Source organism: Streptomyces sp. NPDC029956 (genome assembly GCF_055574655.1).
The window spans coordinates 196,769-239,353 of the sequence record NZ_JBVHZJ010000006.1; the positions used below are offsets into that span (position 1 = coordinate 196,769).

The window sequence follows — 42,585 nt, forward strand, 5'->3', positions numbered from 1 at the left end:
GCCCCCCCCCTCGCCGATGATGTCCTCTACAGCGCTCCCTCCCCACAAGAGGCAGGAAATATGCCGGGCCTGGGTCTGCTCCCGGCCCTCCCGCCCCCCCCCCCCCCCCCCGGCCCTGCGCGGAGGGGTTTATTCGGCCGGTACGACGTGCTTGGCCGCGATCTGCTTCGCGGTCTCCGAGTCGGGGCCGGGCTGCGGGACGAAGACCGCCTCGCGGTAGTAGCGCAGCTCCGCGATGGACTCGCGGATGTCGGCGAGCGCCCGGTGGTTGCCGTTCTTCTCCGGACTGTTGAAGTACGCCCTCGGGTACCAGCGGCGGGCCAGCTCCTTGACCGAGGAGACATCGACGATCCGGTAGTGCAGGTGGCTCTCCAGGGCGGGCATGTCCCGGGCGAGGAAGCCGCGGTCCGTGGAGACCGAGTTCCCGCACAGGGGCGCCTTGCCGGGTTCCTTGACGTGCTCGCGGATGTACGCGAGGACCTGGGCCTCCGCGTCGGCGAGCGTGGTGCCGTCGGCGAGCGCGTCGAGCAGCCCCGAGGTCGTGTGCATCTGGCGCACGATCTCGGGCATGGTCTCCAGGGCCCGGTCCGGCGGGCGGATCACGATGTCCACCCCGTCGCCGAGCACGTTCAGTTCCGAGTCGGTGACCAGTGCGGCCACCTCGATGAGTGCGTCGTCCGTCAGCGAGAGCCCGGTCATCTCGCAGTCGATCCACACCATGCGATCGTTCATGCGTCCACCTTAGGGGCTCTTCCCCATGTCGGAGCGGGTCGAGCGGCCCCGGGCCCGCGTCGCGCCGCACGGGGCGGCCCCGGGCGACGCCGACGGACCCCCGGGGAGAGATGCCCCCGAGGGTCCGTCGTTCCTGCGGCGCGCCGCTTGTGGCGGCGGCGGTCTTCTCGCTACGGCGCGCTGCGCTGGCCCGGGAGCGCGGGGCGCCCCGGAGCGTAGGCGTCGGACTGCGGCTTCCCCTGGTCCAGCGGGGACACCGGGCGCCGGATTCCGGCCGCGACCTGGGCGGGCACGACCGGGTCGAGCACCGCCGTGGTGGTGTCGCCCTGCGGCCGCCGCGCGCGGTACGCCGCCCGGTAGGCGGCCGGCGAGGAGCCGAGCTGCCTCCGGAAGTGACCGCGCAGCGCCACCGGCGAGCGGAATCCGCACCGGCCCGCGACCTCGTCGACCGAGTAGTCGGAGGTCTCGAGCAGCCGCTGCGCCTGCAGCACGCGCTGGGTGATCAGCCACTGGAGGGGGGCCGAACCGGTCAGCGAGCGGAAGCGGCGGTCGAAGGTCCGCCGTGACATGTAGGCGCGGGCGGCCAGGGTCTCCACGTCGAACTGCTCGTGGAGGTGCTCCAGCGCCCAGGCGACGACCTCGGCCAGCGGGTCGGCGCCGATCTCCTCGGGTAAAGACCTGTCGAGGTAGCGCTCCTGACCGCCGCTGCGCCGCGGCGGGACGACCAGCCGGCGCGCCAGGGCGCCCGCGGCCTCCGTGCCGTGGTCGGTCCGCACGATGTGCAGACACAGATCGATTCCGGCCGCCGTGCCCGCAGAGGTCAGCACGTCCCCGTCGTCGACGAAGAGCTCCCGGGGGTCCACATGGACCGACGGGTAGCGCTTGGCGAGCGTCGGCGCGTACATCCAGTGCGTCGTCGCCGGGCGGCCGTCGAGCAGGCCGGCCGCGGCGAGGACGAACGCCCCGGTGCACAGACCGACGATCCGCGCGCCCTCCTCGTGGGCGCGGCGCAGCGCTTCGAGCGCTTCCGGCGGTGGCGGCGAGGTGATCGACCGCCAGGCCGGGACGACGACGGTGCCGGCCCTGCTGATCGCCTCCAGGCCGTACGGCGCGGTCAGTTCGAGTCCACCGGTGGTCCGCAGCGGTCCGTCCTCGCCCGCACAGACGAGCAGTCGGTAGCGGGGCACCCCGGCGTCCTGCCGGTCGATGCCGAACACGGAGAGCGGGATGGAACTCTCGAAGATGGGGCCGCCGCTGAACAGCAGCACCGCGACGACTTCGCGACGGCGGCGCCCGGTCAGCTTCCGTGCGGCCTCCGGTGCGGTGGAGTCCTGGCTCATGACGCTAAGCCCCCCTCGGTGTTCGCGTCTCCCTGGTCGTGTCGCTCCTGCACGTTTCCCCTCGGTTTTGCACGAGACCCCAGTCTTCGGTACCCATGATCGAATCTACTGCGTCCCATGGCGCCGGCGTGACAAGTTCTTCATCCGGTGGATTGTCGACAAGGCCACTTGGCGTGAAGCGATCGATCGCGAAGTCTTCCCCCGGGAGGCCCCCGGGGGAAGGGTCGGGCCGGGGAACGCCCCGTACGCGGGGGGTGTGAGCCCTTGGGGCGGGGCATTCTCGGGTGTCGGCACCGGGGTTGGGCAACCGTTTTGCCAAGGACTCGCCGACGGATGGAAGTTGGCTGAAAACATATGGGTTCGCGTGTACGAACCTGTCAACTCCACGAGGGGCGGGCCCGAAGGGCGCCCCGTTTCGGGGTGATTTACACCCCCGGAAACCTAGGGGGTGCCCTGACCGCGCCGCCTGCCCCGGACACCCTCGCTCCGCATCCCCCGCTCCGAGCGGCGCAGCAGCACCCGGCAGGCCGCCGTCACCGAGACGAGGCCGAGCGCGGTCCCGGCGGCGCCACCGAGCGAGCTGCCGTAGACGAGGAGGACCACCGGGACCAGGGCGCAGCAGAAGACCGCCCACCGGACGACGTCACCGGCCTGGTCCGCGGCGGCCCGACCGACTCCCGCGCCGGTCCCCGCGCCCACCCCCGAGCGGCTTCCCGCGCCCGCGCCCGAGCCGGCCGCCGCACCCGCGCCGACTCCCGTGCGCGGGATCGCCCCCGCCTGCCCCCGCCCGTTGCCCGGATCCGGGTCGACGACGGTGGCCGGACCGAGGACGGGTGCCCGGCGGCGGCCGCGGGGACCTCCCAGTGCGGTGGCGCGGGCGGCGGCGGGTCCGGTGGTGGTGGCGGTGGAGGTCTGGCCGGCGGCGGTCGATGGTGCGTGCACGGGCGGTCTCCCTGCGACGGTGGGCTGGACCTGTGGCAACGAGAAGCGGAACCCTCCGGTCACTCTCGGCGACGTCCGTTTGGCCCCCGTACGGACGCCTGTAGGGCACAACCGGCATTGCCAGATCCCGAGCCGCTCGTGCATGCTCCCTGGAACGCCGCGCGCGAGCGGGGCGCACGCCGGGGAGTGGCACGGCGGGCTCTGGGCAGGAGAGGAGTGTCGCCGTACCCTTGGGGGTATGGGCTTGGGAAGATGATTCCCGGACACAGCTTCGCCGCCACCCGTTGTTCCGTCCCCCCGTTCCCCGTCCCTTCCCACGAGGACCCTCTTCGCCGAGACACCGATGGCCGGTCACGAATTCCCCGAACCCGCGGACCGCAAGCGCGTCGCCGATTCCACGGTCGACCCCCTCGCGGTCGAACAGCCACGTCACGCCTGCGACCCGGCCTTCCGGCACGGTGTCGTCGTCGGCTTCGACGGCTCCACGTCCAGTGAGCGCGCCCTCGCGTACGCCATCGGCATGGCCAGGCGTTCCGGCTCGGGCCTGATCATCGTGCACGTGGCCAACAGGCTGCCCACCACGGTGTGGGCCGGCTGCGAGCCCCCTGTCTTCGTCGACGTGCCCGACCACCGGACCGAGGTCCTCGGTCTGGAGCTGGCCTGCGCCGAGCACCTCTCCGAGGTGCCCTGGATCCTCGTCGAGCGCGGTGGCGACATCTGCCACGAGCTGGAGGAGGTCGGCCGGGAGTACTCGGCCGACGCGATCGTGGTCGGCTCCACGCACGGGATCGTCGGCCGGATCTTCGGCTCGGTGGCCGGCCGCCTCGCACGCCGCGCCCAGCGGCCCGTGATCGTCATCCCTTAGGGCGCACGAGGACCTCTCCTGTCCCGTACGACCCGTCAGGTCGCATCCTCAACTGCCGTCATCCCGCCATAATTTCGGCCTTGCTCAGGTGAATTGTGTGCTTGTGAAGGGTACATAAGCGTCACCGGAACACAGCAGCTCACGCAGTACACCTGCGCACCTGAAGGGAGCCCGCCGTGAACAACGAAGTCGCCGCGGGAAACACCACTTCCACTCTCGGCCACCTCGCACTCGGACTGACCCTGTTGGCCTTCGGCCTGGGCGGCACCGGTGTCATCGACAACGTCGCGGCAGCGGATGCCGCGGGCCTCGCCACCTGGGTCGGCGGGGTGACGCTCTTCCTCGTCGGTCTGCTCGCCCTCCGTGCGGGCGACAAGGGTGAGGGCACGGCGTTCGCGGCGCTCGGCGCCTTCTGGTTCACCTGGGGCACCGCGGCCGGCGGCGGGGCGTCCGCCGACGCGGTGGGCGTCTTCCTGCTCCTGTGGGCGCTCCTGGCGCTCACGCTGACGCTGGCCGCCTCGGGCAGCGGACTGTTCGGACAGGGTGTCCACGGGCTGTTGTTCGTCGCGCTCCTGCTGCTCGGCATCGGGGCGCTCGCCGACAACGGCGGGCTCGCGAAGGCGGGCGGCTGGGTGGCGGCCGTCGCCGGTCTGGTCGCCTGGTACGGCGCCACGGCCGCGGTGGCCGGATGGCCGACGGCACTCGGCCGGGCGAACCGCGGCGCGGCGGCGGCGAGCTGACCGAGCGGCACCCCGTACCGCCGGCGAGTGAGCCGAAGGGGCGCGCGGCTGTCGTGGGGGAGAGCGCGCGGAGGTCCTGAGGAACGAAGGACCGAGCACGGTCGACCGTCGACAGTCGCACCAGCGCCCCGGAGGAGAACCGAGCCCTGAAAAGAAGCGGTCCCCCGTGCACCTGGGATGCACGGGGGACCGCTTCGTGTCCGGTCGAACCGCCGGGGGACAGGCCCGGCGGCGCGGCTCGGGGGGACAGGCCCCGAGGTCGCTGCTACTCGACCGTGACGGACTTGGCCAGGTTGCGCGGCTTGTCGATGTCGCGGCCCATGGCGAGCGCCGTGTGGTAGGCGAGGAGCTGGAGCGGGATCCCCATCAGGATCGGGTCCAGCTCGTCCTCGTTCTTCGGCACGACGATGGTGTGGTCGGCCTTCGCCTGCTCCTGGTGCGCGACCGCGAGGATGCGGCCGCTGCGGGCCTTGATCTCCTCCAGGGCGGCGCGGTTCTTCTCGAGCAGGTCGTCGTCGGGGACGATCGCGACCGTCGGCAGAGCCGGCTCGATGAGGGCGAGCGGGCCGTGCTTCAGCTCGGAGGCCGGGTAGGCCTCGGCGTGGATGTAGGAGATCTCCTTGAGCTTCAGGGAGGCCTCGAGGGCGACGGGGTAGCCCCGGACGCGGCCGATGAACATCATCGACTGGGCGCCGGCGTACTCCGCGGCGATCTTCTTGATCTCGTCCTCGGTCTCGAGGATCTCCTGGATCTGCGCGGGCAGCTTGCGCAGGCCCTCGATGATCCGCTTGCCGTCGGTGACGGACAGGTCGCGGATGCGGCCCAGGTGCAGGGCGAGCAGCGCGAAGGCGGTGACCGTGTTGGTGAAGCACTTGGTGGAGACGACGCAGACCTCGGGGCCGGCGTGGACGTACACGCCGCCGTCGGCCTCGCGGGCGATGGCGGAGCCGACCACGTTGACCACGCCGAGGACGCGGGCGCCCTTGCGCTTGAGTTCCTGGACGGCGGCGAGCACGTCGTAGGTCTCACCGGACTGGGAGACGGCGATGTAGAGGGTGTCGGGGTCCACGACCGGGTTGCGGTAGCGGAACTCCGAGGCCGGCTCGGCGTCGGCGGGGATGCGGGCCATGGACTCGATGAGCCCGGCGCCGATGAGACCGGCGTGGTACGAGGTGCCGCAGCCGAGGATCTTGATCCGGCGGATGGTGCGGGCCTCGCGCGGGTCCAGGTTCAGGCCGCCCAGGTGCACGGTGGAGAAGCGGTCGTCGATCCGGCCGCGCAGCACGCGGTCGACCGCGTCGGGCTGCTCGGAGATCTCCTTGTGCATGAACGTGTCGTGACCGCCCATGTCGTACGAGGCGGCCTCCCACTCCACGGTCTCCGGGGTGGCGGTGGTGGTCGCGCCCGAGGTCGTGTACGTGCGGAAGTCGTCGGCCTTCAGGGTGGCCATCTCGCCGTCGTCGAGGGTGACGACCTGGCGGGTGTGGGCGATCAGGGCGGCGACGTCGGAGGCGACGAGCATCTCCTTCTCGCCGATGCCGAGGATGACCGGCGAGCCGTTGCGGGCCACGACGATGCGGTCGTTGAAGTCGGCGTGCATCACGGCGATGCCGTAGGTGCCCTCGATGACCTTGAGCGCCTCGCGGACCTTCTCCTCGAGGGTGGTGGCCTGGGAGCGGGCGATGAGGTGGGTGATGACCTCGGTGTCCGTCTCGGAGGCGAAGACGACGCCGTCGGCCTCCAGCTTGGCGCGGAGCTCCTGGGCGTTGTCGACGATGCCGTTGTGGACGACCGCGACCTTGTTCTCGGGGTCCATGTGCGGGTGCGAGTTGATGTCGCTCGGCGCGCCGTGGGTGGCCCAGCGGGTGTGGGCGATGCCGGTGGTGCCGGTGAAGCGCTTGGGGACGCGGGCCTCCAGGTCGCGGACGCGCCCCTTGGCCTTCACCATCTTCAGGCCGGAGGCCTTCGGGCTGGTGACGACCATGCCGGCCGAGTCGTATCCCCGGTACTCCAGACGCGCCAGGCCCTCGAGGAGCAGCGGGGCGACGTCGCGCTTTCCGATGTAACCGACAATTCCGCACATAAAGGTGAAACCCCTCCAGGTTGGTGAACGTGCTCGCCGTGCTCGCCGTGCTTGTTCGTGACTCAGCCGTAGACGATGCGGCGCAGTTGCCGGAGCGAGAGCTCCGGTGGCGCCACGGCCCGGTGTGGCAGTTCGGCCGAGATCCGTTCGAAGATCTCGGTGTTCACGGCCCCGCCCGACTGCAGCTCGCGGTGACGGCGGCGGACGAACTCCTCGGTCGTCTCGTCGAAGTACGCCAGCACGTCGAGTACCACCCGGGTGGCCTCACCGCGCTGGAGCGCGGTGCTGCGGACCAGGTGGTCGATGAGGTCGTCGTGCGACGGGCGGCGTTCGAGCACCCATGAATATTGGGGTGTACCCGTCTCCGTTCGCAAGAATCCTGCCCGATATCGGGCAGGTGTGTCATGATCCACCCACTATCCGCGCCGATTGGTCCAGACCTTGACCGATGGGTGTCCCGGCGGTACGCATGGTGACGGTTCGGATATAGAACTCGACAGACGCGTCCAACGCCTGATCCAACGCCTGAAGGGGACCAGCCTGTGACACAGCGCCGAAGGATTCCGCGCCTGATCGGATCCCTGCTCCTGGTCGCCGCCGCCGGTGTCGGCTGCGGCGAGGCCGCCGCCGACGGCCCGGCGGACGGCAAGAACGCCGCGGCCGCCGCCGAGCCCGAGGTGCGCCCCCTCGGCCGCATCGTGCCCGTACCCGCCTCCGTCGCCCCCGAGGGCGAGCCCTTCGCCCTCACCCGGACCACCCGCATCGGCGTGGACGGCGCGCACCGCGAGACCCTGGAGCTCGGCCGCTACCTCGCCGCACTGCTCCGCCCCGCCACCGGCTTCCCGCTGCCCGTCGTCGACGACCAGGCGGCCCGCGGCGGGATCGTGCTCCGCCTCAGCCCCGACGACACCGAGCTCGGCGCCGAGGGCTACCGGCTCCACTCGGCCCCCGACGGCGTCGTCCTCACCGCGCGCGAACCCGCCGGGCTCTTCCGCGGCGTCCAGACCCTGCGCCAGCAGCTGCCCTCCGCCGTCGAGCGCAAGAGCGTCCAGACCGGGCCCTGGAAGATCGCCGGCGGCACGATCACCGACACCCCGCGGTACGCCTACCGGGGCGCCATGCTCGACGTCTCCCGCCACTTCTTCACCGTCGACGAGGTGAAGCGGTACATCGACCAGCTCGCGCTCTACAAGGTCAACACCCTCCATCTGCACCTCTCCGACGACCAGGGCTGGCGCATCGCCGTCGACTCCTGGCCCCGGCTCACCACCTACGGCGGCTCCACCGAGGTCGGCGGCGGCCCCGGCGGGTTCTACACCAAGGCGCAGTACCAGGAGATCGTCCGGTACGCCGCCTCCCGCTACCAGGAGGTGATCCCCGAGATCGACCTCCCCGGCCACACCAACGCCGCCCTCGCCTCCTACCCCGAGCTCAACTGCGACGGCGTCGCCCCGCCGCTCTACACGGGCGTCAAGGTCGGCTTCAGCTCCCTGTGCGTGCCGAAGCCCGTCACGTACGACTTCGTCGACGACGTGATCCGCGAGATCGCCGAACTCACCCCCGGCCGTTACATCCACATCGGCGGCGACGAGGCGCACTCCACCAGCCACGCGGACTACGTGACCTTCATGGACAAGGTCCAGCCCGTCGTCGCGAAGTACGGCAAGAAGGTCGTCGGCTGGCACCAGCTGACCGGCACGACCCCGGCGGACGGCGCCCTCGTCCAGTACTGGGGCCTCGACCGCACCCCCACGGAGGAGAAGGAGCGGGTCGCGGCCGCCGCCCGGAACGGCGCCGGCCTGATCCTCTCCCCGGCCGACCGCACGTACCTCGACATGAAGTACACGAAGGACACCAAGCTCGGCCTCGCCTGGGCGGGCCACGTGGAGGTCCGCAGGTCGTACGACTGGAACCCGGCCGCCTACCTCGCGGGCGCCCCGGAGGACACCGTCCGCGGCATCGAGGCCCCGCTCTGGACGGAGACCCTGGCCACCACGGACGACCTCGACGTCATGGCCTTCCCGCGCCTGCCGGGCCTGGCGGAACTCGGCTGGTCGCCGGCGGCCACCCACGACTGGGACACCTACAAGGTCCGCCTCGCCGAACAGGCCCCGAGGTTCGACGCCCTGGGCATCGACTACTACCGCTCCCCGGAGGTCCCCTGGCCGGCGGAGTAGCCCCGTACCAAGAGAGGTGAGCCCCGGCGGAGGACCGTACTCCGCCGGGGCTCACATCGGTCTCGGGGTCAGGCGAAGCGGGCGATCGGGTTGACCAGGTCGCCGACGAGCTGGAGGGCCGCCGACGGGTCGGAGAGGTCGACCATCTGCTTGTTGTTGCGGAGCTGGAGGCGGTTCAGGGCCGACAGGGCGAAGGTCTCCGCGAACATGTCGTACTGGGCGAACCGGTCCGCCAGTTCCGGCTTCGACTGCTCGTAGCCGCGCACGCACTCCGCGACCGTCCGCCAGAAGCCGTCCTCGTCGAGGACGCCCTCCGTGGCGAGCGTCGCCGCCAGGAACCGGAAGAAGCAGTCGAAGACGTCCGTGAAGACCGAGAGGAGCTTCATGTCCTCGGGGATCTCCGCGCGGACCCGCTCCACCGCCGGCGGCAGGACCGCCGCCGGGTCCATGACGACGATCTCCTCGGCGATGTCCTTGAAGACGGCCCGCGACACCGCGCCGCGCTCGTCGAGGACCAGGATCACGTTCTCGCCGTGCGGCATGAACGCCAGGTCGTACGCGTAGAAGCTGTGCAGGACCGGGAGCAGGTAGGCGTCCAGGTACCGGCGGAGCCAGACCGGGGCCTCCAGGCCCGACTCCTTGATCAGCGCACCCGCGAACGACGCGCCCGCGTGGTCCACGTGCAGCAGGGACGCCATCGTCGCGAGCCGCTCGCCCTCGGCGAGGGTCGGCACGGGGGACTCGCGCCAGAGCGCCGCCAGCATCTTGCGGTAGGGCGAGTAGCGGTCGGTCGCGGCCTCGTACTCCAGGTGCCGGTAGCCGACGGCCGCCCGCTCGCGGATGATCGAGAAGCGGGCCGACCGGAACGTCGCGTCCGACTCGATCAGCGTGTGCAGCCAGTCGTTGATCGCCGGGGTGGCCTCCATGTACGCGGCTGACAGGCCCCGCATGAAGCCCATGTTGAGGACCGACAGGGCCGTCTTCACGTAGTGCTTGGCCGGGTCCGAGGTGTTGAAGAACGTACGGATCGACTGCTGGGCCAGATACGTGTCGTCGCCCTCGCCCAGGTACACCAGGCGCTGCTGCGCGACCTCGGCCGCGAAGGTGACGGACAGCTTGTTCCACCACTGCCACGGGTGGGCGGGGATGAGGAGGTAGTCCGCCAGGTCCAGGCCGCGGGCCGCCAGGGTCGCCGCGAAGCCGTCCACCGCCGCGTCGCCCAGCTCCGCGCGGACGAAGGTCTCGTAGTCGATGCCCGCGCCGGCCGTGAACGTGGTGCGGTCGCGCCGGGCCGCCAGCCAGATCAGACGGATCGGGCTCGCCGCCTCGGGGGCGTACGCGCGGAACTCGTCGACGCCGAAGCCGAGCCGGCCGTTGTTGGCGACGAAGCAGGGGTGGCCCTCGGTCATCCCCGTCTCGATCGCCTGGAAGCCGGCGTGGGTGAGCTCGGAGGAGGTGACCGGCTCCTTGGTCGCCTTGAACGCCGTACCGGCGAGCGTGGAGGAGATCTCCTCCAGGTAGACCGGCAGGACCTCGTCGCTCAGGCCGAGGGCGCCGCGCAGCTCGGTGATGAACTGGAGCGCGTCCAGCGGAAGCTGCTCGTCGCCGCGGTGACGGCTGATCGACTCGGCGTAGACCTGCCAGTGGTCGAGGGCGTACCGGTCCGCGGTGAAGCGGTACTCGGTGGCGCCGTCGTCCGACAGGACCACGTAGCGGCTCTCGCCGAGCTCCCGCGGGTCGAGGAGCCGCTCGTGGGCGAACTCCGAGAGACCCTTGCGGATCAGCGCGCGGTTGGCGTCCGCCCAGAGCCCGGGGGTGAGGTGCGCGACGGGGTTCGACACATCGACGGTGCTCATACGGCGACTCCCACGGCGGCCTCGAACTGCTTCCGGGTGCAGAAGCTCAGCAGCGCCTTCTTCTCCGGCTTCTGGATCTCCCGCTCCGGCACGAAGCCGACGGCCTCGTTGAGCGCGTGGACGGCCTTGTTGGACACGTCCGGTTCGACGACCACGCGGGCGGTCGCCGGGTCGGCGAACAGCTCCGCCATCACGGCGGTGATCACCTTGCGGGTGAAGCCGTGCACTGGCGTGTCGGTCGGGGCGACGAGGAAGTGCATGCCGACGTCGCCGGGCTGGGGGTCGTAGAGCCCGACCAGCTCCAGGTGGGCCGGGTCGTAGCGTTCCATGAGGATCGCGGGGACCTCGTCGACCAGGCCGATGAAGGCCTCGTGGTGCGGGTGCTCGGCGAAGGCCGTGTACTCGCGCACGACGTCCTCCAGGGTCGCGTCCTGCATCATCCAGAACGCGGCCTTGGGGTGGGTGACCCAGCCGTGGAGCAGTTCCGCGTCCTTGACGGGGTCGAGCGGGCGGAAGCGGACGGTCATGCGGCGAACTCCTGGAAGGCGATGGTCTTCTCGACGGGGTAGTACTCGTAGCCCAGCATCGCCCCGATGATGTACGCGTTGCGGTACGCCCCCATGCCGAGGTCGGGCGAGGTGATCGAGTGGGTGTGCACGGAGGCGTTCTGCAGGAACACCCCGCGGCCCGTCGTGTCGATCGCGTAGTTGCGGGCCACGTCGAAGCGGCCCTGGCCGTCCCAGTTGAGGCGGTCGCGGACCGGCTCGAGGAAGGCGGGGACGGCGTACTTGTACCCGGTGGCGAGGATCAGGCCCTCGGTGTCCAGGCTGAAGTCCTTCTCCTGCTCCTCCTGGCGGAAGCCGAGGGTGTACGTGCCCGTCGACTCCTCGTACGCGGCGGTGTGCAGCGCCGAGTTGGTGAGGAGCCGGGTGGGCACGGGGCCGTTCAGGTTCTTCTGGTAGAGCAGGTCGAAGATGGCGTCGATCAGCTCGCCGTCGATGCCCTTGAAGAGGCCCTTCTGCTCGGTCTCCAGGCGGTAGCGGGTCTTCTCCGGCAGCGCGTGGAAGTAGTCCACGTACTCCGGGGAGGTCATCTCCAGGGTGAGCTTGGTGTACTCCAGCGGGAAGAAGCGCGGGGAGCGGGTCACCCAGTTCAGCCGGTAGCCGTGGACGTCGATCTCGCTCAGGAGGTCGTAGTAGATCTCGGCGGCGCTCTGGCCGCTGCCGACCAGGGTGATCGACCTCTTCTTCTGGAGCTCCTCCTTGTTCGGGAGGTAGCGCGAGTTGTGGATCAGGTCGCCGCCGAGGCCCTGGCAGGTCTCGGGGACGTACGCCGGGGTGCCGGTGCCGAGGACCAGACGACGCGAGCGGAACGTTTCTCCGGCCTCGGTGGTCACCAGGTACACCTCGGTGGCCTCGTCGAACGTCACGGTCGCGACGGTCGTCGAGAAGCGGACGGAGGAGAGGCGCCCGGCGGCCCAGCGGCAGTAGTCGTTGTACTCGGTCCGCAGCGGGTAGAAGTTCTCGCGGATGTAGAACGAGTACAGCCGGCCCTTGTCCTTCAGGTAGTTCAGGAACGAGTACGGCGAGGTCGGGTCGGCCATCGTGACCAGGTCCGACATGAACGGGGTCTGGAGGTGGGCGCCCTCCAGGAACATCCCCGCGTGCCACTCGAAGTCGGGCTTGGACTCCAGGAAGAGGCCGTTCAGCTCGTCGATCGGCTCGGTCAGGCAGGCGAGTCCGAGGTTGAACGGACCGAGTCCGATGCCGATGAAGTCGTGGATCTCGGTCGTCTCAGGCGTGGACAAGGGTCTCTCCCAGGTACTGCTCGGCGTAGCCGGCGATCAGATCGAGGACGGCGGCGATGTCGGCCGCGGTGGTCTCGGGGTTGAGCAGGGTGAACTTGAGGTACTGGCGGCCGTCGACCTTGGTGCCGGCGACGACGGCCTCGCCGGAGGCGAACAGGGCCTTGCGGGCGTGCAGGTTGGCCCGGTCGATGTCCTCGGGGGACGTGGCGTGCTCCGGGATGTAGCGGTAGACGAGGGTGGAGATCTGCGGCTCGACGACGACGTCGTAGCGCGGGTCGGCGGCGAGCAGCGCGAAGCCCTCGGCGGCCAGGTCGCAGACCTCGTCGAAGAGCTGCCCGACTCCGTCGGCGCCCATCACCCGCAGGGTCATCCACAGCTTGAGCGCGTCGAAGCGGCGGGTGGTCTGGAGGGACTTGTCGACCTGGTTGGGGATCTGCTCGGCGACCGTCCGGGCCGGGTTGAGGTAGTCCGCGTGGTAGGTCGCGTGCCGCAGGGTGGCCCCGTCGCGGACCAGGATCGCGGAGGAGCTCACCGGCTGGAAGAAGGACTTGTGGAAGTCGACGGTGACCGAGTGGGCCCGCTCGATGCCGTCCAGGAGCCCGCGGCGGGTCGGGGAGGCGAGCAGTCCGCAGCCGTAGGCGGCGTCCACGTGCATCCAGGCGCCGTACTCGTCGGCCAGGGCGGCGATCTCGGGCAGCGGGTCGATGGAGCCGAAGTCGGTGGTGCCGGCGGTGGCGACGATCGCCATCGGGACGAGGCCCTCGGCGCGGCAGGCCTCCAGCTCGGCGGCGAGGACGACGGACTGCATGCGCTTGTTCCGGTCGACCGGGACGGAGATGACGGCGTCCATGCCGAGACCGAGGAGTTTCGCCGACTTCTGGACGCTGAAGTGGCTGCACTCGGAGGAGAAGATCCGGAGCTTCGACAGGTCGGCCGGTCCGTCCCACCCGCCCCGCCCGGCTGTCGCCTCCTCGCGGGCGAGGAGCAGAGCCTGGAGGTTGGACTGCGAACCGCCGCTGGTGAACACGCCGTCGGCGGCGGGGCCGAAGCCGATGCGGCCGTTGGTCCAGTCGACGAGCCTGCGCTCGATGAGGGTGCCGCCGGCGCTCTGGTCCCAGGTGTCGAGCGAGGAGTTGACCGCCGAGAGGACGGCCTCGCCGAGGACGGCGGGGATGACCACCGGGCAGTTGAGGTGGCCCAGGTAGCGGGGGTGGTGGAAGTAGACCGCGTCGCGGAGGTAGACGCTCTCCAGCTCGTCGAGGGCGGCGGAGGCGTCACCGAGCGGCTTGTCGAGGTCGACGGCGTCGATGACGGGCGCGAGCTCGGCGGGGGTCACTCCGGTGAACGGACCTCGCGCCGCGGCGAGTTTGTCCGCCACCCGCTCGACTCCTTCGGTGACGGAGCGTCGGTAGCTCTCCGCCGTGGCGTCGTTGAGCAGGTGAGAGCGCATGTGGGGGGCCTCCAGGTGCGGGGCTCGGTCGCGCCCTCCGGACAGGGGAAAGGGGCGAGGGGCGACGCGGTGAAAACAAGGTTAGCCTAACCTAACTTTCCACCGCAATGGCCCCTCGCCCCTCATGGGTCAAGGCAGTTGATGTGCGTATCGCCCGTAGTGTCCGGAACGGCGGAGTGTGACCCCGGCTACGCGTCCTCCTGCGTCTCGTCCGGGACCTCGCGCAGCGCGTCCTCGGAGAGGCCCTTGCGCCAGTAGCCGACGAACGTCACCCGGCGCCGGTCGAGTTCACGGTCCCGCACGAAGTGGCGGCGCAGCGCCTTCACCGCACCGGACTCGCCCGCGATCCACACGTACGGCGCCTCCCCGGGCAGTTCGACCCCGCGCACCGCGTCCATGGCGGACGGCGCCCCCTCCTCCCGTACGAGCCAGGTGACCGTCGCGTCGGCCTGGGTGGCGAGCTCCGTGCGGTCGCCGGAGTACGGCACCTCCAGGAACACCTGCGCGCGCGTCTCGGCCGGCAGCCATTCCAGGATCGCCGAGGCGGCCGGAAGGGCCGTCTCGTCGGCCCAGATCAGGACGGAGTCGGCGTCCGCGGGCGGTCGGAAGCGGACGCCGGTGTTCTCGGCGATCGCCGGGCCGAGGACGACCACGCGGTCGCCGGGGGTGGCCCGTGAGGCCCAGCGGCAGGCGGGGCCGCCGTCCTCGTGGATCGCGAAGTCGATGTCGACGGCGTTCTCGCCGTGCTCCGGCTCGGTGCGCTGCTCGCGGACGGTGTACGAACGCATCACGGCCCGCACGTCGTCGGGCATCGCGCGCCAGGCGCCGAGGATCGCGTACATGTCCGGGTCGTCCAGCGGCGGCAGGACGGGCGCGTCCTGGCCGGGGTGCGGCAGGAAGAGGGAGAGCGACTGGTCGCGGCCGCCGGCGGCGAAGTCCTTCAGCTCGTCGCCGGTGAAGGTGACGCGGACCAGGGACGGGCCGAGCCGCCGGGTCCGGTCCACCCGCAGGTGGAAGAACTGGAAGGGGGCGGTCTCGGGCTTCGTCATGGGAACATAGGTTAGCCTAACCTCATAAGTTCCGGTACGGGGGGAGGGTCCACCACCCCCCGGGGTGGCGGACCCTCCGCGCGGACCTGTGTACGGCCCTCCGTGCGAACCCGTCCGGGTCAGGCCTGGAGGCCCAACTCCCGTGCGATCAGCATCCGCTGGACCTCGCTTGTGCCCTCGCCGATCTCCAGGATCTTCGAGTCGCGCCACATCCGGGCCACCGGGTACTCGTTCATGAAGCCGTAGCCGCCGTGGATCTGGGTCGCCTCGCGGGCGTTGTCCACGGCCACCGTCGAGGAGTACAGCTTCGCGATCGCCGCCTCCTTCTTGAACGTCTCGCCGAGGACCAGCCGCGAGGCCGCGTCCCGCCAGCCGATCCGGGCCATGTGCGCCCGCATCTCCATGTCGGCGATCTTGAACTGGATGGCCTGGTTGTCGCCGATCGGCCGGCCGAAGGCGTGACGCTCCTTCGCGTACTTCACCGACTCGTCGACACAGCCCTGCGCCAGACCCGTCGCCAGCGCCGCGATCGCGACCCGGCCCTCGTCCAGGATCCGCAGGAACTGCGCGTACCCGCGGCCCTCCTCGCCGAGCAGGTTCTCCACCGGGACGCGGACGTCGTCGAAGGACAGCTCACGGGTGTCCGAGGCGTTCCAGCCGACCTTCGAGTAGGGGGCGGCGACGGTGAAGCCGGGGGTGCCGGACGGGACGATGATCGAGGAGATCAGCGGACGGCCGTCGGGCTTGCGGCCGGTGACCGCCGTGACCGTCACCAGACCCGTGATGTCCGTACCGGAGTTGGTGATGAAGCACTTCGAACCGTTGACGACCCAGTGGTCGCCGTCGCGCACGGCCGTCGTCCGCGTGCCGCCCGCGTCCGAACCGGCGCCCGGCTCGGTGAGCCCGAAGGCACCGAGCAGCTCGCCGGCACAGAGCCTCGGCAGCCACTCGCGCTTCTGCTCGTCCGTACCGTAGAGGTACACGGGCATCGCGCCGAGTGAGACACCCGCCTCCAGGGTGATCGCGACGGAGGAGTCGACCCGGGCCAGCTCCTCCAGGGCGATGCCGAGCGCCAGGTAGTCACCGCCCATGCCGCCGTACTCCTCGGGGAACGGCAGCCCGAACAGGCCCATGCGGCCCATCTCGCGGACGATCTCGTACGGGAACTCGTGCCGCTCGTAGTAGTCGCCGATCTTCGGCGCCACGACGTCGTGCGCGAACGCCTCGACGGTACGGCGGAGTTCCTCGTGCTCTGCGGAGAGCCGGTGGTCGAGAGACATGGGGGACGTCACTCCTTGTGGGAGAGGGCGCGGACGGTACGGGAGGGGCTGGGCCGGCCCAGCTGTTCGGCCATCCACCCGCTCGTGGCGGTGAGGGCGGCCAGATCGACCCCGGTCTCGATGCCGAGACCGTCGAGCATCCACACGAGATCCTCGGTGGCGAGATTGCCGGTCGCGCTCTTCGCGTACGGGCAGCCGCCGAGGCCGCCCGCGGAGGCGTCGACCGTGGTCACCCCGTGGCGCAGGGCCGCCAGGGTGTTGGAGAGGGCCTGGCCGTAGGTGTCGTGGAAGTGCACGGCGAGCCGGGAGGTGGGGACGCCGGCCTCGTTCAGCGCCGTCAGCAGCGCCGCGACATGACCGGGGGTGGCGACGCCGATGGTGTCGCCGAGGCTCAGCTCGTCGCAGCCCATCTCCGCGAGGGCCTTGGTGACGCGGACGACCTGCTCGACCGGGACGGCGCCCTCCCAGGGGTCGCCGAAGCACATCGACAGATAGCCGCGGACCTTGAGCCCGGCCTCTATGGCACGGGTGACCGTGGGGGAGAAGAGGGCGAGGGCCTCGTCCACGGTCCGGTTGAGGTTGGCCTTCGCGAACGACTCCGTGGCGGAGGCGAAGACGGCGATCTCCCGGACACCGAGCGCGAGCGCACGGTCGAGACCGCGCTCGTTCGGCACGAGGACGGGGAGCCGGACCGGCAGGTCGCGGACGAGCGGGAACAGCTCCTCCGCGTCCGCCAGCTGGGGCACCCACTTGGGGTGCACGAAGCTGGTCGCCTCGACCGTGGAGAGCCCGGCGGCGGCGAGCCGCCGGATGAACTCCGCCTTCACCTCGGTCGGAACGGCGCCCTTCTCGTTCTGCAGGCCGTCGCGCGCGCCGACCTCGTGGATCCGCACCCGGGCCGGCAGCGCGGGATCGGGCACGGCCATGGGCAGTCCAGCGGCGGTCATGCGCCCTCCTCCTCGCGGGGCGTCACCACGGCCAGGATCTGGTCCATGGCGACGGTCGAACCGGGCGTGACGTCCAGCTCGGTGACGGTGCCGGCGTGCGGCGCGGAGATGACGTGCTCCATCTTCATCGCCTCGACGACCAGCAGACTCTGCCCGGCCTCGACCTCGTCCCCGACGGCCACCTTGACGACGGTCACGGTCCCCGGCATGGGTGCGGCGAGCGTGTCGGCGCCCCCGTGCCGGGCGCCGGACAGCGCGGCGGCGACGGGGTCGTGGTCCATGACGTGCCAGGAGTCGCCGTCGCGGCCCAGCCAGTCCTCGGCCCGGTGGAAGCGGTGGACGATGCCGTCCACCGTGACCGTCACCGAGGAGCCGGTGACCCGGGCGCCGGCCGGCGCCTCGGCCATGACGGGTTCGAGTCCCGCCGCCCGCACGGGGAAGGGGAGCGGGGCGGGGCTGCCGCCCAGGCGCCAGCCGCTCGGCACCGAGAACGGGTCGGTCCAGCCGTCCCGGGGTGCCGGAGCCAGCCCCGCGAGCCGTACGGCCGCCGCCGCCGCGTACACCTCCTCCGGGACGCCCTCCGGGACCAGGCTCTCCGCGTCCCGCTCCACCAGACCGGTGTCCAGGGCGCCGGAGACGACGTCCGGGTGGGCCAGCAGGCGCCGCAGGAAGCCTGCGTTCGTCGGGACTCCCAGGGTCACCGTGTCCGCCAGGGCCGCGCGCAGGCGGCGCAGGGCCGTCGGACGGTCCTCCGCGTGGACGATGACCTTCGACAGCATCGGGTCGTAGAGGGACGAGACCTCCGTACCCTCCGAGAGGCCCGAGTCCGTGCGGACGCCGTCGCCCGCGGGCTCGTTCAGGGCCAGGACCGTGCCGCCCGACGGCAGGAAGCCCCGGGACGGGTCCTCCGCGCAGATCCGCGCCTCGATCGCCCAGCCCGTGAGGGTGATGTCCTCCTGCGCGAAGGGCAGCGGCTCGCCGGCGGCCACCCTCAGCTGCCACTCCACCAGGTCCACGCCGGTGATCAGTTCGGTGACCGGGTGCTCCACCTGGAGGCGGGTGTTCATCTCCATGAAGTAGTACGAGGACGGGTCGCCGCCGGGCACGATGAACTCGACCGTGCCCGCGCCCACATACCCGCAGGACCGCGCCGCCTCGACCGCCGCCGCGCCCATCGACGCCCGGATCTCCGGAGTCAGCAGGACGCTCGGCGCCTCCTCGATGATCTTCTGGTGGCGGCGCTGGAGCGAGCACTCGCGCTCGCCCAGGTGGATCACGTTGCCGTGGGCGTCCGCCAGGACCTGGATCTCGATGTGCCGGGGCCGGTCGATCCACCGCTCCACGAGCAGCGTGTCGTCGCCGAAGGAGGCACGGGCCTCGCGACGCGCGGACGCGATCTCCTCCGTCAGCGTCGACAGGTCGCGGACCAGCCGCATGCCCTTGCCGCCGCCGCCGGCGCTCGGCTTGAGCAGCACCGGTGCGCCCAACTCGCGTGCCGCGACCTCCAGCTCGGGGTCGGCCGCGCCGGGGACGACGGGGACACCCGCCGTCTTCACGGTCTCCTTCGCCCTGATCTTGTCGCCCATCAGGGAGATCGCCGAGGCGGGCGGGCCGATGAAGACGAGCCCGGCGTCCGCGCACGCCTGCGCGAATCCCGCGTTCTCCGCGAGGAAGCCGTATCCGGGGTGCACCGCCTGCGCGCCCGTGCGGCGGGCCGCGTCGAGGAGCGCCTCCACCGACAGGTACGACTCCGAGGCCGGCGGCGGGCCGATCCGTACCGCCGTGTCCGCCTCCCGTACGTGCCGGGCGTCGGCGTCCGCGTCGCTGTACACCGCGACCGAACGCACACCGAGCTCCCGCAGCGTGCGGATGACCCGGACCGCGATCTCGCCGCGATTCGCGACGAGCACTGTGTCGAACATGGACGTCCTCACACCCTCACATCCGGAAGACGCCGAACTGGGGGTCTCCCAGGGGCGCGTTGGCACAGGCGGTCAGGGCGAGTCCGAGGACCTGCCGGGTCTCCAACGGGTCGATGACACCGTCGTCCCAGAGCCGGGCGCTCGCGTAGTAGGCGCTGCCCTGGGTCTCGTACTGCTCGCGGATCGGGGCCTTGAAGGCCTCCTCGTCCTCCGCGCTCCACCCGTCGCCGAGCTGGTCGCGCTTGACGGTCGCGAGGACGGACGCGGCCTGCTCGCCGCCCATGACCGAGATCTTGGCGTTCGGCCACATCCACAGGAAGCGCGGCGAGTACGCCCGGCCGCACATCGAGTAGTTGCCCGCGCCGTACGAACCGCCGACGACGACCGTCAGCTTCGGGACCCGGGTGGTGGCCACGGCCGTCACCATCTTGGCGCCGTGCTTGGCGATGCCGCCGTGCTCGTACGCCTTGCCGACCATGAAGCCGGTGATGTTCTGCAGGAAGACCAGCGGGATGCCGCGCTGGTCGCACAGTTCGATGAAGTGCGCGCCCTTCTGGGCGGACTCGGCGAACAGGATGCCGTTGTTGGCGACGATGCCGACCGGGTGCCCGTGGATCCGGGCGAAGCCGGTGATCAGGGTCTGCCCGTACTCGGACTTGAACTCCTGGAAGCGGGAGCCGTCCACGACCCGGGCGATGACCTCGCGCACGTCGTAGGGGGTACGGGAGTCCACCGGCACCGCGCCGTACAGCCCGGCCGGATCCACCTTCGGCTCCTCGACCGGCTCGACCGACCAGGGCAGCGGGCCCCGCTCGGGGAGCGTCGCGACGATGTTCCGGACGATCCGCAGCGCGTGCGCGTCGTCCTCGGCGAGGTGGTCGGTGACGCCGGAGATCCGCGAGTGGACCTCGCCGCCGCCCAGCTCCTCCGCCGTGACGACCTCACCGGTGGCCGCCTTCACCAGCGGCGGACCGCCGAGGAAGATCGTGCCCTGGTTCCGGACGATCACGGCCTCGTCGCTCATCGCCGGCACGTACGCGCCACCGGCCGTGCACGAGCCGAGGACCGCCGCGATCTGCGGGATGCCCGCGCCGGACATCCGGGCCTGGTTGTAGAAGATCCGGCCGAAGTGCTCCCGGTCGGGGAAGACCTCGTCCTGCATCGGCAGGAACGCGCCGCCCGAGTCGACCAGGTAGAGGCAGGGGAGACGGTTCTCCAGCGCCACCTCCTGGGCCCGAAGGTGCTTCTTCACCGTCATCGGGTAGTACGTGCCGCCCTTGACCGTCGCGTCGTTGGCGACGATCACGCACTCGCGGCCCGAGACCCGACCGATGCCCGCGATGACGCCGGCGGCCGGGGCCGCGTCGCCGTACATCCCGTTCGCCGCGAGCGGCGCCAGCTCCAGGAAGGGGGAGCCGGGGTCGAGGAGGGTGTCCACCCGGTCCCTCGGCAGCAGCTTCCCGCGCGCGGTGTGCCGGGCGCGGGACTTCTCACCGCCGCCCAGCGCCGCCGCCGCGAGCTTGGCGCGCAGGACGGCCGCCAGCTCGTGGTGCGCCGCCTCGTTCGCCTGCCAGGCCGGCGATGCGGGATCCGCCGCACTCGCCAGCACAGGTGCCTGCTGCATCCCTCGAGCTCCCTTGCTCGGTTAATGAGCGTTAACGTATGCCGTTCAGGTTAACGACCGCTAACCGGGTTGTCTAGAATCGAATCCATGACCACGACCCCGGCCGCGACGCGGACCGCCACCGGCAGGACCGACGCCCCGACGCGGCGCCGGCAGATCCTCAAGGAGGCCGCCCGCCTCTTCGCCGAGCGCGGTTTCCACGGTGTGGGCGTGGACGAGATAGGGGCGGCCGTCGGCATCAGCGGCCCCGGCCTCTACCGTCACTTCCCCGGCAAGGACGCGATGCTCGCCGAGCTCCTCGTCGGCATCAGCGAGCGGCTCCTCGACGGCGGCAGGCTGCGGGTCGGCGAGAGCACGGGCGACCCCGAGGCCCTCCTCGGTGCCCTCATCGACGGCCACATCGACTTCGCCCTCGACGACCGGCCGCTGATCACCCTCCACGACCGTGAGCTGGACCGCCTCAAGGACGAGGACCGCAAGCGGGTGCGGCAGCTCCAGCGGCAGTACGTGGAGCTGTGGGTGACGGTGGTCCGCGAGCTGTACCCGGACGCGGGGGAGTCGGAGTCGCGGACGGCGGTCCACGCGGTGTTCGGCCTGCTCAACTCGACGCCGCACCTCGACGCGGTGGGGCGCCGGTCGATGGAGGACCTTCTCCGGCGCCTGGCCCACGGAGCCTTCGGGGCCCTCGAAGGCGAGTGACCGCCGGTGCCCCGGCGGGTCCAGGGGACGGAACGATTGCCCACAACGGCGGGCCGTCGTCCAGAATGAGCCCCATGCCGATACTCAGCCGCCCCGCCCTCGTCGAGCACCTCGTCCGCAGCCGGATCGCGGGAGACGTCGCCACCCCGCGCGACAACAACCTCTCCCACTACCGCAAGCTCGCCAACGGCGACCGGCACTACTGGCTCGGCCTGGAGCTCGGCGACCGCTGGACCGACGAGCAGGACGTGCTCGCCGTGATGGCCGAGCGCTGCGGCGTCATCGACGATCCGGCCCACCGGGCCGGCCAGGACACCATCGACCCCGAACTCACCGTCGACGGCCTGGAGCGGATGGCCGCCCGGCTGCGCAAGGCCGCCGCCGGCAAGGAGCGGGTCCTCTTCGCGACCGGCCACCCCGGCGCGCTGATCGACGTGCACAGCCGGGTCGCCGCCGGGCTGCGCGCCCAGGGCTGCGACATCGTGAAGATCCCCGGTGGGCTCGTCGCCGACGAGGGGTACGTCGTGCAGTTCGCCGACGTCGCCGTCTTCGAGCGGGGCGCGAGCCTCTGGCACACCCACTCCCCGGAGCCGATGAACGCGATCCTCGACGCGCTCGGCGAGGACGGACGGCCCGATCTGGTGATCGCGGACCACGGCTGGGCCGGGCGGGCGGGTCAGCGGGGGATCGACTCCGTCGGGTACGCCGACTGCAACGACCCCGCCCTCTTCATCGGCGAGGCCGAGGGCACGATGCAGGTCACGATCCCGCTGGACGACCACGTCCTGGACCCGCGCTTCTACGAGCCGATGACGGCGTACACCCTGAACGCGGCGGGCCTCGCCTGACGGGCCCGGCGCCGCCGGACCGGGGCGCGGGACCGGAAGACGGGAACGCCCCGCGCCGAGATGGCGCGGGGCGTCCGTGTCGGGGTGCCTTCCCCTGCGGTGAGGGGATCAGAAGACGACGGGGGCGGGGGTGTCGTACGGGGAGCTGTACGGCGAGACGACGTCGAGGTGCGTTCCGCGCCCGAACGGGGCCTTCCAGTCACCGGTGCCCTTGTAGACGTGGAGCAGCGTGGACTGCGGGGATCCGCTCTCCGCGATCAGGTCCGCCCGGCCGTCCCGGTCCACATCGCCGACGTTGACGATGTGCCGGAACTGGCCCCACCCGCCGCCGACCTTGGTGCGCGGCGCGAACGTGCCGTCCCCCTTGCCGAGGTACAGCCACAGCGCGCCGTCCCGGTCGCGGGCGAGGAGATCGCCGGACTTCGCACCGCCGATGTCGCCCGGGGCGGTGAGCAGGTCGTACGTGTTCCATCCGCCGCCGACGCGGACGCGCGCCTCGAACGGCTTGGCGGCGTCGCCGGTGGCCTTGTACAGCCACAGCACACCCGCCGTGTCGGTGGCGACGAGGTCGGGGCGGCCGTCGCCGGTCAGGTCGGAGCCCGCCGCGAGCGTCGAGTACACGCCCCAGCCGGAGCCGATCCTGACCCGCGGCGAAAGCGAGTGGCCCGTGCCCGAGTAGAGCCACAGCACGCCCTCCTTGTCGCGGGCGACGACATCCGCGTAAGGGGTCGCGTCGAGGTTCCCCGCGGACAGCAGCCGGTCGTACACGGACCAGCCGCCGCCCCGCTCGGTCCGCTCCCACGTCTTGTCCGGCGCCGCGACGAACTGCCGGACGTCGTACGAGGCGAGGCGGCCCGAACTGTCGCGGACGAGCAGGTCCGGGGAGCCGCTGTCCGAGTAGTCGTGCGGGGCGATGCCGCTGTCGACCTGGAGGGTGCCGTTCCGCGTGACCGACCCGCCGATGCCGTTGAGCGGCGAGACGTCGACCTGCCACGCGTAGGCGCCGTTGTACGCGGCGGTCCCGTTCGCGAAGGTCCCGTCCCAGGTGAACGCGGCTTCGGTGGCCGTCCCCAGGAGGTCCTTGCCGACCGTCCAGGTCTTGCCCGTCGCCTTGTGCGTCAGCTTGAGGCTCACCTTCACGTCGCCCCGGTTGAGCTTCCAGCGCAGCTCCGCCGTGGACCCGGCCGTGCCGAAGCCGGCGGTGGCGGGCACCTGCTCGTCCACGACCGAGACGGGCGTCCGCACGCCGTCGGTCGCCACCTGGGTCACGGCCGGCCGGCCGTCACCGTCGGAAGCGATCCGGTACAGGCCCTTGCCGTGCTCCGCGGTGCTGCCCTCCGCCAGCAGCTCGTCGCCGGACGCCGACACGACCCCCAGGCCGCCGAGAAGACCGGTGGTCGTGCCGTCCTTGAGGGAGACGGCCGACAGGTCCTTGCCGGACAGGCCGAAGACGACCCACTCCCCGAGCAGGGAGACCGGAACGTAGAAGCCGCCGTCGGTCTCGAAGGTGGTGTGCCGCGTCGTCCCCGCCGCACCCCGGAGGGCCGTCACCAGGGTGACGGAGCCGTCGGCGTTGCTCTCGGCCCACGCCAGGTGGGTGGCCGAGACCGCGATCTCGGACGAGTGGTAGAGCCTGGGCACGGCCCGGTCCTCGACGACCTTCGCCGTGGCGAGGTCGACGACGGCGAGGTGCTCCACGTCCGCGACCTCGTACCGGACGGCGAGGGCGCCGGAGGGGGAGTACCTGAGGTCCCGGATCTCCGCATCTGCGGGAAGGCCCTGCACCTGGCGGTGCACGACGGAGCTCCCGGGCTTGGAGACGAGGTGGAGGCTGTTGCGGCCGCGGACCATCACGAGGGTGTCCCTCGCGACCTGCCACAGTTCCGCCCCCTCACCGACCGAGGTGGTGTCGATGTCGAGGGACGGGCCACCCGCCATGTCCAGGAGCCGGTAGCTGCTTCCCCCCGTCTGCACCGCGACGAGGTCGCTGTCCGTGGCCGCCGTGGGGTTGGCGAAGTCGGGGGCGCCCTTGGGCAGGGTGGTCGCGGACCCGGTCGCGGACCGGCGCCACTGCCAGGTGGTGTTCACGCCGTCGTGGGACCGGACAAAGGTCACGAAGCCTGTGGAGCCGGCGCCGTACAGCGCCTCGCCGGAGGCGAGGGCGAAGGGCTCCGTCTGCTGCTCCGCCGCGGCGGTGGTGGGGGGGGGGGGGGGGGGGGGGGGGGGGGGGGGGGGGGGGGGCGGGGCGGGGGGGGGGGGGGGGGGGGGGGGGAGGGGGGACGAGACGGTTCGGCCGGCCGGGCTGAGGTACTTCAAGAGGCTTCCTCCGGGCTGTGGTTGGGGCGTTCCTACGCCACAACCACTGGACCCACGGCAGCCGTGCAAGGTTGTACGTCATTCGGAAAGAAGATCGATTTCGTCAGATCGGGCCCGGATCGGAGGGCCGCCGGTCCCGGCGCTGCTCCACGCCCGGCGTCGGGTCCAGGTACACCCGGCGGATCGACGGGAAGCGTTCCCGGAGTTGGGCCTCCGCGTCCTCGCACGCCCACTCGACCTGCGCGGCCGACGACACGTCCCGGAAGTCGACCTTCGCCGCGATCAGCACCTCTCCGGGCCCCTGGATGAGCGTCGTCAGGTCGAGGACGTCCACGATGTGGGGGACGGAGAGCAGCTCCTCGCGGATCTCGGCCCGTACCCGCTTCGGGAGCGGCCGGCCGATGAGGAGTTCGGCGTTGGAGCGGCCCAGCACCCAGGCCACGTACACGAGCAGCGCGCCGATGAGGATCGAGGCGACGCCGTCCCAGACGCTGGAACCGGTGATCTGGACGCCGAGGAGACCGCCGGCCGCCAGCATCAGGCCGGCCAGGGCGGCGGAGTCCTCCATCACCACCGCCTTCACCGTGGTGTCGGGGGTGAGGCGGAGGTAGCGGGCGAAGGGGATCCGGGACCGCTCCGCCTCGGCCCGCATCTGCCGTACGCCGGTCCGGAGCGAGTAGCCCTCCAGGACGAAGGCGACGCCGAGCACGATGTAGGAGATCAGCGGGTCGCCCACCTCCTCGCCGTGGGCGAGGGTGTGGATGCCGTCGTAGACGGAGAAGACCGCGCCGCCCACGAAGGTCGCCACGGCCGCGAGCAGCGCCCAGACGTACCGCTCGCCCGCGTAGCCCACCGGATGGTCCTCGTCCGCCGGCTTCTCGCTCCGCTTGAGCGCGGTGAGCAGCATGACCTCGGTGACGGTGTCGGCGACCGAGTGGGCGGCCTCCGACAGCATCGCGCTGGATCCGCTGACGACTCCGGCGACGGCCTTGGCGGCGGCGATCCCCAGATTCGCCACCGCCGCCACGATCACCGTGAACGTGCTCTCACCGCTGCCCGACCGCTCTGCCATGACATCGGACGCTATGTCCGGTCGTCAGCGCGGCACGCGAACGACACCCTCCTGGATGACCGAGATCGCGAGCCTGCCGTCCTGCGTGTAGATCCGGGCCTGGCCCAGACCGCGCCCGCCGGACGCGGTCGGCGACTCCTGGTCGTACAGCAGCCATTCGTCGGCCCGGAACGGGCGGTGGAACCACATGGCGTGGTCCAGGGAGGCCCCGACGACGTCCCCGACGGCCCAGCCGCCCCGGCCGTGCGCGAGCAGGACGGAGTCGAGGAGCGTCATGTCGGAGACGTACGTGGCGAGGACGACGTGGAGGAGCGGGTCGTCGGCCAGTTTGCCGTTGGTGCGGAACCAGACCTGGGAGCGCGGCTCGCGCGGCTCCCCGACCGAGCCCCACGGCGGGACCTCGGCGTAGCGGAGGTCGACGGCCGCCCTGGCCTCGATCAGCCGGTCCGCGACCTCGCGGGGGAGGTGGCGGGGCAGCATCTCGGCCGGTGTGGGCAGCGACTCCGGGTCCGGCGCGGCCGGCATGTCCGCCTGGTGGTCGAGCCCCTCCTCGTGCGTCTGGAACGACGCCGAGAGGTGGAAGATCGGCTGCCCGTGCTGGACGGCGACGACCCGGCGGGTGGTGAAGGAGCGTCCGTCGCGGATGCGGTCGACCGTGTAGACGATCGGCGCGCCCGGGTCCCCGGGACGCAGGAAGTACGCGTGGAGCGAGTGCGCCAGGCGGTCTTCCGGGACCGTCCGCCCCGCCGCCACCAGGGCCTGGGCGGCCACCTGGCCGCCGAAGACGCGGGGGACGAGCGCGGAGCGGGACTCACCCCGGAAGATGTCCCGCTCGATCCGCTCCAGGTCGAGCAGATCGAGCAGGCCATCCAGGGCGTCGTGCGACTGCGGCACTTACAGGCCCATCGACTTCGCGATGATCGACTTCATGATCTCGCTGGTGCCGCCGTAGATGCGGTTGACGCGGTTGTCGGCGTACAGACGCGCGATCGGGTACTCGTTCATGTAGCCGTAGCCGCCGTGCAGCTGGAGGCAGCGGTCGATGACGCGGTGCGCGACCTCGGTGCAGAAGAGCTTGGCGCTCGCGGCCTCGGCCGGGGACAGCTCGCCCGCGTCCAGGGCCTCCAGGGCGCGGTCGGCCACGGCCTCGGCGGCGTCGACCTCGGCCTGGCAGGCGGCCAGCTCGAACTTGGTGTTCTGGAAGTGCGCGACCGGCTTGCCGAAGACGGTGCGGTCCTGCACGTACTCCTTGGCGAAGCGCACGGCGGCCTTGGCCTGGGCGTACGCGCCGAAGGCGATGCCCCAGCGCTCGGAGGCCAGGTTGTGGCCGAGGTAGGAGAAGCCCTTGCCCTCCTCGCCGAGGAGGTCCTCGACGGGCACCTTGACGTCGACGAAGGCCAGCTCGGCCGTGTCGGAGGTGCGCAGGCCCAGCTTGTCCAGCTTGCGGCCGATGGAGTAGCCCTCGGACTTGGTGTCCACGGCGAAGAGGGAGATGCCGAAGCGGCGGTCCTCGGCCGTCGGGGCGGACGTGCGGGCGCAGACGATCACGCGGTCGGCGTGGACGCCACCGGTGATGAAGGTCTTGGAGCCGTTGAGGACGTAGTGCGTGCCGTCCTCGGAGAGCTTGGCGGTGGTCTTCATGCCCGCGACGTCGGAGCCGGTGCCCGGCTCGGTCATCGCGAGGGCCCACATCTCCTCGCCGGTGACGAACTTCGGCAGGTAGCGCTTCTTCTGGTCGCCGGTGGCGAGCATCTTGATGTACGGCAGGGCGAGCAGCACGTGGACACCGGAGCCGCCGAACTGCACACCGGCGCGCGAGGTCTCCTCGTAGAGGACGGCCTCGAACTTGTGGGTGTCCAGGCCCGCGCCGCCGAACTCCTCGGGCACGTTGATGCCGAAGATGCCCAGCTCTCCGAGCTTCTCGTAGAACTCGCGCGGCGCCTGGCCGGCCGCGAACCACTCGTCGTAGACCGGGACGACCTCGGCCTCGATGAAGGCGCGGATGGTCTCCCGGAACGCCTCGTGGTCCTCGTTGAATACGGTACGGCGCACGAGCCGCCTCCTTCGTGTCCGGTGTCCGGTCCTGGTCCGCTTGTCTAAGCGCTTGCTCAGCCTTGCTCATCGAAGTTACCCAGCAGTCACCCGCTCTGTCCAGAGCCCTCGCCTGTGATCCAGCGCCTACCGACGACGTCGTACTCCTGGACCGGCCTCCCCTCGATCCCGCTGGTCCGGAACGGCCTCCCCGCGGCGTCCGTGATCCGGACCGTGCCCGAGCGGCCCTCCGAGCTCCACACCAGTTCCAGGTACCAGCGGCAGTCGCAGCCGGTCGTCCCGGCGGTGACGAGCAGCTCCTCGGGGTCGGCGGCGCTGACCGCGTACGGGAAGGAGACCGCCGGGAGCGTCCGGCCCTCGGAGCCGGAGGCGTCGTACCCGTCCAGCGACCGCGCCACCGGCCGCGGCCGGTCCAGGTCCACCTCGAACCGGCGAGGCGTCACCGCCCCGCCGCACCCGTCGTCCATCCGGTACGCCGACCACGGCAGCGGCTCGCCCCGCTCCACCACCCGCACGTGCAGCGCCTGGAGCACCACCGCCGCCGCGCCCTTCCCCTGCACCGAGACCCGCACCAGCGTCTCCCCGCCGTCGACGGCCCCCTGCGCCGCCGCCCAGCTCCGCGCGTCGGCCGCCTCCGGCGGGGGAGGAGGTGTGCGCTCCACGAGGTAGGTGTGCCCGCAGCCGTTCTTCCAGAGGTGCGAGGCGACCGTCCACGTCAGCGGCGCCGGGGGTTCGGCGGCCCGCTCCCGGGGCTTCCCGGGCAGGAGTACGGCTCCGAGCGTCACCGCCCCCACGACCGCCAGCGCCCCGCCGACCACGCCCACCCACCCCCACCGGCGCCTCCGACGCTCGGACGGGAGGCCCGGCACGCGCGCGTGCACGGGTTCCAGCTCGGTCTCGGGCGCCGCCCCCGGGGCCGGCGCGGGCGCGGGAGTCGGCTCCGGAGCCGGCTCCGGGCGGGGCTCCGGCGCCGATTCCGCGCCGGGTTCCGACTCCGCGCCGGGTTCCGGTGCCGGAGGGCGGCGGGCGCCGTCCGCACGGGTCCAGGCCCCCTTCAGGGCCCGCCGCTCCTCCTCGTCCGCCCCGCACAGCAGGGCGAGGCGGTCGACCACGGCGAACTCCTCCGGGACGGTCGCGCCCGAGCAGTAGCGGTGGAGGGTGGACGCACTGACACTCAGGCGCCGGCCCAGCGCCTCGTAACTGCGCCCGTCCCGCGCCTTCAGCGCGCGCACGAGCCGCGCGAACTCCTCGACGGCGGCGTCCTTCGGCATTCCATCCCCCTCGACCCTGCGTCCCACGCTTCATGTCCTTGCACGTCAGCGGGGGTGGGATGGTTCCGGGACGGGTGGCGGGCGCGGCACCGTTGCAGGCGGCGGGCGCCGGCCCGACGCTGGTGGAGCACTGACCGAACGACCCGACGGGGGATCCACCACCATGAACAAGCTCCGTACCGCATTCGCCACCGCCGCCGCTGCCGCCCTGGGTCTCGCGGCCCTCGCCACCGCCCCGGCGCAGGCCGCCGCCCAGCCCGCCTTCCTCGCCGCCTCCCAGATGCCGCCGTCGTCGACGCCGTGGACCGCCACACCGGTCTTCACCGGCGTCCCGGAGAACGGCGGCGCCCTCTGCGCCCCGTACAAGATCCCGGCGCAGAACACCCGGTACCGCGAGTTCAGCACCGAGCTCGACACCAACGGCGTCCAGATCACCACCGTCGCCCGCACCGAGGCCGACGCCGTGAAGCTGGTCGACACCCTCCGCAAGGCCCTCGCCGGCTGCGGCCCCCTCCTTGAGCGGCAGAACCCGGGCCTGCACGCCGTCAGCGCCTCCCACGGCAAGGTCGCCGTCGAGGAGGGCGCCTGGGTCTACAGCCTGGACACCGCCGACCCGGAGATCGGCAACACCGACATCCACCTCTTCTCGGTGGGCCGTGACGGCCGGACGGTCACCTATGTCCGCTGGGGTCAGATGGGCGACCTGAAGGACGCGCCGCTGACGGCCTTCAAGGCGACGACCAAGACCGCCGTGAACAAGCTCTGGTCCTGACGCAGCGTCATCACGGCGGATGTCGCACTACTCAGAGTGACAGTCAAGTCGCAGAACACCTCCGACCGGACGATACTGGGAGGTGAACTTCCGACGTCGGCACACTCGTGATGCGAGCCGAGCTGCCCGTGCGTCGCCGGACCGCTGTCGGTCGGGGGGATCCATGTTCATTCCGAATGGTGATGCGAAAGGACGCGTCATGGAACTCGAATCCCTCCCTCTCGAATCCCTCCCCGACGAGGTCGTCGCCCAGATCGAGGTGCGGGACCGCTGGAGGCGCGCAACGGCCTCCGGCGGCCTGGAGTTCCTCGTCACCGACATCGGGAGGTGGCCACTGGGCAAGACGGTGCGCATCGCGTTCCTCGACGGGAACGACCAGCTGCACGCGGACATCGCGGGCGCGACGAAGCAGATCACCGACGCCTGCAACCTGACACTCGACTTCGGGCAGAACGGCGGCGGAACGTTCCGGCGATGGACCGAGGACGACACCGACCTCGCCGCCGAGATCCGGGTCAGCTTCGACCTGCCGGGCTTCTTCTCCCTGGTGGGCACCGACAGCACGGACAGCGCCATCGGTGCGGGAGGAGGCCCGGTCGGAGGAAACCCCGGCCAGCGCAGCCTGAACCTCGGGCGGTTCGTGTCGAACAGGCCCGCCCAGTGGGAGGGCACCGTGCGGCACGAGTTCCTGCACGCCCTGGGGTTCCACCACTCCCACCAGAACATGCGCGGCACCTGCGAGGGCGAGTTCCGCTGGGAGGACGAGGTCGGGTACGTCCCCACGCAGAACCCGGCCGGTGTCTTCATCGCGGACGCGGAGGGCCGGCTCCCCGGCATCTACACCTTCCTCGCGGGCGAGCCGAACAGGTGGCCCCGGGCGAAGGTGGACCACAACCTGCGCACCGTGGACACCCCGGAGCTCGTCTCCGGGCCCTTCGACACGAAGTCCGTGATGCTGTACCGGTTCCCGGAGTTCTTCTACAAGTCCACCCCCAGCAGCTGCGCGCCGGCCGGCAACGGGCAGAACCTGTCGGACGGCGACAAGCGCGGGCTCCACCTGCTGTACCCGCACACGACAGGTGCGCTGGCGGACCGTCAGGCCCGTGCCGACGCGGTCCTGGAGTCGCTCGGGGCCGGTCCCGAGGGGCTTCCCGGTGCGAACGGCGGCGACCTGGCCAAGGTGTACCGCAGCCGGGTCGAGGAACTGGCGACCGCCCAGGCCGGGGCGGCCGTCCACTGACCGGGGCCGCCCCGGGAAACCGGCCCCTCGGCGCCGCCCCTCAGCGGGACTTGAGCGCGAACCACAGCTCCATGCGCAAGTCCGGGTCGTCCAGGTCCCGGCCCAGGAGGGCGGCGCAGCGGGTGATCCGCTGACGGACGGTGTTGCGGTGGATGTCCATCGCGACGGCCGTCCGGTCCCAGCTGCCGTGCAGCGAGAGCCACACCCGCAGGGTCTCGGCGAGTGGTCCGGTCAGCGGGGCGAGGAGGGCGCGCGCGTGGGCGTCGGCCTCGTCGGGGTCCACCAGGGCGGCGATCCCGCCCGGGCGGTGCCGCACGAGGTCCGCCCCGGTCGCCTCCGCCCGCCGCAGGGCCCGCGCCGCCTGCGCGTCGGCCGCCGCGAGCTCGTCGGCCTCGACGGGGGCGCTCACCCCCAGCGTCCAGCCGGACTGGGCGGTGACCGGGGAGGCGGCGGGCAGAAGCAGGTGTACGGGGCCGGGCGCGGCCCCCGGAGCCGTACCGCCCGGGCCCGTCGCACCGGGTGCCGTGCCGCCCGGGCCCGTCGCACCGGGAGCCGTGCCGCTCGCGCCCGACGCCCCCGGAGTCGTACCGCCCGCGTCCATCAGCGGTGTGCCCAGGGCCGCCGCCAGGCTCGCCGCCGCGAACGGGGTGCCGTCGCCGCCCGAGGCGTGGACCACCGTCCACGGGCCCGGGCCCAGGGCGTCCGCGATCTCCGCCGGGGCCGCGCCGAGCAGGAGCCGGACCAGGGCCCCGTCCCGTACGGTCGCGTCCGCGCCCCGGTGAGGGGCCGTCAGCAGGGACAGCAGGACGACCGCGACCCCCGCGATCGTGTGGTCCCCGGGGCCGCGCCGCTCCGTCGCCACCCCGAGCGTCAGCCCGTCCCCGCCGCCGAGGGCGTACGCGGCGAGCCGGAGCCCGCCGCCGTCCCCGCTCGCCGAGGCCGGGCCGCCCGGGCGCGGTCCGAGGACGCCCGCGAGCTCCCGCAGCGCCCGGGCCGCCTCCGCCGGCACCTCCCGGCCGGCCGCCACCGACTCCGTACCGTCCGCCGCGAAGAGCACCGCCCGTCCCCCGAGCCGTGAGGCGAGCGCGCCGAGCACCGCCGGGACCGGGGCCGGCCGGGCCGCGGCCGCCGCCAGGGACTGCTGCGCCTCCGTCACCCGGCGGAGCTCGTACAGCCGGGCCTCCGCCATCAGCCGCCACAGCGCCCGCGCCACCGCTGTGAACGGGGTCCTCGGCGGCACCTCGACCAGCGGCAGACGGTGCCGGGCGCAGGCCTCGACGAGCTCCGCGGGGACCGTGTCGTACACCGGCGTCACGCCGAAGGCGAGCGCCGCCGCCCCCGCCTCCACCACCCGCTCCACGTAGTGCGCCGGATCGGTGAGCTGCACGCCCGCCGTCATGAGCAGCTCGCCGCCGAGGAGGTACGGATACGGGTCGGCCATCTCCGAGGTGTGCACCCAGTGGATCGAGACGTCCTCGGGACCGGCGAGCAGCCGCAGTCCGAGGTCCCGTCGGGCGAGCAGCGCGGTGAGCGAGACCGGCGGCGCGGGCGGGGTGGCGGCGGGCTCGGCGGAGGTCATGGTCATGGGCCCTTCGTACATCCCCCGCCCGGTCGGTGGAGGAAACGTACACTTCATCGCCGCTTTCCGGCCACCTACTGTCGTGGCATCCGGAGGCCGCGGGTACGGGCGGATGTCCCCGCGATCAGCTTCCGGTCACTCCCCTGCACGACACGCCACCGAGGTGAACGAAGGAGGCCCCATGGCCGTCGACTACACAGTGATCGCCCTGTACCTGGCCGGCATGCTCGCGATGGGCTGGTGGGGCATGCGCCGCGCCAAGTCCAAGAGCGAGTTCCTGGTCGCCGGGCGCCGCCTCGGTCCCTGGATGTACTCCGGCACGATGGCCGCCATCGTCCTCGGCGGCGCCTCCACCATCGGCGGCGTGGGCCTCGGCTACAAGTACGGACTCTCGGGCGCCTGGATGGTCTTCGCCATCGGCCTGGGCCTGCTCGCGCTGAGCATCTTCTTCTCCGCCCGGATCGCCCGGCTGAAGGTCTACACCGTCTCCGAGATGCTCGACCTGCGCTACGGCGGCAGGGCCGGCGTCATCTCGGGCGTCGTCATGTGGGCGTACACCCTGATGCTCGCGGTCACCTCGACCATCGCCTACGCCACGATCTTCGACGTCCTCTTCGACCTGCCCCGGACCCTCGCGATCGTCCTCGGCGGCACCATCGTCGTCGCCTACTCGACGCTCGGCGGCATGTGGTCCATCACCATCACCGACATGGTGCAGTTCGTGGTGAAGACCGTCGGCGTGTTGCTCCTGCTGCTGCCGATCGCCGTCGTCAAGGCGGGCGGCTTCGCCGAGATGAAGGCCGCGCTGCCCACCTCGTACTTCGAGCCGCTCGGCATCGGCGGCGAGACGATCTTCACGTACGTGCTGATCTACACCTTCGGCATGCTCATCGGCCAGGACATCTGGCAGCGGGTCTTCACCGCCCGCACCGACAAGGTCGCCAAGTGGGGCGGCACCGTCGCCGGCACCTACTGTCTCGCCTACGCCCTGGCCGGAGCCGTCATCGGCACCGCGGCGAAGGTGCTCTACCCGAACCTGCCCAGCGCCGACGACGCCTTCGCCACCATCGTCAAGGACGAGCTGCCGATGGGTGTCCGGGGTCTCGTCCTCGCCGCCGCCCTCGCCGCCGTCATGTCGACCTCCTCGGGCGCGCTGATCGCCTGCGCCACCGTCGCCAACAACGACATCTGGTCGCGTCTCCGGGGCAAGGTCACCGGGGACGGCGCGGGCGAGGCGAGCGATCACGACGAGGTGAAGGGCAACCGTGTCTTCATCCTCATCATGGGCATCGCCGTCATCCTCATCGCCATCGCCCTCAACGACGTCGTCCAGGCCCTCACCGTCGCCTACAACCTGCTGGTCGGCGGGCTCCTCGTGCCGATCCTCGGCGGACTGCTCTGGCGCCGCGGCACGGTCCAGGGCGCGCTCGCCGCGGTCACCGTCGGCGGCCTTGCCGTCATTGGCCTGATGTGGGCTTACGGAATCCTTGCAAATGAGCCTGTTTACTATGGTTTGTTGGCCTCGCTCGCCGCATATGTGATCGTTTCCCTGGCGACCCGCCCGACGGACGCCGCCGTGCTCGCGCACTGGCGCGCCCGCCTCGCGGGCCGGGAGACCCCCGACGCCGACCCGACGCCGGAGACCGTGCCGGCCGCCGCGACCGGCTGACCGCACCGAAGACTCCCGGTCGGGGCCCCGAGGCCCCGACCGGACCCCCACCGAAACACCCAGGAGGACCCGACCATGAGCAGCAGCGACCAGAACACCCCGCGCGGCCCGATCGACTCGTCCCGCATCCCGCGGTACGCCGGTCCCGCGACGTTCGCCCGGCTGCCGCGGCTCGACGAGGTCGGCACCGCCGACATCGCCGTGGTCGGCGTCCCCTTCGACAGCGGCGTCTCCTACCGCCCCGGCGCCCGCTTCGGCGGCAACGCCATCCGCGAGGCCTCCCGCCTGCTCCGCCCGTACAACCCGGCGCAGGACGCCTCCCCGTTCGCCCTCGCCCAGGTCGCGGACGCCGGCGACATCGCCGCCAACCCGTTCAACATCAACGAGGCCGTCGAGACGATCGAGGCCGCGGCGGACGACCTGCTGAACTCCGGCGCCCGCATGATGACCCTCGGCGGCGACCACACCATCGCGCTGCCGCTGCTCCGCTCCGTCGCCAAGAAGCACGGCCCCGTCGCCCTGCTCCACTTCGACGCGCACCTCGACACCTGGGACACCTACTTCGGCGCCGAGTACACCCACGGCACCCCGTTCCGCCGCGCCGTCGAGGAGGGCATCCTCGACACCGAGGCGCTCTCCCACGTCGGCACGCGCGGCCCGCTGTACGGCAAGCAGGACCTCACCGACGACGAGAAGATGGGCTTCGGCATCGTCACCTCGGCGGACATCTACCGCCGCGGTGCCGACGAGGTCGCCGACCAGCTCCGCCAGCGCATCGGCGACCGCCCGCTGTACATCTCCATCGACATCGACTGCCTCGACCCGGCCCACGCGCCCGGCACCGGCACCCCGGAGGCGGGCGGCATGACCTCCCGCGAGCTCCTGGAGATCCTCCGCGGCCTCTCCTCCTGCAACCTGGTGTCGGCGGACGTCGTCGAGGTCGCCCCGGCCTACGACCACGCCGAGATCACCGCCGTCGCCGCCTCCCACACCGCGTACGAACTCACGACGATCATGTCCCGCCAGATCGCCGAGAGCCGCGCCGCGAAGTAGGACCCCGGCCGGGCGCGGCCTGCGCCGCGCCCGGCCGTTGTCGCAGGTCGTGCCCACCGGCCCGCACCCGACCACCGAGCCACGCCAAGGGACCCCATGACTCACGACCACGACCTGGTCCTGCGCCCCACCGCCGCGCAGACGGAGGCCGCGCTCGCCCCGCCCGCCGGGCGCAACGGCGGCGACCTCGTCGTCGAGACCCTCACCGGCCTCGGCGCCACCACCGTCTTCGGCCTCCCCGGCCAGCACGCCCTGGGCATGTTCGACGCCCTGCGCCGCTCCTCCCTCCGGTACGTCGGCCTCCGCGTCGAGAACAACGCGGGCTTCGCCGCCGACGCGTACGGCCGGATCACCGGCGAGGCGGCCCCGCTGCTGCTCTCCACCGGCCCCGGCGCGCTCATGTCGCTCGCCGCGCTCCAGGAGGCCGCCGCCGCCTCCGCGCCCGTCCTCGCGATCGGCAGCCAGATCCCGGTGGCCGGTCTCGGCGGCGGCCGGCACGGCTACCTGCACGAGCTGCGCGACCAGCAGGCGTCCTTCCGGGACATCGTGAAGTCGGTCCACACCGTCCGTACGCAGTCCCAGATCCCGTCGGCCATCGCCGCGGCCTGGGAGTCGGCGCTCACCGCCCCGCACGGGCCGGTCTGGGTGGAGATCCCGCAGGACGTGCTCCTCGCGGAGACCTCCCTGCCGGTGGTGACGGCGATGGACGCGACGCCCGAGGACGTCGCGCCGCGTCCCGAGCTGACGGCGGTCGCCGCGCACCTCCTGGCGAACGCCGAGCGCCCGGCGATCATCGCGGGCGGCGGGGTCGTCCGCTCCGACGCCTCGGGCAAGCTGCTCGCGCTCGCGGAGCGGCTCGACATCCCCGTGGTGACGACCTTCGGCGGCAAGGGCGCCTTCCCCTGGGAGCACCCGCTGTCGCTGCAGTCCTGGCTGGAGGACCGGCACACCACCGACTTCCTGGAGGACGCGGACGTCCTGCTCGTCGTCGGCTCGGGGCTCGGGGAGCTGTCCTCGAACTACCACACGTTCGCGCCGCGCGGCCGGGTGATCCAGATCGAGGCGGACGCCGGGAAGCTGGAGTCCAACCACCCGGCGCTCGGCATCCACGCGGACGCCCGGCTCGCGCTCCAGGCACTCCTGGAGACGGCGCCGGAACGCCGGGACGCCACCGCTCCCGAGCGGGTCTCGGTCGTCCTGACGAAGGTCCGCGACCGGATCGCGGCGCAGGACCTGGGCCTGGAGCAGCGGGTCGTCGCGGCGGTACGGAAGGCGCTCCCGGACCGGTCCCCGAGCTTCTGGGACATGACGATCCTGGCGTACTGGGCGTGGTCGGCCTTCGACGCGAAGCACCCGAACACGATGCACTCCGCGCAGGGGGCGGGCGGCCTCGGCTACGGCTTCCCCGCCGCCCTCGGCGCGGCGGCGGCCGACCCGAGCCACCCGGTCCTCGCGGTCTCCGGCGACGGCGGCGCGATGTACTCGATCGCGGAGCTGGCGACGGCGAGGCAGTACGGCCTCGACGTGACGTGGCTGATCGTGGACGACGGCGGCTACGGCATCCTGCGCGAGTACATGACGGGGGCGTTCGGCGAGGCCACCGGCACGGAGCTGGCCCGCCCGGACTTCGTGGCACTGGCGGAGTCCTTCGGCGTCCCGGCGACCCTGACGACCCCGGAATCCCTGGCGGCGGACCTCGCGAAGTCCCTCGCGACCCCGGGCCCCTCGGTGGTCGTCCTCCCGGCCCTCCTGAGGATGTTCGAGCCGACGCACCTCTGACGGCGCCGAGCCGGTGGCCCGGACCCGGAAGGGCCGGGCCGCCGGGGCCGCTCCCCGGAAGGGCCGGGCCACCGGGGCCGCTCACCCGGAAGGGCCGGGCCGGCCGCTCACCCGACGAGTCCCTCCCACGCCTTCCGGTACACGGCGAGCCGCGCCTCGTACCCCTGCCGGAACTCCTTCGCCTGGTTCTGGTCCAGCCCGTTCCGGGACGCCCGGCGTGCGGGTATCAGCCCGACCGCGTCGGCCATGACCACCACGGCCGCGTCGGCGACGGTCCCGCCCCGCTCCCGGGCGAGGAACGCCTGCTGCCCGGACTCGCCCAGGAGCTGCCAGCAGATGTTGCGGGGGTTCTCCGCGGTCCGCTCCAGCTGCCGGGCCGGCACCGGCTCGACCCGCCCGGCCTCCGCCAGCCCTTTGATCGTGAGCAGCGCCGCGTACAGCTGCCCCCACCCGTACGGCCTGCCGTCCTCGACCCGTGCCACGTACGCCCCTTTCGCCTCACCCACGGGCCGGCTCGACGACGGCCCCCGGATTCCCTACCCACCGCCACAACCCTTCCCGCCTCGCGCGGGTCTTTCTCCGCGGAGGCCCGAGGTCCTTGTGGACCCGTGGGGCGTGGGGTGAGGGAGGGGCGGGGGCCATGGACACGGTGCGCAGGGCGCTGAAGAAGACCGGGGAATTCGTGATCGAGCTCGTGGGGGAGGTCGTCGGCGAGGCGATCCTCACCCTGCTCGCCGTCGCGCTGCTCGGCGGGCTCGGGTTCGTCGCCTATCTGAGCTGGTCCTTCAGCCCCCGGCTGACCCTCGGGGGCGCCGGGCTCCTGAGTCTGCTCCTCGCCCACGGAGCCTGGGCCAGGTTCCGCGACCCCGCGCGGGCCGGCCGCGGGCGGCGGCTGGCCGCCGTGACGAGTGCCGTCTTCACCTGCACCGCCGTGACCGCCGTGTTCCTCCTGCTCTACGGCACCGTCTGAACCGGCCGACCGGGCCCCGGGTCCCGTCGTCGATCTCCGGCTGCCTGCGGCGACGAGACCCGGGTCCGGAGACCGGACCCCGTCCCCGGTTTGTTGCGGCGGGATGAAATCGCAGCCCACCCGTGTTGGGGCTTCCGGTAGAGCAGGACGAACGGGAGGCCACTCGTGGCGGCGGTCGGGGAAAAACAGCAGGGCTGGGCACGCAGGCTCGCCGGGTACGCGTGGCGTTACAAGGCGAACACGTTGCTCGCGCTCGGGTCCTCGCTGGTCGGCATGGCCGTGCTCGCCCTCGTGCCGCTGGTCACCAAGGTGATCATCGACGACGTCATCGGGACGAAGACCCGGGACCTCTCCGTCTGGACCGGCCTCCTCATCGGCGCCGCCGTCCTCGTCTACGCCCTCACCTACGTCCGCCGCTACTACGGCGGCCGCCTCGCCCTCGACGTCCAGCACGACCTGCGGACCGACATGTACGCCACCATCACCCGGCTCGACGGGCGACGGCAGGACGAGCTGTCGACCGGGCAGGTCATCGGGCGGGCCACCAGCGACCTCCAGCTGATCCAGGGCCTTCTCTTCATGCTCCCGATGACCGTCGGGAACATCCTGCTCTTCCTGATCTCGCTCGGCGTCATGGCCTGGCTGTCCCTCCCGCTCACCCTCGTCGCCCTCGCCGTCGCCCCCGCGCTCTGGTTCATCGCCAAGCGCAGCCGTACCCGCCTCCACCCCGCCACCTGGCACGCGCAGCAGCAGGCCGCGGCCGTCGCCGGGGTCGTCGACGGGGCCGTGACCGGCGTCCGGGTCGTCAAGGGCTTCGGCCAGGAGGACCAGGAGACCGGCAAGATCCGTGAGGCAGGGCGGAAGCTGTTCGCCGGCCGGCTGCGGACGATCCGCCTGAACTCGCGGTACACCCCGGCCCTCCAGGCCGTCCCCGCCCTCGGCCAGGTCGCCGTCCTCGCCCTCGGCGGCTGGCTCGCCTACCGCGGCCAGATCACCCTCGGCACCTTCGTCGCCTTCTCCGCCTACCTGGCCTCCCTCGTCGGCCCGGTCCGGATGCTCGCCATGGTCCTCACCGTCGGCCAGCAGGCCCGCGCCGGCGTCGAGCGGGTCCTCGACCTCGTCGACACCGAGCCCGTCATCAAGGACGGGACCAGGGAACTGCCCGCCGACGCGCCCGCCACCGTCGAGTTCGACGACGTCTCGTTCGGGTACGAGGACGCCCACGGCAGGACCAGCCCCGTCCTCGACGGGTTCTCGCTCGAGATCCGGGCCGGCGAGACCGTCGCCGTCGTCGGCGCCTCCGGTTCCGGCAAGTCCACCGTCTCCCTCCTCCTCCCGCGCTTCTACGACGTCACCCGCGGCGCCGTCCTCGTCGGCGGCCACGACGTCCGCGAGCTCACCCTGGACTCGCTGCGCGCCGCGATCGGCCTCGTCCCCGAGGACTCCTTCCTCTTCTCCGACACCGTCCGCGCCAACATCGCGTACGGCCTCCCGGACGCCACACAGGCGCAGATCGAGGCCGCCGCCCGCGCCGCCCAGGCGGACCGTTTCATCGCCGAGCTGCCCGACGGGTACGACACCAAGGTCGGCGAGCACGGACTGACCCTCTCCGGCGGCCAGCGCCAGCGCGTCGCCCTCGCCCGCGCGATCCTCACCGACCCCCGGCTGCTCCTCCTCGACGACGCCACCTCCGCCGTCGACGCCAAGGTCGAGCACGAGATCCACGAGGCCCTGAAGTCGGTGATGGCGGGCCGTACGACCCTGCTCATCGCGCACCGCCGCTCCACCCTCGGTCTCGCCGACCGCATCGCCGTCCTGGAGAACGGCCGGCTCGCCGACATCGGCACCCACGCCGAGCTGGAGGAGCGCTCCCCGCTCTTCCGCCGCCTCCTCACCGACCCCGACGAGCTGGGCGCCGTCTCGCCCGGCCACCTCACCCCGGCCGAACTCCCCGAGGACCGCACCCTGCGGGCCGAACTGGACGCCGAGTTCGACGCCGAGCGCGGCCTCACCCCCACCCTGTGGGTACGGGACGAGAGCACCGACCGGGAGAGCGACGCACCCGGGGCCACCCCCGAGCTGCTCGCCGCCGTCGAGGCCCTGCCGCCCGCCGACGACACCCCCGGCATCGACGAGGCCCGCGCCGTCTCGCCCGAGGAGAGCTACGGTCTGCGCCGGCTGCTCCGCGGCTTCGGCGCCCCGCTGCTCATCAGCCTCGGCCTGGTCGCCCTCGACGCGGGCGCCGGCCTGCTGCTCCCGGTCCTGATCCGGCACGGCATCGACGAGGGCGTGAACCGGCTCGCGATCGGCGCCGTCTGGGCGGCCTCCGCGCTCGGCCTGGTCACCGTGCTCGTGCAATGGGTCGCGCAGACCGCCGAGACCCGGATGACCGGCCGCACCGGCGAGCGCGTCCTCTACGCGCTGCGCCTGAAGATCTTCGCCCAGCTCCAGCGCCTCGGCCTCGACTACTACGAGCGCGAGCTCACCGGCCGGATCATGACCAGGATGACCACGGACGTGGACGCCCTGTCGACGTTCCTGCAGACGGGTCTGGTCACCGCGTTCGTCTCCGTCGTGACCTTCTTCGGGATCATGGTCGCGCTGCTGGTGCTCGACCTCCAGCTCGCCCTGGTGGTCTTCGCGACCCTGCCGGTCCTCGCCGTCGCCACGTACTACTTCCGCCGCTCCAGCGTGAAGGCGTACGAGCTGGCCCGCGAGCGGATCAGCGTCGTCAACGCCGACCTTCAGGAGTCCGTCTCCGGCCTCCGGATCGTGCAGGCCTTCCGCCGCGAGCGGTCCGGCGCGGCCCGGTTCGCCGAGCGCAGCGACCACTACCGCGAGGCGCGCGTCCGCGGCCAGTGGCTGATCTCCATCTACTTCCCGTTCGTCACCCTGCTGTCCTCGGTGGCCGCCGCCGCCGTCATGATCGTCGGCGCGAACCGCATCGAGGGCGGCACCCTCACCACCGGTGCGCTCGTCGCCTACCTCCTCTACATCGACCTGTTCTTCGCCCCCGTGCAGCAGCTCTCGCAGGTCTTCGACGGCTACCAGCAGGCGGCCGTCTCGCTGAAGCGGATGCAGGAGCTCCTCCAGGAGCCGACGTCGACGGCCGCCGCGCCCGCACCCCTGGACGTGCTGTCGCTGCGCGGCGAGATCGCCTTCGAGGACGTCTCCTTCGCGTACGGCGGCGAGGACGGCGCCCCGAAGGACGAGACCGCCCTCACCGGCATCGACCTGCGCATCCCGGCCGGTCAGACCGTCGCGTTCGTCGGCGAGACCGGCGCGGGCAAGTCCACCCTGGTCAAGCTGGTCGCCCGGTTCTACGACCCGACGGGCGGCCGGGTCACCGCCGACGGCACCGACCTGCGCGACCTCGACCTCACCGCGTACCGGCACCGGCTCGGCGTCGTCCCGCAGGAGGCGTACCTCTTCGCCGGGACGATCCGCGACGCCATCGCGTACGGCCGTCCCGACGCGACCGACGCCGAGGTGGAGGCGGCGGCCCGCGCGGTCGGCGCCCACGACATGATCGCCACCCTCGACGGCGGCTACCTCCACGAGGTCGCCGAGCGGGGCCGTAACCTCTCGGCCGGTCAGCGCCAGCTCATCGCCCTCGCCCGCGCCGAGCTCGTCGACCCGGACATCCTGCTCCTCGACGAGGCCACGGCGGCCCTCGACCTGGCCACCGAGGCCCAGGTCAACCAGGCCACCGACCGCCTCGCCGGCCGCCGGACGACGCTGGTCGTCGCCCACCGGCTGACCACCGCCGCCCGTGCCGACCGGGTGGTCGTCATGGACCACGGCCGGGTCGCGGAGGACGGCACCCACGAGGAGCTCCTCGCCCTGGACGGCCGGTACGCCTCGCTGTGGCGGACGTTCATCGGCGAACCCGTCGACGAGGTCGACGAGGAGCAGCCGGAGCGGGTGTGAGTACCCGACCGTCCGGCGGATGAGTACCCGGGCGGATACCCGGGGCACGGGCGGGCGGGTGGGATGGGGGCATGAGCACCGAGTCCCGCACCCGCGCCGCGTCGCCCGTCCCGATCACCCCGCCGGACGTCGAGGGCCCGCGCCTGCGGAAGCGGTCGATGGTCTGGGCGGGTCTGTTCGTGCCCGCGACCCTGCTCGCCGGCGTCCTCGTGCTCACCCGCGAGAAGGCCGCCCGCTGCCTCACCCACGGGCAGGCCTGCGACGGCACCCCCGGCTACGTGTACCTCGCCGCCCTGGCCATCGCCTTCGCGGCCCTCGTCACCGTGCAGAGCACCTCCCGTCCCGAGGTCCGCCGGGTGGCCCTCCGGATCCAGCTCGGCGCCGAGGCCGTCTTCCTGCTCCTCCTCCTCACCGCGTTCGCCTAGGTGTTCTGTCCCGGGAGGTTGTGGACAGGTGACGCAGGTCTCGGCTGAGGCTTCTTGAACGGGTGAGGGCCTTCCGGGTTCGGTGTGGATTGCGAC

Annotated in this window: 34 protein-coding genes; 13 read left to right on the top strand and 21 right to left on the bottom strand. The window is 72.1% G+C overall.

Annotation, left to right across the window (positions count from 1 at the left end; genetic code table 11):
• Positions 1–129 precede the first annotated feature (129 nt).
• The 3 genes from orn to ACZ4XX_RS07090 form a co-directional block, all read right to left on the bottom strand.
• A complete protein-coding gene (gene orn / locus ACZ4XX_RS07080; RefSeq protein WP_468506912.1) occupies positions 130–732 on the bottom strand; it encodes an oligoribonuclease in 603 nt (200 codons plus the stop codon).
• A gap of 170 nt (positions 733–902) precedes the next feature.
• Positions 903–2,072 (bottom strand): helix-turn-helix domain-containing protein, encoded by a 1,170-nt coding sequence (locus tag ACZ4XX_RS07085; RefSeq protein ID WP_468506913.1) that lies wholly within the window; start codon positions 2,070–2,072, stop codon positions 903–905.
• A 441-nt stretch (positions 2,073–2,513) separates the two neighbouring features.
• Complete coding sequence (locus tag ACZ4XX_RS07090; RefSeq protein WP_468506914.1) at positions 2,514–3,014, bottom strand: hypothetical protein; 501 nt, start codon at positions 3,012–3,014, stop codon at positions 2,514–2,516.
• A gap of 343 nt (positions 3,015–3,357) precedes the next feature.
• Here ACZ4XX_RS07090 and ACZ4XX_RS07095 point away from each other — a divergent pair, with 343 nt between their 5' ends.
• Together ACZ4XX_RS07095 and ACZ4XX_RS07100 are read left to right on the top strand one after the other, a co-directional pair.
• Positions 3,358–3,879, top strand: a complete 522-nt coding sequence (locus ACZ4XX_RS07095; RefSeq protein ID WP_015033782.1) for a universal stress protein — start codon at positions 3,358–3,360, stop codon at positions 3,877–3,879.
• 176 nt (positions 3,880–4,055) lie between these two features.
• Positions 4,056–4,619: a GPR1/FUN34/YaaH family transporter gene (locus tag ACZ4XX_RS07100; protein WP_468506915.1), complete on the top strand. Its 564-nt coding sequence runs from the start codon at positions 4,056–4,058 to the stop codon at positions 4,617–4,619.
• A gap of 265 nt (positions 4,620–4,884) precedes the next feature.
• On the opposite strand, the gene glmS is transcribed toward ACZ4XX_RS07100, so the two are convergent.
• Positions 4,885–6,702, bottom strand: a complete 1,818-nt coding sequence (gene glmS / locus ACZ4XX_RS07105) for a glutamine--fructose-6-phosphate transaminase (isomerizing) (RefSeq protein WP_073913624.1) — start codon at positions 6,700–6,702, stop codon at positions 4,885–4,887.
• Positions 6,703–6,764: 62 nt separating this feature from the next.
• Positions 6,765–7,040 carry a hypothetical protein gene (locus ACZ4XX_RS07110; RefSeq protein ID WP_468506916.1) on the bottom strand — a complete coding sequence of 92 codons (276 nt, stop codon included), beginning with the start codon at positions 7,038–7,040 and terminating at the stop codon, positions 6,765–6,767.
• Positions 7,041–7,244: 204 nt separating this feature from the next.
• Here ACZ4XX_RS07110 and ACZ4XX_RS07115 point away from each other — a divergent pair, with 204 nt between their 5' ends.
• Positions 7,245–8,879: a beta-N-acetylhexosaminidase gene (locus tag ACZ4XX_RS07115; protein WP_468506917.1), complete on the top strand. Its 1,635-nt coding sequence runs from the start codon at positions 7,245–7,247 to the stop codon at positions 8,877–8,879.
• 68 nt (positions 8,880–8,947) lie between these two features.
• Here ACZ4XX_RS07115 and ACZ4XX_RS07120 read toward each other — a convergent pair whose 3' ends face one another.
• The 9 genes from ACZ4XX_RS07120 to ACZ4XX_RS07160 all read right to left on the bottom strand — a co-directional run bounded on the left by ACZ4XX_RS07120 (position 8,948) and on the right by ACZ4XX_RS07160 (position 20,814).
• On the bottom strand, positions 8,948–10,735 hold the full coding sequence (locus ACZ4XX_RS07120) for an IucA/IucC family protein (RefSeq protein ID WP_468506918.1): 1,788 nt from the start codon (positions 10,733–10,735) through the stop codon (positions 8,948–8,950).
• Positions 10,732–11,262, bottom strand: a complete 531-nt coding sequence (locus ACZ4XX_RS07125; protein ID WP_468506919.1) for a GNAT family N-acetyltransferase — start codon at positions 11,260–11,262, stop codon at positions 10,732–10,734. The genes ACZ4XX_RS07120 and ACZ4XX_RS07125 overlap by 4 nt, the downstream gene beginning before the upstream one ends.
• On the bottom strand, positions 11,259–12,542 hold the full coding sequence (locus ACZ4XX_RS07130; protein ID WP_468506920.1) for a lysine N(6)-hydroxylase/L-ornithine N(5)-oxygenase family protein: 1,284 nt from the start codon (positions 12,540–12,542) through the stop codon (positions 11,259–11,261). The genes ACZ4XX_RS07125 and ACZ4XX_RS07130 overlap by 4 nt, the downstream gene beginning before the upstream one ends.
• Positions 12,529–13,992 (bottom strand): pyridoxal phosphate-dependent decarboxylase family protein, encoded by a 1,464-nt coding sequence (locus ACZ4XX_RS07135; protein WP_468506921.1) that lies wholly within the window; start codon positions 13,990–13,992, stop codon positions 12,529–12,531. Before ACZ4XX_RS07135 ends, ACZ4XX_RS07130 begins: the two co-directional genes overlap by 14 nt.
• A 188-nt stretch (positions 13,993–14,180) precedes the next feature.
• The gene (locus tag ACZ4XX_RS07140) at positions 14,181–15,041 is read right to left on the bottom strand and encodes a siderophore-interacting protein (RefSeq protein WP_468506922.1); all 861 of its coding nucleotides are present in this window, start codon (positions 15,039–15,041) and stop codon (positions 14,181–14,183) included.
• Between the two features lie 119 nt (positions 15,042–15,160).
• Entirely contained in the window at positions 15,161–16,321 is a 1,161-nt protein-coding gene (locus tag ACZ4XX_RS07145; RefSeq protein ID WP_468506923.1) for an acyl-CoA dehydrogenase family protein, read from the bottom strand.
• An 8-nt stretch (positions 16,322–16,329) separates the two neighbouring features.
• A complete protein-coding gene (locus ACZ4XX_RS07150) occupies positions 16,330–17,268 on the bottom strand; it encodes a hydroxymethylglutaryl-CoA lyase (protein ID WP_468506924.1) in 939 nt (312 codons plus the stop codon).
• Positions 17,265–19,190 carry an acetyl/propionyl/methylcrotonyl-CoA carboxylase subunit alpha gene (locus ACZ4XX_RS07155; RefSeq protein ID WP_468506925.1) on the bottom strand — a complete coding sequence of 642 codons (1,926 nt, stop codon included), beginning with the start codon at positions 19,188–19,190 and terminating at the stop codon, positions 17,265–17,267. The genes ACZ4XX_RS07150 and ACZ4XX_RS07155 overlap by 4 nt, the downstream gene beginning before the upstream one ends.
• A gap of 16 nt (positions 19,191–19,206) precedes the next feature.
• Complete coding sequence (locus ACZ4XX_RS07160; RefSeq protein ID WP_329279007.1) at positions 19,207–20,814, bottom strand: carboxyl transferase domain-containing protein; 1,608 nt, start codon at positions 20,812–20,814, stop codon at positions 19,207–19,209.
• An 87-nt stretch (positions 20,815–20,901) separates the two neighbouring features.
• Here ACZ4XX_RS07160 and ACZ4XX_RS07165 point away from each other — a divergent pair, with 87 nt between their 5' ends.
• Together ACZ4XX_RS07165 and ACZ4XX_RS07170 are read left to right on the top strand one after the other, a co-directional pair.
• A complete protein-coding gene (locus ACZ4XX_RS07165; RefSeq protein ID WP_468506926.1) occupies positions 20,902–21,513 on the top strand; it encodes an SACE_7040 family transcriptional regulator in 612 nt (203 codons plus the stop codon).
• A gap of 74 nt (positions 21,514–21,587) precedes the next feature.
• Positions 21,588–22,361, top strand: coding sequence for a phosphatase (locus tag ACZ4XX_RS07170; RefSeq protein ID WP_468506927.1), 774 nt, complete (start codon positions 21,588–21,590; stop codon positions 22,359–22,361).
• Between the two features lie 108 nt (positions 22,362–22,469).
• Here the strand turns inward: ACZ4XX_RS07170 and ACZ4XX_RS07175 are convergent, their stop codons facing one another.
• From ACZ4XX_RS07175 to ACZ4XX_RS07195, 5 genes are all read right to left on the bottom strand, one after another.
• Positions 22,470–24,476, bottom strand: coding sequence for an FG-GAP repeat domain-containing protein (locus ACZ4XX_RS07175; RefSeq protein WP_468506928.1), 2,007 nt, complete (start codon positions 24,474–24,476; stop codon positions 22,470–22,472).
• 304 nt (positions 24,477–24,780) lie between these two features.
• The gene (locus ACZ4XX_RS07180) at positions 24,781–25,749 is read right to left on the bottom strand and encodes a cation diffusion facilitator family transporter (RefSeq protein ID WP_468506929.1); all 969 of its coding nucleotides are present in this window, start codon (positions 25,747–25,749) and stop codon (positions 24,781–24,783) included.
• Between the two features lie 24 nt (positions 25,750–25,773).
• A complete protein-coding gene (gene tesB, locus ACZ4XX_RS07185) occupies positions 25,774–26,643 on the bottom strand; it encodes an acyl-CoA thioesterase II (protein WP_468506930.1) in 870 nt (289 codons plus the stop codon).
• Complete coding sequence (locus ACZ4XX_RS07190) at positions 26,644–27,801, bottom strand: acyl-CoA dehydrogenase family protein (protein WP_329278994.1); 1,158 nt, start codon at positions 27,799–27,801, stop codon at positions 26,644–26,646.
• Between the two features lie 86 nt (positions 27,802–27,887).
• Complete coding sequence (locus ACZ4XX_RS07195; protein ID WP_468506931.1) at positions 27,888–29,072, bottom strand: helix-turn-helix domain-containing protein; 1,185 nt, start codon at positions 29,070–29,072, stop codon at positions 27,888–27,890.
• Between the two features lie 163 nt (positions 29,073–29,235).
• Here ACZ4XX_RS07195 and ACZ4XX_RS07200 point away from each other — a divergent pair, with 163 nt between their 5' ends.
• Positions 29,236–29,844 (top strand): hypothetical protein, encoded by a 609-nt coding sequence (locus tag ACZ4XX_RS07200; RefSeq protein WP_468506932.1) that lies wholly within the window; start codon positions 29,236–29,238, stop codon positions 29,842–29,844.
• Between the two features lie 199 nt (positions 29,845–30,043).
• Positions 30,044–31,084 (top strand): zinc metalloprotease, encoded by a 1,041-nt coding sequence (locus ACZ4XX_RS07205; RefSeq protein ID WP_468506933.1) that lies wholly within the window; start codon positions 30,044–30,046, stop codon positions 31,082–31,084.
• A 40-nt stretch (positions 31,085–31,124) separates the two neighbouring features.
• Here the strand turns inward: ACZ4XX_RS07205 and ACZ4XX_RS07210 are convergent, their stop codons facing one another.
• Positions 31,125–32,669 carry a PucR family transcriptional regulator gene (locus tag ACZ4XX_RS07210; RefSeq protein ID WP_468506934.1) on the bottom strand — a complete coding sequence of 515 codons (1,545 nt, stop codon included), beginning with the start codon at positions 32,667–32,669 and terminating at the stop codon, positions 31,125–31,127.
• A gap of 175 nt (positions 32,670–32,844) precedes the next feature.
• Here ACZ4XX_RS07210 and ACZ4XX_RS07215 point away from each other — a divergent pair, with 175 nt between their 5' ends.
• From ACZ4XX_RS07215 to ACZ4XX_RS07225, 3 genes are all read left to right on the top strand, one after another.
• Positions 32,845–34,332 (top strand): sodium:solute symporter family protein, encoded by a 1,488-nt coding sequence (locus ACZ4XX_RS07215; RefSeq protein ID WP_468506935.1) that lies wholly within the window; start codon positions 32,845–32,847, stop codon positions 34,330–34,332.
• A gap of 75 nt (positions 34,333–34,407) precedes the next feature.
• Positions 34,408–35,385 carry an agmatinase gene (speB, locus tag ACZ4XX_RS07220; RefSeq protein ID WP_030325085.1) on the top strand — a complete coding sequence of 326 codons (978 nt, stop codon included), beginning with the start codon at positions 34,408–34,410 and terminating at the stop codon, positions 35,383–35,385.
• A 96-nt stretch (positions 35,386–35,481) separates the two neighbouring features.
• Entirely contained in the window at positions 35,482–37,164 is a 1,683-nt protein-coding gene (locus ACZ4XX_RS07225) for a thiamine pyrophosphate-binding protein (RefSeq protein ID WP_468506936.1), read from the top strand.
• 107 nt (positions 37,165–37,271) lie between these two features.
• Here ACZ4XX_RS07225 and ACZ4XX_RS07230 read toward each other — a convergent pair whose 3' ends face one another.
• Positions 37,272–37,646, bottom strand: coding sequence for a hypothetical protein (locus ACZ4XX_RS07230; RefSeq protein ID WP_468506937.1), 375 nt, complete (start codon positions 37,644–37,646; stop codon positions 37,272–37,274).
• A 158-nt stretch (positions 37,647–37,804) separates the two neighbouring features.
• On the opposite strand from ACZ4XX_RS07230, the gene ACZ4XX_RS07235 reads away from it, so the two are divergent.
• The 3 genes from ACZ4XX_RS07235 to ACZ4XX_RS07245 all read left to right on the top strand — a co-directional run bounded on the left by ACZ4XX_RS07235 (position 37,805) and on the right by ACZ4XX_RS07245 (position 42,489).
• A complete protein-coding gene (locus ACZ4XX_RS07235) occupies positions 37,805–38,134 on the top strand; it encodes a lysine transporter LysE (RefSeq protein WP_468506938.1) in 330 nt (109 codons plus the stop codon).
• A gap of 165 nt (positions 38,135–38,299) precedes the next feature.
• Positions 38,300–42,064 (top strand): ABC transporter ATP-binding protein, encoded by a 3,765-nt coding sequence (locus tag ACZ4XX_RS07240; RefSeq protein WP_468506939.1) that lies wholly within the window; start codon positions 38,300–38,302, stop codon positions 42,062–42,064.
• 71 nt (positions 42,065–42,135) lie between these two features.
• Complete coding sequence (locus ACZ4XX_RS07245; RefSeq protein ID WP_468506940.1) at positions 42,136–42,489, top strand: hypothetical protein; 354 nt, start codon at positions 42,136–42,138, stop codon at positions 42,487–42,489.
• Positions 42,490–42,585 lie beyond the last annotated feature (96 nt).

Coding starts and splice junctions, on each gene's coding strand:
- ACZ4XX_RS07135 (WP_468506921.1), bottom strand. CDS start 13,992: ATGCGCTCTCACCTGCTCAACGACGCCACGGCGGAGAGCTACCGACGC.
- ACZ4XX_RS07095 (WP_015033782.1), top strand. CDS start 3,358: ATGGCCGGTCACGAATTCCCCGAACCCGCGGACCGCAAGCGCGTCGCC.
- ACZ4XX_RS07210 (WP_468506934.1), bottom strand. CDS start 32,669: ATGACCATGACCTCCGCCGAGCCCGCCGCCACCCCGCCCGCGCCGCCG.
- orn (WP_468506912.1), bottom strand. CDS start 732: ATGAACGATCGCATGGTGTGGATCGACTGCGAGATGACCGGGCTCTCG.
- speB (WP_030325085.1), top strand. CDS start 34,408: ATGAGCAGCAGCGACCAGAACACCCCGCGCGGCCCGATCGACTCGTCC.
- ACZ4XX_RS07165 (WP_468506926.1), top strand. CDS start 20,902: ATGACCACGACCCCGGCCGCGACGCGGACCGCCACCGGCAGGACCGAC.
- ACZ4XX_RS07140 (WP_468506922.1), bottom strand. CDS start 15,041: ATGACGAAGCCCGAGACCGCCCCCTTCCAGTTCTTCCACCTGCGGGTG.
- ACZ4XX_RS07160 (WP_329279007.1), bottom strand. CDS start 20,814: ATGCAGCAGGCACCTGTGCTGGCGAGTGCGGCGGATCCCGCATCGCCG.
- ACZ4XX_RS07155 (WP_468506925.1), bottom strand. CDS start 19,190: ATGTTCGACACAGTGCTCGTCGCGAATCGCGGCGAGATCGCGGTCCGG.
- ACZ4XX_RS07170 (WP_468506927.1), top strand. CDS start 21,588: ATGCCGATACTCAGCCGCCCCGCCCTCGTCGAGCACCTCGTCCGCAGC.
- ACZ4XX_RS07215 (WP_468506935.1), top strand. CDS start 32,845: ATGGCCGTCGACTACACAGTGATCGCCCTGTACCTGGCCGGCATGCTC.
- ACZ4XX_RS07120 (WP_468506918.1), bottom strand. CDS start 10,735: ATGAGCACCGTCGATGTGTCGAACCCCGTCGCGCACCTCACCCCCGGG.
- glmS (WP_073913624.1), bottom strand. CDS start 6,702: ATGTGCGGAATTGTCGGTTACATCGGAAAGCGCGACGTCGCCCCGCTG.
- ACZ4XX_RS07195 (WP_468506931.1), bottom strand. CDS start 29,072: ATGCCGAAGGACGCCGCCGTCGAGGAGTTCGCGCGGCTCGTGCGCGCG.
- ACZ4XX_RS07085 (WP_468506913.1), bottom strand. CDS start 2,072: ATGAGCCAGGACTCCACCGCACCGGAGGCCGCACGGAAGCTGACCGGG.
- ACZ4XX_RS07200 (WP_468506932.1), top strand. CDS start 29,236: ATGAACAAGCTCCGTACCGCATTCGCCACCGCCGCCGCTGCCGCCCTG.
- ACZ4XX_RS07205 (WP_468506933.1), top strand. CDS start 30,044: ATGGAACTCGAATCCCTCCCTCTCGAATCCCTCCCCGACGAGGTCGTC.
- ACZ4XX_RS07150 (WP_468506924.1), bottom strand. CDS start 17,268: ATGACCGCCGCTGGACTGCCCATGGCCGTGCCCGATCCCGCGCTGCCG.
- ACZ4XX_RS07180 (WP_468506929.1), bottom strand. CDS start 25,749: ATGGCAGAGCGGTCGGGCAGCGGTGAGAGCACGTTCACGGTGATCGTG.
- ACZ4XX_RS07225 (WP_468506936.1), top strand. CDS start 35,482: ATGACTCACGACCACGACCTGGTCCTGCGCCCCACCGCCGCGCAGACG.
- ACZ4XX_RS07235 (WP_468506938.1), top strand. CDS start 37,805: ATGGACACGGTGCGCAGGGCGCTGAAGAAGACCGGGGAATTCGTGATC.
- ACZ4XX_RS07125 (WP_468506919.1), bottom strand. CDS start 11,262: ATGACCGTCCGCTTCCGCCCGCTCGACCCCGTCAAGGACGCGGAACTG.
- ACZ4XX_RS07145 (WP_468506923.1), bottom strand. CDS start 16,321: ATGTCTCTCGACCACCGGCTCTCCGCAGAGCACGAGGAACTCCGCCGT.
- ACZ4XX_RS07245 (WP_468506940.1), top strand. CDS start 42,136: ATGAGCACCGAGTCCCGCACCCGCGCCGCGTCGCCCGTCCCGATCACC.